Below are 40,666 nucleotides of genomic sequence, written 5' to 3' on the forward strand. Positions count from 1 at the left end.
CTTCTTATTCCCTATAATTTCAAGATAATTATCCCCAACAACTTTCCCGTTTGCATTCAAAAAGATCAAACTGGCCGAGTAAAATGAGGGATTATTGTAAATCCATTCTAAATTTTCTATTGGGCTTAACCATAACCGATGGCTTTCTATTGCGGCAATTAAAACTTCATCATTACGTATTTCAGAAAAGATCAGCTCTATATCCTTTCTGAATTTCCTGATGCCTTCATTTTCCAATGGCGTAGGTGAAGTAAAATACACAAAATCCTGGTGCGGACACAGATCCCCTTCAATAACCAATTCAGGCACAGAAATCTCTACATCAACAGGCCCATTGAGTTCCAGATATCTTTCCCACTCCTGTGGAGTCACATCATAGGGAGGTGTTGCGGTTAAACCCACGATAACAGAATTTAAGCTCTTCTTCAGTTGCATCAATGTCTGCCACCATTCGTTCCTTAAATGATGGGCCTCGTCTACCACAATTGTTTTCAGTCCCTGTTTTTTTAAACCCGCAACAATAACTTCCATGTGCAGATTAGAAACTGTCTTCCTGCTGCTTTCTCTATCATCTACCTCCTCTTCAAGTTCAATTTCTAAAACTTTTAATCCGTTACAAGCAGCATGAAGCCCCTGATAAGTCACTGCCGTCATGAAACCAGGTTTACGAATATCAGTTGATATCCATTCAGGGACCAGGTTAGTCTCTAAAAATAATTCGCAAAATCTCTGAATCCATTGGTTTCTTATGGCAATCGTTGGTGCAAGAATGAGTGTCGGCTGGTTCAATCTTAATGCCACTTCAAGCCCCAATACCGTTTTTCCTGATCCTGGCGGCGCAATAACATGTAAGTGGCCATCAGCTATATGCTCCTGAAGGCTATCCAGAACCCGTTGCTGATATTTTCTCCATGGATGTTGGAATTTGATATTTTCAGGAAATACCTTAAAAATTAAATTGCTGTCGATTTCCTGTTCCATACCTGATTTAAGAAGCTGTAATTAAAGAATATTTTAGCGATCACACCAAATAAATTTCAAAAACACATCTGCAGATCGTTTAAAATAAAAAAGCGAAACACGTCGTCCAACGTGTCCCGCTTATCTAAATTAACTCTCTCAACTGTATAAACGCACCAGTATTAATAAAGTTTTAGAAAAGTATTATTTTTTATTCACCCCTGTTATTTTGATAAAAAACCTTTCAAAATGAAAGACCTTTTTGCACCAATAATTGCTTAAAAAAAATAATATGATTATTTAAACAATATAGACTGTATTTTTAATCCAGGCTTCTGAACAAGGCACTTTTTTGGCACACAACTTCACAAACAATTACGACAAAACCATGGAGAAGGAAAAATCACAAACCTTAAAAAAAACAGATAAAGAAGCATACAGACTTTTAATCCTATTTGTTTGCCTCATGTGTATTATAACAACACTAGCCTATTTTGTAGACCAGGGAACGATCATATTAAAGTGGCAGTAAGATTTCTTTGCTTTACCGCAGTTGCAATTGAATTATTTTAAATGCATCATTGCAACTGCGGTATTCAAATCAAAATTAAACTTATGAAAGAGCAAATTATACTCTTTATTGCTGTTTGTCAGAAACCAGATCAGATCTTTAGTATATACAATACCAATACAAACTCCATTTCTACGAACAGGCAAAGCTTCCCGGTCATTATCCAGCAAAACTTCTAAGGCATTAATGACCAGCTGTTCCGGGTGTAAAGAAACGGCATCGTCAAATTCAGGAACATAAATTTCCTTCTCATTTATCAGGGACATGATTTTCATTTAGGTGTGTTGTGCCAAATACTTATCAAAAGTACCGCCAGATTAAACACCACAAAAGCAAGAATAGGCAGAAAGGCAAAAACAATAGGTAAAGCAGCAATAATTAACTCTCAGCCGTCCATCTCAATATAAAGTTTCTAGACCCTTATATCAGAAAATAGATGTTTGAGGCTGAGGGCTGTACTATTTCATATCCAATTTTCTGGAATAAGCAACAGTGTGGCGTTGGTTTTTACAGATTGACTTTAATAAAAAAGGCACGATGAACTCGTGCCTTTCATTCCTTAAGGCTTAGGTGTCTCGGGAGCCTTCCCAATCAATTCCATAAACTGATCCAGTTTCGGCGTGATGATGATCTGCGTCCGTCTATTTTTTGCTTTTCCTGCTTCACTATCATTTCCAGCAACCGGATTATACTCTCCTCTTCCACCCGCTGTTAATCGTTTGGGATCAACCCCATAGTTATTCTGCAGCGACTGGACTACGGAAGATGCCCTTAAAGCACTTAGATCCCAGTTGTTGCGGATATTAACCTGCGAAATCGGTACATTATCGGTGTTACCTTCAATCAGCACATCATAATTCTGGTAATCTTTGATAATCTTGGCAATCTTACTGAGTGTTGCTCCTGCTTTATCAGAAATCTCGTAACTACCCGATTTATACAGCATATTATCAGAAAGAGAAATATAGACCACGCCTTTAAGCACCTGCACATCTACATCGCTCATTTCCTCCCGACTCAATGACCTGGTTAAATTATTTGTCAACACCATATTCAGGGAATCGCTGGTGTTTTTAGTGTTTACTAAATGTTGTATGTACTTATTAGAAGCATTAATCTCATCCACCAGTTTAGAAATGTTCACATTTCCTTGTTTACTGTTGTTTAAACAATTGTTCAAGGCTTCCTGAAGCGCTGCGACATTAGAGCGTTCTGATGCAATCTGCTCCTCTAAACTTTTCACCCTGGTGCTGGAACCTGAAAGTTCCTGCTGACTATTCTGAAATTTCTGGTTCAGTTCATGATTCTTGTCCTGTAACTGATTGTAATTTGCTTGTAACTCATTGAATTTTTTATTGCTGACACAGCCTTGAGTCAATACAGCTGCGATAAGTGCAATACAAGGTATTATGGGGAATTTCATAAATTTACATATTGTATTAAAACGGAACAATTAGGGTTCTATTATTGTTTTACTCCCTGGAAAATAATATTCTTCTGATTAAAGCATCTAAATCCCTTTCGGACAAAGACTTTGGAACGTACATTTCTTTGCTATCCGCCCATACCTTTTCCATTTCAAAATAATCAGGTGTTTGCACATCTGGATTAGTCATCCGGGCCAATTGCTCTTCTCTAAATTTTTGCCACCTGGAAAGGTACAAGGAACCTAATAATCCTCCCCATTCCTTATGCGCATATTCATGCAAATCTGTTTTTGGATTTGTATCCGGCCCCCAGTAAGTAACCTGGATTTTGGCATTTTTTAAGGCATTTTTTTGATCTGCAGGTGTTGAACCGAAATCTACAGCTTGCTGAAGCCACCTGTTTAAAGTGAAGTACCTGTTATTGTTCAACAAAGAGTCCTGTTGCCTGATCATCTGTAAAAACACAGAACTGCTTGCTGTAAACTGTTCTTTGTTTTTTGCTTTTATCGCGTCTATCATATCCTGATAGACTACATCACCGTTATTGGCCAGCACCTGCCTTACAAAGTCTATCCGATCGGCTTGATAGGTCTCACTACCTTTAAATTCAGAAAAAACAGAAGCAAAGAGCTTTACAGCCTCTTTAAACTTAGCTACATCATAATTTCTTTTCCTGGTCCCCCAGGAAGAAACCGTTTTTATAGCTGTACCTGGCCGTGCACAAAAAATAGATTCAGAAGGTCCTTCCTGGTAAATCTCCGGGCTGCTATAGGCTGTTTCCAGTAATAATTGCCATGCTTTTTCCAGCACAGGATTGCTCTTTCCATAACGATATTTCTGGTATCCATTTATCCATTGTTTCACATCCACCTGGTCTTTATGCCAGCCCAATTCCAACATGAGATCAAAAGCAACCGGATTATTATAAATCCCCTCCGGAATAATACCAATCCCACTTAAAAAAGTCCCATACGGACTTTGTCTGGCCCTGTATACTTCATCTGCAAAACGCTGAAGTTTGCCATATATCCCGTTCTTTTCCCCAAAATTGCTAACATTACTCCAAACAAATGGAGTACCATCATACCCATGTCTCTGCTCCCAATTATTGGTGTTTTCTCCAAACAACTCAATAACAAGTGTCTTCTTCTTATCCAAACCTTCCAATAATTGCGTAGCGGGATTGGACTGCCAACCCTGAAGTACCCAGGTGCTGCCAGGGTAATGATCTTGCATAGCTTTCTGAATGGTCCTGGATGAAGAAGGTAGATCTACACCTTTTGAACTTCCACCTTCATGAAAAGGATCACCACCAAAATAATGTAAATCATTTCCATACAGCTTTTTCATTTCTTCATAATAGATCCCCGCAACCTTATTAAATGAAGGATCAGAAGTCATTAAGAAATCCGGACGTGTAAAACCTCCAGCCCATTTTCCCTGGTCGATAACTTTAATATCCATTTTGGTTTTCAATGTAGTAGGAACCATACCATAAAAACCATGCATAACCGGTTCAATACCCAACGTTTTCATTCGCTTAACGATATTACGCTGCAATTCTGCCTGCTGATCTATTAATTCCTGGCTCACCGGGCCGCCCCAACCCTCCAGATTTCCCATCAGCCACCATGCCCCAAATGCAGGACCAGCAATAAATTCTTTCGTTTCCTGATCAGTATATCCTATTTTTCTTAAGGTATTTTGCCATACTGCCTCCATCCCAACCGGGGCAAGCACCAGATTCACACCATTTAATGCCATCCAGTCCAATTCCCTTTCCCAATCAGTCCAGCGGTAAAAACTCATAGAATAACTGATCGTGCAATAGTTTAAAGCATAGCGGTAAGGATAAGGAGAAACGATTCTAACCTTTTGAGGAACAATAGGCAGCTTAGGAACCGATGAAAGATTATCCCCTGAATGAGACATACTTCGCTTGCAGTAGTATTTCAAGTACCAACCCAATCCCTCGGCAGCGGCATTTGCACCTGAAGCCGAGATTTCTATTTTGTTGTTGTTACTGGAAAGTTCAAAAACATCTTTTCCATCTTGCGAAGGAATAGTTTTAAAAATAAGCGAAGAAGACAGCCAGGGCACACGCCGCCTGGCGAGCTCTTTAACAGCTTCGTAATTTTGGGCTTGTACAACGATTGTTGTGCTAAGCAACGTTATTAATAAAAGACTTGCCGCTTTTAGGCCAGGTATTTTCATTTTTGATGGTATATGATCTAAAGTTATCATATACCATCAAAATTTCTATAAAGACAATACCTTTTTTCCGTATTTATCGTCTATTACAATTTCCATTGGGAAACTATCGGCCGGAATCTGCGTTGGGAACCAGTTCCTGCCAAACTCAGCAAGAATCAGCAAGCCCTGGTCATCGCCCAGTGCCGTAAACTTTTCATCGCGGGGCTGTTTTGCAAATACAGGTAAACCATAGGCCGCAATCAATTGATCAGTCAGCTCAATCACCTGGTCTGTCGCAACTCCAATCTCACTGATGCATTCTATTGCCTGCGTAGAGAAAACCTGATCCGATTTATTCCATAAATCATAACGGGCTATAAACTCAAGTATATTCCCATTATTATCCAAGAAATAAATGGCTTTTGCATTCCAGTTCTCAAAGTCTGCGATAACCTTATTTTCAGGAAGGTTCAATAGTGCAACTCTTCCCTTTGTCCATTCTATAGCCTGTTCAAGCTGATTCTGGGGAATATTGAAAGCAAAATGGTAAACAGGTGTTTCTATATCATCATTTTGTACAAAAGTCAGGATCGACCGTCCTACTTCAATACTAATGCTGTAATCTTCATTGAAGATGGGCTCCAGTTGTAAGACTTCTTTGTAAAAAGAGGCTGTTGCGTTAATATCGTTTGTACTAAGTTTAATTTCCTGAAGCTTCATCTTTCTGTATTTCTACAATGATAAGAAAAATCTCTTCCTATCTGGTAATGGAAGCCACGAAATGATCGACAGTCTTGTTTAGCGTTACAGGTACCAGATCATCTACAATACCAATAACGCTGATCCGGGAGCGCAGGTTAAGGGAGATTAATCCATGCATCATGGACCAAATCTGTAAAGCACCTACTTCTGCACTTTTAAACCGAACGGCTTCCCTGCGCATACAATTTTCCAGGCAATCTGTAAAATAACTAAACACCTCCACATCTTTTTCATTGTGGAGCATAACCTTACCCGTGGAGGCATCCAGCACAGGAACAAACATCAGCTCATATGTCTCCGGATTTTCAAGACCAAAATTCAAATAGGTCTTACAAATTTCTTCGAGTCTTTTTAAAGGATCTTTACTGGCTGCTTTTAGTTTAAATTCCTGGAGAAGTAAATGATACGCTTTAGGCTGCAGGTCGTACAGCATTTTATCATTTCCTTTTGCTGCCAGAATTTCGGCTTTCATCAACTCCTGATGTTGTTCTTTTATTTCAGACATAGACTTGAATTTTACAGATAAACAACAGCAATTTAGTGATTTTGGTTTAATATTTCAATTCCAGAACCTTGTTATAACTTCTCATAAGCCGATTCTGTTCCATCTGCAGCTAGCTCCCCATCAAATATTACCAGCTTCTGGTCAGAAATATTAAAATGCTTAGTGGAATTCGTCTTTTTAAAGAAAATACTATACATCACCTCGCTGTTATTGATCCTGGTCTTTTCTTCCTTAAGGGTATAATCATCACTTTCTTCCAACTTTCCTTTCGCATACTTTTCCAGCTTTCCATTGTCAAATTTCAGAATATAACCATTTCCCTTTGGAAAGTTCGGATCCACATTAGCCACTTGTATGCCTTTAACATGCCGTAATTCCCATTGGCCATTCAATTTAGACTCTAAAGATTTTGTTTTACAGCCGGCAAGCATAATGAAGAGTGAAAGAATAAACAGAGGTGATTTTATCAGCGTTTTCATAAAGTCAAATATTTAAGGTAAACATATGTAAATACATCTGTATTATAGCCAGTTAATCAAAACTCAGCATCACCTTTCCAATATGCTCACTGCTTTCCATCAGCTCATGAGCTTGGGCCGCCTGCTGCACCGGAAAAACTTTATAAATAACAGGCTTAACCTTGCCCTGCTCCAATAATGGCCAGACATTGTTCTCCAGCGAACTTGCTATAGCTGATTTAAAACCAACATCGCGTGCACGCAGCATAGAACCCGTAATATTTAAACGCTTTGCCATCACCAGGCCCAGATCTATCTGCACATCTTTTCCCTTCATCGTATTGATCAGTACCAGGCGTCCCTCCAAAGCAAGTGTATTCAAATTATCCGATGTATAATCTCCTCCAATCATATCCAAAATAACGTCTACTCCCATACCGGAAGTCAAGTCTTTCAATACCGCTGCAAAGTTCTGTGTTTTATAATTGATGGCTTTACTGGCACCCAGCTGTTCACAAAACTTACATTTATCGTCGGAACCCGCTGTTACATAAACCTTGCTTCCTAAAGCTGTGGCAATTTGTATGGCGGCTACCCCAATACCGCTGCTCCCCCCATGCACCAGTAAACTTTCTCCTGGTTGTAAGTTAGCCCGATCAAAGACATTACTCCAAACCGTAAAGAAGGTTTCAGGCAGGGAAGCTGCCTCAACAAAAGACAAAGAAGCAGGCAAAGGCAAACAGGAACCCTCCGGGGCAGTACAATATTCTGCATAACCACCACCTTTCACCAGGGCACAAACCTGATCTCCAGCTTTCCACCTGGTAACAGAATCACCAACTAGCTCAATAATGCCAGCGACCTCGAGGCCGGGAATATCCTGCGGTGCATCAGCCGGAGGAGGATAAACACCTTTACGCTGCGCCACATCCGGTCTGTTGACACCAGCAGCTTCAACTTTGATCAGCACTTCATTGGCAGAAGGGTGGGGTTTTGGTCTTTCGGTCATTTGTAAAACTTCAGGTTTACCTGCTTCCGTAATTACAATTGCTTTCATAAATCTCGTGGTTGTTTTAGACTAACAAACCATATGGAGCAATATTCATACCCTGTCGCAAAAAGCCCAATAATTGTCTCATTTGCGGTCGTTTTTTATTTCTTAGATATTGTAAATTAGCCATATGCATCTACTCTATTACTTCATACCAAAGCCCATGAAAAAGAACCTGTTTAAAAACACTGCTGCTTTTAGCAGTTTTTCAGTCAATGACCTGCAAAAAGCAAAAACCTTTTATAGTGATATTCTTGGATTAGAAGTGGAAGAATCCAATGGATTACTCACACTGCATATAAAAGACAGCCTTCCTGTTATGATCTATCCTAAACCAAATCATCAACCAGCTACTTTTACTATACTAAATTTCAACGTAAACAATGTAGAGTCCGCCGTTAAAGAACTGAACGACCTTGGTATACAATTTGAAATCTACAATGAAGAACACTTAAAAACAGATGAAAGAGGCATTCTCGATGGAAACCCGAAAATTGCCTGGTTTAAAGATCCCGCAGGAAATATCCTGTCTATCTTAGAAAAGATGAAACCTTAAAATAAAAAAGCGAGCCACCTCACGTTCCGAAGTGACCCGCCAAATTAACGCTCTCGAATCTTTGACTCAGCGCATATTAAAAGGTTTAAAAGAAAAACAAAATTAGTTTCTGCAGCCCGCATGTAATAGTGCGTCCTCCTATCAGCTTGAGGTCTGGGTGAGGTCTTGTTGGGATAAGGGTACCCTTTATCCCAACAAGACCTCACCCAGATATGCGTCAGATACGATCCACCCCAGTAGAAGATGTATTGTATACACATTGGAAACCTACCCGGATCACCCCCCTCTTCTGCAATTTGCAAAGGAAAATTCTCGTACACTGCGGAAAGACCTCAGAGATCTGCGGGCTTTTTCTGCCCGCCTGATATCGTCAGTCTTGAAGCAGTTGTACAGAATTTTCCACGAAATTCACCTCCCTACAAACCCAATTGGTGATTCAGCACAGTCAACCCCTCTTCAAAACTATGCGGCTTGTAACCCAAATCCCTTATCGTCTTATCCAATATAAATCCAGTTCTCCCAGGACGTTTAGCTTTCTGATTCAAACTCGCCCCGCTCACCTCCTCAATCAAACCCTTATCCAATCCCCAAAAATCAGCCACTCTATACACCAGCTCCACAATACTCATCATATCTTTCCCACTCGCATTATAAATACCCTGTGCTTGCTTTTCCACAGCCAGCAAACAGCAATCAGCCAGGTCCTCGGCCAAAGTTGGCATGCGCCACTGGTCGTTCACTACTTTAATTGGCTCCCCTTTCTCTAACGCCCCCTTTGCCCATAAAACAATATTACTCCGGCTCATGTCCTGCACAATACCATAAACAATAATGGTCCTCAAAATCGCCCAGTTACAAGTGGCCTGTTGTACAACCTCCTCTGCTCTGAGTTTCGTCAGACCATAATAGCTTACAGGATTAGGAACGGCCAGTTCATCGTAAGGACCGTCCAAACCGTCAAAGACAAAATCAGTAGATACATGTACCATTTGAATGTCCAGCTCTTCACAAATCCCAACCAGTGTTTTTACCGCATTAACGTTCAACGCATCGGCCAGTTCCTGCTCCGTTTCACAAGTATCTACATTCGTTAATGCCGCCGTATGAATGATCGCATCAGGCCGAAATTTCTCCACAACCGACCTTACCTGCTCCGGGTTCAGGATATCCATCTCCGCATAAGTATATCCCTCAACCAACGGAAAACGATTCGCTCCTTTCGCCGTCGCTATCAAATTAAATTGTTTAAACTGCAGATTTCTTTCTGTAATCTTCTGACCCAAAAGGCCATTACTACCGGTAACAAGTATCGTTTTCATGAATATAGAACAGGTTTTTATACGGTCTAAAGTATCAATAAATAAACTGTTGAAAAACTTTTTATTTATATATAAAATTTAAGATGAAAACTCTTAACTTTGCGAACCAAATTACGGGCTTTAAAACAGCCTTTAACAAATTGATATTTATAATTTTACCCAAAACAATATATGCCTAACATTGGAAAGATAGCGCAGATTATAGGACCGGTAGTTGACGTAAGTTTTGCTGACGATGCTCATTTACCTAAAATTTTCTCGGCCCTAGAGATTCAAAAAGAAAACGGACAGAAGATCGTTTTAGAAGTTCAACAGCACCTTGGTGAAGACCGTGTACGTGCAATCGCAATGGATTCAACCGATGGTTTAGTTCGCGGTATGCAAGTAGTAGACACTGGTGCACCGATCAAAATGCCAACAGGAGAACAAATCAAAGGTCGCTTATTCAATGTTGTTGGTGATGCTATTGATGGTATCAATACCATCGATAAATCCAATGGTAAAGCTATCCACAACGCTCCTCCTAGATTTGACGAGCTATCTACTGAAACAGAAGTTCTTTTTACCGGTATTAAAGTTATCGATTTATTAGAGCCTTATGCAAAAGGTGGTAAGATCGGTTTGTTTGGTGGTGCGGGTGTAGGTAAAACTGTATTGATCATGGAGCTGGTAAACAACATTGCCAAAGCACACTCTGGTCTTTCTGTATTCGCCGGTGTAGGTGAACGTACACGTGAAGGTAATGACCTTTTACGCGAGTTTATCGAATCAGGTGTAATCAACTATGGTGAGGACTTCCTTCATTCTATGGAAAAAGGCGGATGGGATTTATCTAAAGTTGACACTGAAAAATTAAAAGAATCTAAAGCTACCCTGGTATTCGGTCAAATGAACGAGCCTCCTGGTGCACGTGCACGTGTTGCCTTGTCTGGACTAACAGTAGCTGAATACTTCCGTGATGGTGATGGTGAAGGCGCTGGTAAAGATATCCTTTTCTTCGTTGACAACATTTTCCGTTTTACCCAGGCAGGTTCTGAGGTATCGGCACTTTTAGGTCGTATGCCTTCTGCGGTAGGTTACCAACCTACATTAGCAACTGAGATGGGTCTGATGCAAGAGCGTATTACTTCAACAAAACGTGGTTCAATTACATCTGTACAGGCTGTTTATGTACCTGCGGATGATTTAACTGACCCGGCTCCTGCAACAACATTTGCCCACTTGGATGCAACTACAGTACTTTCACGTAAAATCTCTGAGCTTGGTATCTATCCTGCGGTAGATCCATTGGATTCTACTTCACGTATCTTATCTCCTGCAGTATTGGGTGATGAGCACTACAACACCGCTCAGCGCGTTAAAGAAATCCTGCAACGTTATAAAGAATTACAAGATATCATCGCCATCCTTGGTATGGACGAATTATCAGAAGAAGATAAATTAACCGTTCACCGCGCACGTCGTGTTCAGCGTTTCTTATCTCAGCCTTTCCACGTAGCAGAGCAGTTCACCGGATTAAAAGGTGTACTGGTTGACATCAAAGATACCATCAAAGCATTTAACATGATTATGGATGGTGAAGTTGATGAGTATCCTGAAGCTGCATTTAACTTGGTAGGTAGCATTGAAGATGCTATTGAAAAAGGTAAAAAACTATTAGCTGAAGCAAACGCTTAATTGTAGCGTATATTATTATATATATGACATTAGAAATTTTAACACCAGACAAAAAAATCTACGAAGGAGAAGTAACAGCCGTTACTGTACCTGGTACAATGGGTTCTTTTCAGATCCTGAAAGACCATGCGCCAATTATCTCTACTTTGGAAGATGGTCCAGTAACTGTAAAAAGCAACAAAGCCGAAGATGAAATCTTTGTAATTAAAGGTGGAGTTGTGGAGGTTTTAAAAAACAAGATTATTGTTTTAGCCGAAGGTGTTGCTTAATCTCTAATTAAAGAATGTAAAGCCCCCTGATCTTTTCGATCAGGGGGCTTTTTTTTATCTGCTTTTTTCAGGCGGTTTCATCAAGTTTTTTCAAGGCTTTCATCATTTTACGCAGAATTTTTCAAAAAGTGGTATGCTAGCATAATATCTATACCGAATACCGAAATCATATTTGGTATAGCAGCTGCCATCATTAGTGTCAAAATCAGCCACCATACAAAATTAAATAAAGGTTATTGTCTTAAATAACAGAATAATATTTTTTTTCAATTATTTTACTGTAGCTATTGATAGAATCTGAACCAAAAACTAAATTGGTTTTATAGAAATTAGTTACAACAAAATACAAAATGAACAACTCAAATACAACATTTAACACTGTCATTATTAACCTAAACCTCCTGCTGAATATTCAGGAGAGCAAGGCGCTGTAAATGAGTTTTTAATAAAGAACCAAAGCGCCCCCAAAAGAGGCGCTTTTTTAATGAAAGCAACAAAACAAAACCAACCTATATCTACCCAATGCAATACTTCAATTCAAACACAGTACTTTATTTGAACGGCAACCTTGTCAAGGCATCGGAAACCGGCACTGATCTTTATAGCCAGTCTTTGCATTATGGCTATGCTGTATTTGAAGGAATAAGGGCTTACAGTACCCACAACGGAGTCCGGGTTTTTAAAGCCCGAGCCCATTATGAGCGTCTTAAACGTTCTTGCGAACTGGTCCATATTCCCTTTCCCTGGGATATCAACGACCTGATCCGGCAAACCTATAAAGTATTGGAATTGAACAATCTGAAAGATGCTTATATCCGTCCGCTGGTTTATTGCGGGCCGAACATGTCACTTTCAGCCCCTTCAGAAGTTAACATCATGATCTGCGCCTGGGAATGGGCCGCCTATCTGGGTAATAAACAATTAAAGGTAGGCATTTCCAGCTACCAACGGCCAAACCCTAAATCCATGCCTATGGAAGCTAAAGTGAGTGCACATTATGTAAACTCCATTTTAGCCACTACAGAGGCAAAGAGCAAGGGTTTTGATGAAGCCGTTTTACTGGACATGAACAACCACGTAGCAGAAGCACCTGGTGCAAACATCTTCATTGAAAAAAATGGAAAATTATATACTCCCCCTACCGGTCATATTTTGCCAGGCATCACACGTGCTACGGTCATACAACTGTGCAGAAGACTGGATATAGAGTGTATAGAAAGAGTACTCACAGCAGAAGATTTGAAAAATGCAGATGGTGCTTTCTTCTGCGGAACCGCAGTGGAAATTGCAGGAATCAAGTCTGTAGACGAAGCCGTTTTCCCGCTTAAATGGCAGGACAGCATTGGAGCAACTCTTCAGCGCACCTATAAGTGCCTTGTATTAGAAAAACAGAACTACGAAGTAATCATATAAAACATAGCTATAGACCTAATATGTCACAAACTCCTGAAATTAACCGATATAGTAAAACATTTACACAAGATCCGACACAACCTGCGGCACAAGCCATGTTGTACGGAATTGGATTGACCAAAGAAGACATGGACAAAGCCCAGGTTGGCATCGCCAGCATGGGATACGATGGAAACACCTGCAACATGCACTTAAATGATCTTGCAAAAATTGTAAAAGACGGGGTCTGGAAAAATGACATGGTCGGTTTGACTTTCGGTACCATTGGTGTAAGTGACGGAATGTCTAACGGAACAGATGGGATGCGTTATTCCCTGGTATCCAGAGATGTGATTGCAGATTCGATTGAAACCATTTGCGGTGGACAATACTACGACGGTTTGATTACCATTCCTGGTTGTGATAAAAATATGCCCGGCTCTATTATGGCTATGGGTCGCTTAAACCGTCCGTCCATTATGGTGTATGGTGGAAGTATACACTCCGGAAAATATAAAGGCGCTTCATTGAATATTGTATCTGCTTTTGAAGCTTTAGGACAAAAACTGGCAGGTAATTTAGAAGAAGAAGATTTCCAGGGCGTCATTAAAAATGCTTGTCCTGGTGCAGGTGCTTGTGGTGGTATGTATACTGCAAATACCATGGCTTCGGCCATTGAGGCATTGGGCATGAGTTTACCATATAGTTCTTCCTACCCCGCTACAAGCGATGAGAAAAAGAACGAATGTCTGGAAGCCGGAAAATACATCCGCATCCTTTTAGAAAGAAATATCCTCCCCGCCGACATCATGACCGACAAAGCATTTCACAACGCGATGGTAACCGTTATGGTATTGGGCGGCTCTACCAACGCGGTATTGCACTTAATTGCCATAGCTAAGTCTGTTGGTTTAAGCTTAACATTAGATGATTTTCAGAAAGTTAGTGACAGTACCCCGGTATTGGGCGACTTAAAACCAAGTGGAACCTATTTAATGGAAGACCTCCATGAAATTGGTGGTGTACCAGCAGTATTAAAATACTTGTTAAAAGTAGGATTGATCCATGGCGACTGCTTAACGGTTACGGGTAAAACGATAGCAGAAAATGTTGCTGATGCTCTTGATCTGGATTTTGAGACTCAAAAGATCATCTTCCCGATAGAAAACCCGATTAAAGAAACCGGTCACCTGCAAATGTTGTATGGCAACCTGGCTACTAAAGGTTCTGTAGCTAAAATCAGTGGTAAAGAAGGAGAGAAATTTACAGGCCCGGCGCGTGTCTTTGACGGAGAAAAAGCGCTTATGGCAGGTATCCAAAGTGGAAGGCTAAAAAGTGGAGACGTTGTGGTCATCAGACAGGTTGGTCCTAAAGGTGCACCTGGCATGCCAGAAATGCTGAAACCTACTTCATTGATTATTGGTGCAGGCTTAGGTAAATCGGTGGCATTGATTACAGATGGTCGTTTTTCTGGTGGTACCCACGGTTTTGTAGTGGGACACATCACCCCTGAAGCATGGGATGGTGGAAACATTGCCCTGGTTCATGACGATGACATCATTACCATTGATGCGGTAAACAATACGATAAATGTTCACCTGACAGACGAGCAACTGGCTACGCGCCGCTCTGTTTGGACACAGTTACCACCACCCGTCACCAAAGGTGTACTCTATAAATACATCAAACAAGTAAGTGATGCCAGCGAAGGTTGTGTAACCGACGCTTATACCGATTAAATATTGACAACCCACCCTAAAAACAATAAAATGACTACAGCACAAGCGGAAGCATCCACCCTAACCGAACCAAAAACAACCACAACGGTTACTGGTTCTGTAGCTTTACTAGAGGGCTTAATCGCTGAAGGTACCGATACCATTTTTGGATATCCTGGTGGTGCCATCATGCCCATCTATGATGCACTTTATGATTACAAAGAAAAATTAAACCATATCCTGGTGAGACATGAGCAGGGCGGCATCCATGCCGGACAAGGCTATGCCCGTTCTTCAGGTAAAGTAGGTGTCGTATTTGCCACCAGCGGCCCTGGTGCAACCAACCTGGTCACAGGACTGGCCGATGCACAAATAGACAGCACGCCTCTTGTATGCATCACCGGACAAGTATTTGCCCATTTGCTTGGAACCGATGCTTTCCAGGAAACTGACGTGATCAACATCACTACACCGGTAACCAAATGGAACTACCAGGTAACCGATGCCACTGAAATTCCTGCAGTACTGGCCAAAGCTTTTTATATTGCCAGAAGCGGCAGACCGGGCCCGGTATTAATTGACATTACGAAAAATGCGCAATTGCAGTTGTTTGAATACGAAGGTTATGTGCCTTGCGAACACATTCGCAGTTACCGTCCAAAACCAATCATCAGGAAAGAATATATTGAACAAGCAGCCGCACTGATCAACACCGCAAAAAAACCTTTTATCCTGTTTGGGCAAGGCGTTTTATTAGGTGAAGCAGAACAAGAATTCAAAGCTTTTGTAGAAAAAAGTGGAATTCCGGCAGCCTGGACTATTTTGGGAGCTGGTGCAATTCCAACCGATCACCCTTTAAATGTAGGTATGCTGGGCATGCATGGTAATTACGGTCCTAACGTACAAACCAACTCCTGCGATGTGCTGATCGCCGTAGGAATGCGCTTTGATGACCGTGTAACCGGACGTCTGGACAAATATGCCAAACAAGCCAAAGTAATCCACCTGGATATAGATCCGGCCGAGATTGACAAAAACGTAAAGGCCGATGTACCTGTTTGGGGAGACTGCAAGGAAACCCTTCCCCTGTTAACCGCTTTGGTAGAAGAAAAAACATATCCGGAATGGCTTGCCGAATTCAGGGCTTTCGATAAAGAAGAACATGATACTGTTATTCAAAAGGAACTCAACCCTGAAACAGGTGAAATGACCATGGGTGAAGTGGTGAACAAACTAAATGAACTAACACATGGCAATGCGATCATTGTAACCGATGTTGGCCAGCACCAGATGGTGGCCTGCCGTTATGCCAAGTTCAACAACACCCGTAGCAATATAACCAGTGGCGGCCTTGGCACCATGGGTTTTGGACTTCCTGCAGCTATCGGTGCCAAATTTGGGGCACAAGATAAAACCGTAGTGGCTATTATTGGAGATGGTGGTTTCCAGATGACCTTACAGGAGCTGGGTACCATTATGCAAAGCGGTATTGACGTAAAAATCATGATCCTGAACAACAGGTTCCTGGGCATGGTACGTCAATGGCAGCAACTCTTCCATGAGAAACGTTATTCTTTTGTAGACATCACCAGTCCTGATTTTGTAAAACTTGCCGAGTCTTATTATATCGCAGGTAAAAAGATCTCCGAACGGGAAGAACTGGTATCCGCCCTGGAAGAAATGCTAAACCACAATGGTTCATATCTTTTAGAGGTCATGGTGGCCAAAGAACATAACGTGTTCCCAATGGTTCCCCAAGGTAGTAGTGTAAGTGAAATCAGACTTAAATAATTGTAAGACCATGAGCAATTCCAGCGAATTAGAATTAAACGGAAAACAGGAATTTACAATTACTGTCTATACCGAAAACAGAATAGGCATACTGAACCGTATTGCCATTATCTTCTCGAGAAGAAAAATCAATATTGAAAGCTTGAACACCTCTCCTTCCGAGATTGAGCATATTCACCGTTTCAACATTCTGATCCATGAGACAGAAGAAGTGGTGCGCAAACTGGCTCGTCAGATTGAGAAACAGGTAGAAGTGTTGAAAGTATACTACAACACCAACGAGGACATCATCTGGCAGGAAATGGCCCTATATAAGGTACCTACAGATACCATTGCAGAGAAAGTTTCCGTAGAACGTTTGCTACGTGAATTTGGCGCCCGCGCTGTAGTGATCCGTAAAGATTATACCGTATTTGAAGCGACCGGTCACCGCGAAGAAACCGACAAATTAATCGAAGTATTGCAACCTTACGGGCTGATCGAATTTGTAAGAAGTGCAAGGGTGGCTATTATTAAAGACAGTGATGGCTTTAACCGTAAGCTGAGAGAATTTGAACGTAAAGATCCTGGAGAAGAAGTGATTGAAAACGAATTCCTCGACAAAGAGAAGAACGTATTCAGCATGTAATTAATAGTATAACAGATAAAAATTAGAACCTTAAAATAAAACCAATAAAAACGATGTCAAATTATTTTAACACATTACCTCTTAGAGAAAAATTAAACCAATTAGGTGTTTGCGATTTCATGGACAGTTCAGAATTTCTGGATGGCGTAAATGCATTAAAAGGAAAAAAACTCGTAATTGTAGGTTGCGGCGCACAAGGCCTTAACCAGGGTTTAAATTTAAGAGATAGTGGATTGGACGTTTCTTATGCGTTACGCGCAGCAGCAATTGAAGGCAAAAGGGATTCCTGGAAAAATGCTACAGAAAACAACTTTACTGTTGGCACTTATGAAGAATTGATTCCTACAGCAGATGTAGTGATCAATCTTACTCCAGACAAACAACATACTTCAGTAGTTAACGCAGTAATGCCTTTAATGAAACAAGGCTCTACCCTATTGTATTCTCATGGTTTCAACATCGTAGAAGAAGGCATGCAGATCCGTAAAGACATCACCGTGATCATGGTGGCTCCAAAATGTCCGGGATCTGAAGTAAGAGCAGAATATGTACGTGGTTTTGGTGTACCAACATTAATTGCAGTTCACCCGGAAAATGATCCCGAAGGAAAAGGATTGGCACAAGCAAAAGCTTATTGTGTTGGAACAGGCGGTCACAAAGCTGGCGTGCTGAACTCCTCATTTGTTGCTGAAGTAAAATCAGATTTAATGGGAGAGCAAACCATCCTTTGCGGTTTATTACAAACTGGCTCTATCCTTTCTTTCGATAAAATGATTGAAAAAGGAATCGACGCAGCTTATGCTTCTAAACTGGTTCAGTATGGTGTGGAAGTGATCACAGAGGCTTTAAAGCATGGTGGTGTAACCGGTATGCTGGACAGATTAAGCAACCCGGCTAAAATCAAAGCTTTTGAAATTTCAGAAGAATTGAAAGACATCATGCGTCCATTGTTCCAAAAACATCAGGACGACATTATGAGCGGAGAATTCAGCCGTGTTATGATGGAAGACTGGGCAGCCGGCGATAAAAACTTATTGGCATGGCGTGCAGCAACAGGCGAAACTGCTTTCGAAAAAACACCCGCCGGCAACGTAAAAATTGCAGAACAGGAATATTTTGACAACTATACCCTAATGGTTGCTTTTGTAAGAGCAGGTGTAGAGCTGGCTTTTGAAACCATGGTACAGGCAGGAATTAAACCAGAATCGGCTTACTATGAGTCTTTGCATGAAACACCGCTTATTGCCAATACCATTGCCCGTAAAAAATTGTTTGAAATGAACCGCGTAATTTCTGATACTGCAGAATATGGCTGTTATTTATTTGATCAGGCTTGTAAACCACTACTGAAAGATTTCATGACTAAAGTAGATACAGACCTGGTTGGTAAAAACTTTAATGAAGGCAAAGACGGTGGCGTAGACAACAGAACCTTAATTGCCGTAAACGAAGCCCTGCGTACTCATCCTGTGGAAGTTATTGGCACCAAGCTTAGAAAAGCTATGACTGCAATGAAAGCGATTAAAACAGCATAAATAACAAAGAAGAGACGTTCAGAAAACTTCTGCGGAACGGCCTGGACGTCTCTTAAAAAACAAGAATAAGATGTCAAAAACATTAGTAGAAAAAATTTGGGATGCGCACGTTGTAAAAAGTGAACCAGGATTTCCTGATATTTTATACATAGATACGCACCTGATCCACGAGGTGACCTCACCACAGGCTTTCGATGGTTTACGCAAAAGAGGATTACCCGTTTTACGCCCAAAGCAAACCGTTGCCACTGCAGATCATAACGTACCTACGTTAAACCAGCTACAGCCCATCAAAGAAGAGCTGTCCCGTTATCAGGTAGACATGCTTACCAAAAACTGTGCTGAGTTCGGCATTGAACTTTATGGTCTGGGTCACCCTTTCCAGGGTATCGTTCACGTTATTGGTCCTGAACTGGGCATTACCCTGCCAGGAAAAACGATGGTTTGCGGAGACAGCCACACCTCTACGCATGGCGCTTTTGGTGCGATTGCATTTGGTATCGGCACCTCACAGGTAGAGCAGGTTTTCGCTACACAATGTTTATTACAGCAAAAACCCAAAACCATGAAAATTGAGGTGAATGGTACATTGGGAAAAGGCGTTACCTCTAAAGACATTATTTTATATATTATCTCTAAGATATCAGCTGCCGGCGGTACTGGTTATTTTATTGAATATGCAGGTTCGGCCATTGAAGCTTTAAGTATGGAAGCCCGGATGACGATCTGTAACATGAGCATCGAAATGGGTGCCAGAGGCGGATTAATTGCCCCTGATCAAACCACTTTCGACTATATTAAAGACAGAGAATTTGCTCCTGCAGGCGCAGAATGGGATAAAGCACTGGCCTACTGGAAAACATTATATAGCGATGCTGATGCCAAATTTGACAGTGTTTTAACTTTCGAAGCAGAAGACATCGCCCCTATGATCACCTACGGAACCAATCCGGGCATGGGTATGGGCATCAAAGAACTTATTCCGGCGACCAAAACGCAACCGGAAAAAGAACAATTGTCTTATCAGAAAGCCTTAAACTATATGGGCTTTGAAGATGATTCCTCATTGATTGGCAAAGCGGTAGACTATGTATTCATTGGCAGCTGCACCAACTCCCGCATTGAAGACCTGCGTGAAGTGGCCGACTTTGTGAAAGATAAACACAAAGCAGAAAACGTAACTGTATGGATCGTTCCAGGCTCAAAACAAGTAGAGCAACAAGCGAAAAACGAAGGTTTGGACAAGATCTTTGAACAAGCCGGATTCCAGCTTCGCGAACCAGGATGCAGTGCGTGTTTAGGCATGAACGAAGACAAGATTCCAGCCGGAAAATATTGTGTTTCTACTTCGAACAGAAATTTTGAAGGCCGTCAGGGTCCTGATGCAAGAACTTTACTGGTAAGTCCGTTAACCGCAGCAGCAGCAGCAGTAACCGGAAAAATTACAGACGTAAGAGAATTGTTGACAGAAGCCTAAGGCAGAAAAAAAGAAGAACATGAAGAAATTCGAGAAATTAACATCGGCCATAGTGCCTTTAAATATAGAAAACATTGATACCGACCAGATTATTCCGGCCAGATTTTTAAAAGCGACAACCCGCGAAGGTTTTGGCGAAAATCTGTTCCGCGACTGGCGTTACAATGGAGACAACACTCCTAAGGCTGACTTCGTATTAAACGATCCAACCTATAGCGGCAGAATCCTGGTTGCCGGAAAAAACTTTGGTTGCGGCAGCAGCCGTGAGCACGCAGCATGGGCCATCCAGGATGCGGGTTTTGATGTGGTGATCAGCAGTTTTTTTGCCGATATTTTTAAAGGGAATGCCCTGAACAATGGCTTACTGCCTATACAGGTAAGCGATGATTTCCTGGCCGAGATCTTTACTGCAGTGGAAAAAGATCCGGCTGCACAACTGGATGTAGATCTGGAAAAGCAAACTGTAACCATTCTGGCTACTGGTGCAACAGCAGAATTTGAGATCAATCCTTATAAAAAATCATGCCTGATCAATGGTTATGATGACATTGATTTCATCTTAAACCAAAAGCAGCTTATTGAAGAATTTGAACAAAAAAGATAATGTCACAGCCCGTCGTCGATATTCGCAATTTTAATTTAAAATACCGCAATCAAACGGTATTACAAGATCTCCGGTGGACCATCCATCCTGGAGAAAACTGGTTATTGTGCGGAATAAGCGGAAGCGGTAAAACCTCCCTGGCCAAAGCCATTGCCGGCCTGATCAAAGGAAGTGGCAGTATCGAACTGAATTTTGATGCCCAGTCTGCAAGGCCGGCCATTGTACAATATGTGGCCAACTGGTACCAGTTCAAAGACCTGGAAGGCCAATCCAATTTCTATTATCAGCAACGTTACAACAGCCAGGCCATAGAAACAACGGCAACCGTACAAGCCGACCTGCAAGAACATGGCACCAGACACCAGCTGTCCTTTGCTGAAGCGGAAAGAATCGCAGCAGCCTTAAATTACACAGACTTATTCTCCTCTTCACTGATCCAGCTTTCGAGCGGAGAACATAAAAAGTTGCAATTGGTTAAAGCCATCTGGTTAAGGCCACAGTTGTTGATCCTGGATCAGCCTTACAACGGGCTGGATACCCTTTCCCGTAAAAACCTCAATACTTTACTGGAAGAAATTTCTGCCAGCGGTACGCAACTCCTGTTGATCAGTAATGATGCTGAATTGCCCTCCACAATTGAACGTTTTGCAGAGATCAGGGAAGGTCAGTTCCAGGAAGTGGCCTATCACGAAAGAACTTCCACAGCTGTTGCACACAGTGGTAAAGCCGTTCCTTCCTTTTTAAATGAAGCACCCCTGTCGCATGCGGCAGACCACATCATCAAAATGATCGATGTCAATATCCGTTACAATGAGAAACAGGTGCTAAAAAACATCAACTGGGAAGTGAAACCAGGAGAAAAATGGGTATTGCAGGGCCATAATGGTTCCGGAAAATCGACCTTATTAAGCCTGATCTGCGGCGACCATCCTCAAGCCTATTCCAATAATTACTACCTCTTTGGCAACAAGAGAGGTAGCGGCGAAAGCATCTGGGAAATCAAGGAACGGATCGGATTGATTTCTCCAGAACTGCATTGGTATTTTGACCCCTCTGCCACGGTTTGGCAAAGCATTGCCTCCGGATTTTACGACAGCTCAGGTTTGTACTGTGATCCGGGTGCAACTAAAAAAGCCCAGGTAGATGAACTGGTCCATTATTTTGGACTGGACGAATACAAAAACACCTTGATGACTGAATTGCCCTTGGGCAAGCAAAGACTCGCCTTGCTGGCAAGAACCATCATCAAAAACCCGGAACTGCTCATCCTGGACGAACCCTGCCAGGGCTTAGACCAAGAGCAAACCCAACATTTTAACCAGTTGGTAGATGAGTTGAGCAAAAATGGAACTACCCTTATTTATGTTGGCCATTTTGAATCACAATTACCAGGCTGTATCGAGAAAAGAATTTTATTAGAAAACGGAGCAGTAAAATCCGTAGAAACCATATTAGAAAGCGCTTAATACAATGAAGAAGAACATTTTAGTGATACCCGGAGATGGTATAGGCCCAGAAGTTACAACCTGGGGAAAAGCGGCACTGGAACAAATTGCAGATGCCTTTGGACATGAATTCACTTTTGATGAAGCGCTGATGGGACATGCTGCCATCGAAGTGACCGGCAGCCCATTGCCAGATGAAACTCTGGAAAAAGCAAAGAAAAGTGATGCCATCCTTTTTGGAGCCGTTGGCCATGCCAAATATGACAATGACCCCTCTTTAAAAGTAAGACCTGAACAAGGACTGCTTAAAATCCGTAAGGAACTGGGTTTATATGCCAACCTCCGTCCTATCCTGCTGTTCGATGAATTACTGAACGCTTCAAGTATTAAACCAAGTATCCTGCAAGGTACAGACATCCTTTTCTTTAGAGAATTAACTGGCGATGTGTATTTTGGAGAAAAGACCCGTTCTGAAGACCGCAATACCGCATCAGATCTGATGATCTACCACAGATATGAAGTAGAAAGAATAGCCCATAAAGCTTACCAGGCCGCCATGCAACGCAGCAAAAGATTGTGTTCTGTAGATAAAGCCAACGTATTGGAAAGCTCCAGATTATGGAGAGAAACCGTACAGGAAATTGCCAAGCAATACCCGGAAGTGGAAACAGAACACATGTTCATTGACAATGCCGCTATGCAACTGATCAAAGACCCTAAACGCTTTGATGTGGTATTAACCGCCAACCTGTTTGGAGACATCCTGACTGATGAAGCTTCGCAGATTGCCGGCTCTATGGGTATGCTTGCTTCCGCTTCTGTAGGAGAAAGCACTGGTTTCTTTGAACCCATCCATGGCTCCGCGCACGACATCACAGGTAAAGACCTGGCCAATCCTCTGGCGTCTATCCTTTCTGCAGCTTTAATGCTGGAAATTGGTTTTGGCCTGAAAGACGAAGCCAAAGTGATCATTGATGCCGTTGATCAGGTATTGAAAGAAGGTTTCCGTACCAACGATATTGCAGACGGATCTACCAATCCATATAAAGTACTGGGCACAAAAGAAATGGGCAAGCTCGTCTTAAAGTTTATTACGCAAAAAGTATCCACTCACTAATTCATAACCTTATGTTACACGATCCAAACAGAGTTTACGTATTTGACACCACCCTGCGCGACGGGGAACAAGTACCGGGTTGCCAGCTCGCAACACCTGAGAAAATAGTTATAGCTAAAGCATTGGAAGCACTGGGTGTAGATATCATCGAAGCCGGTTTTCCGATTTCCAGCCCTGGCGATTTCCAGAGTGTGGTGGAGATTTCCAAAGCAGTGAACGAACCCATTATATGTGCCCTGACGCGCGCCAATGAGAAAGATATCGACTCGGCAGTTGCAGCGTTAAAGCATGCTAAAAGACCCCGTATCCATACCGGAATCGGTTCGTCTGATATGCACATTAAATATAAATTCAACAGCACCAGAGAAGAAATTCTGGAGCGTGCCGTTGCCGCTGTTAAATACGCAAAGAAATTTGTAGAGGACGTGGAATTTTTTGCAGAAGATGCTGGCCGTGCAGATAACATTTTCCTGGCACAAATGATACAGGCTGTCATCGCTGCGGGGGCAACCGTAGTGAACATTCCAGACACCAATGGTTACTGCCTTCCGGAATTGTATGGTTCAAAGATCCGTTTCCTGAAAGAAAACGTGAACAATATTGACCAGGCCATTATTTCCGTACATTGCCACAATGATCTGGGCCTAGCCACTGCAAATAGTTTATCAGGTTTAATTAATGGCGCCCGCCAGGTAGAGTGTACCATTAACGGTATTGGCGAACGTGCCGGTAATACTGCACTGGAAGAAGTGACCATGATCCTGAAAACACATCATGATCTGAACCTGCACACCAATATCAACAGCAAACATTTCAGATCGATCAGCGATATGGTGAGCGATATGATGAATATGCCAGTGCAGCCAAATAAGGCCATTGTAGGACAAAATGCTTTTGCGCATAGCTCAGGTATCCACCAGGATGGCTTCCTTAAACACAGAGAGAATTACGAGATCATTAAGCCAGAAGATGTCGGTGTAGATTCTTCAGACATTATTTTAACCGCCCGCAGCGGTCGTCATGCCTTGAAACACCATATCGAAAAATTAGGCCATCAGCTGGAGCGCCATGTGCTAAACGAAGTTTATGAGCGTTTCCTGATCCTTGCAGATGAAAAGGGCCACATCAATGATGATGATGTGATCTTCCTGGTCAGCACGGTAGAGAAAAAAGCAGTACTATAAATATTTATAAGAATGAACGTAGATAAAGAAGTTGGATTAGATTTCCTAGCCGCAGCTAAGCGGATCAGTGATACGGTGAAAAGAACACCTTTAGAATATAACGCAAGTCTCTCTAAAAAGTATAATGCGAATATTTACCTGAAACGGGAAGATTTACAAATTGTACGTTCTTATAAACTGCGTGGGGCTTACAACATGATCAGTACCCTGCCAGCCAGCCAGCTGCAAAACGGCGTGGTATGTGCCAGTGCAGGAAATCATGCTCAGGGTGTAGCCTATTCCTGTAAAAAATTAAACATTCCGGGCGTAATCTTTATGCCAGAGATTACCCCAAAACAAAAGGTGAAGCAAACAGAGATGTTTGGTGGCGACAACATCAAAATTGTGTTGGTTGGGGATACTTTTGACGACTGCATGAAGGAAGCTTTGATCTATACTGAGAAGCACCAGATGACCTTCATCCCTCCTTTCGACAATATTAAAGTGATTGAAGGGCAAGGTACTGTAGGTGTAGAGATCTTTGAAGACCTACCCGAAATCGATGTGGCCATCATGCCTATTGGCGGAGGCGGCCTGGCTTCTGGTGTAGGCAGTTATTTAAAGAATATCAAACCTTCTGTGCAACTGATCGGTGTAGAACCCGAAGGTGCACCTTCCATGAAAAACGCGATGGAAAATGGAGATCCGGTTACCCTGGAATACATTGATCGCTTTGTAGATGGTGCTGCAGTAAAAAGAGTGGGCAACCTGACCTTTCAATACTGCAATGAACTCCTGGATGAAATGCTGCTGATTCCGGAAGGAAAGATCTGCACCACGATCTTAAAACTCTACAACGAAGATGCCATTGTTGTGGAGCCTGCAGGTGCACTGGCCGTAGCTTCCTTAGATCAGGTCAAACACCTGATTGAAGGCAAAACTGTAGTGTGTATTGTAAGCGGTGGAAACAATGATATTGAACGTATGCAGGAGATCAAGGAAAAGTCTTTGCTCTTTGAAGGCTTAAAACATTATTTCATTGTGCGTTTTCCGCAAAGACCAGGTGCGCTTAAACTCTTTGTGAACAATGTACTGGGCCCTCAGGACGACATTACCCGTTTTGAATTCATCAAAAAGACCAACCGGGAAAATGGTCCTGCGCTTGTTGGTATAGAACTTGCCCAGCCTTCAGATTATGAATCACTGGTACAACGCATGAAAGAATTTAAGTTTGATGTGATTGAAGTGAATAATGACCAGACTTTGTTTGAATACCTGGTGTAACAGATGTGAAAATAATACAAAAGCGACGGTATGATGATACCGCCGCTTTTCTTATACATGAGGGATAGATAAATCCTTCATTTACTGATCTCCAGGACAGCATGTTCACGGTTTCTGACTATGGAAGAATGATATTTTAAATTTCCGGATGTGGTGTACCTGCTTTTCAACAAGGCTTTAGACGTAGGTTGGCTCCCGGAAATTTCCAGTGCTTTTTTTAATAAAGGATCGTTCGGATCTCCAAATGCTTTCAATGGCAGGTCCGAAAATTCGTCCACTTCATAATCTGGTTTTAACCCAGCTTCGTAATTCCCTGTATTCTGTGCGTTAAACAGCTTAAAGATCAAAGGATGCAAGACCATATTCACCAGCTTTGGGCTGCGCAGGTCAGCAATAGCGAAGCTTGCCATGTCTTTCCCCATGGTCTTGCTTCCAATCTGAATCACCCTGGTATAAGGTCTTAAATTATTGATCAGTAACTCGGCTGCCGAAGCAGTAGACCCCGAAGTCAATATCATTACACGATTCAGCGACAAACGGTAATTCAGTAACTCACTAAACAACTGAGGTTCAAAAGCATTCTCCCGCATCGTTTTTTGGAATGAACTTGTCCTTCTTCCCGCCATATTATTTCCCTGATAAATAACGAAAGTCTGATCTGCCGTTGTGTTGCTCAATATCCCCGCAATTTTAGCGCTCGTCGAAACATCTCCGCCAGGATTGTAGCGAAGATCAATCACGAGCTCTGTAATCCCCTCATTCCGAAGCCTGCTCAAAGATTCTAATACTTGATAATCATAACTTCCTGAAAACTGATTATAAAAAATATACCCGGTCTTTTTACCATTCACATCAAATACCTTAGTCAGATAAACGGGCAATTCATTATGCCTCATATATTGCACATCTATGCGCTCTCCTGGCACCAGTACTCCTGCAACAAAATGTGCCATAGACAATTGCACTCCGGAGCCCAACCTTAATATTTTAGCAATCTGATCGATATTTGCCTGTTTAAGCGGTATACCATTTACTGCGGTAAAAACATCCCCGCGAGCCAGACCTTTCCTATCTGCGGGGCCATCTGGAACAACCAGGGTTATTGTCCCTGTAAGTTCTCCAGGATGATTTTCAGGCTCTAACAGAGCATATTCAAAGCCATACCATGCGAATGAGGAATACTCTTTTCTTTCTTCATCTGGATTATCCAGGAAAGAAAACCGGTCGGCAGAATAAAGCAGGGATTTAAAAAAAGAACTCGCATTAGCCTGATCAGGTGGATTCGACGGCAATTGGTCTTTCCAATAATAATATACACGCATACTGTCCAGAATCCAGCGGTTGCTGCCTTTGAGGCTATCGGACTGACGCTCTTTTTTACACCCAAGGGCCATTGAAAAAGCAAGCAGCACAAGGAAAATCCCAGATACTCTATTTTGAATTTGTTTCATGGTTCAAAAAATAAATACACCACCCCTTATATAAGCTTTGAACAAATCACATTCCCTACTCCAGGGAGAAATAAATGTTCCATGTCCTTTTTATAAAAAAAATATGCCCATCGGATAGGGAGATTAAGCTTCCCGGAGATTATCTAGTAAAAGGCACCAACAGAAGCTGATGAAAACCCAGGCAGGAAATGTGCTAAATGAGCAGAATAATGGATAAAGAAATATTAAAGCGATTTTTTGAAGGAAAGAGCAACAACCGGGAGAAGAAACAGGTACAGGACTATCTGCAGGGAGATCATTTAAACCTCCTTGACGAATATATTAAAGAGCAGGACAGCGTTAATCCTGCTGCTGTTGATGAACAATACAAACTGATGTTTTTTGACGAATTAACATCTAACATCAAACAACAGCAAAACCAGGTGAATGAACGAAAAAACACCCGCTTTACCCCCTGGTTTAAAATAGCTGCAGCTGTCATCATCATTTGCACGGCAAGTGGTCTTTTATACCTCAAAAGACAAAAGCAGGCCACTGCTGAAACAGGCACGCTGCTTACAAAAATCACCAATAAGGGCAGGAACCTGAAAATGGTAGAACTGGCCGACGGAACCAAAATCTGGATGAACCCAGGAACAACAATCACTTACAATAAAAGAAACTTTGCAGGCTCCCTCAGACAGGTAAGCTTAAGTGGAGAGGCTTATTTTAACGTTACACATGACGTTAAAAAACCTTTCCAGGTCAGGGCCGGAAAATTAACAACTACCGTTCTGGGCACCTCATTTAATATAGAAGCTTACGAAAATGAACCAGAAACCCGTGTCATGCTTGTTACCGGAAGTGTTCGGGTAAATGCGGGTAAATCTCAGGAAATGCTCCACCCAGGGCAATTACTTGGCTTTTCCCGAAAAAATGAACAAGTAAACGTCAAGACAGTAGACATTTCCGACAAGCAGGATCTATTTACCCATGGCAAACTGGTCTTTGAAAACCTCCCGTTGAAAGAAGCCCTGAAAAGAGTAGAGCGGGCATTTGAACTCAAGATCAGCATTCCGGATGAAAGCCTGCTGGACAACAAAAGGATCACCGGAAATTATTACCGGGATAATGCTGAACTGGCTTTAACCAGAATTTTATTTATTCACGGATTACACCACCACAAGAAAGGAGACAATAACTATGTAATTGAGCAATAAACACCACCTCAATATCTACCATATAAAAAAAAGAGAGGAATGTCACTGGAACTGACACTCCTCATCACAAAATTGAATAGCAGAATTTCTACTACTACAACTTTATGCACATAACTACAAAACTAATTATTTTTTTAAGGAATAAATGGAGTTTGCTTGTAATTTCTATCCCAATTGCCTTGCTGATCAATCCTGCAAAAGGGCAGTCCGCTTCAAGCAAACCACTTATCGATCTGCAAATTACCAACCAAAACCTCAATGAAGTGATTGGCATTCTAAAGTCTCAAACCAGCTATGATTTCTTTTACGACAAAGAAGCCGCAAAAAAGGTTGTTGTCCATCGCCTTATCTTTAAGAAGATCACCATGGAGGAAGCTTTACGAAGAATGCACAAAGAGCTTCCTGTCGAATACGAAGTACGGAGAAATGAGGTATCCATCCGTATAGAATCACCCGAAAAATTTAATCTCCGAAGGGCACAACAAAAACCTGGAAAATTATCTGGCCGCATTATGGATGATAAGGGAGAGACTCTGCCTGGAGCATCCATTAAAATCCTCTCCACCAGTATGACTTTGCAAAGTGCCACTGACGGTACGTATCAGCAAAGCCTGGAGCCTGGAATTTATGCCTTAGAGGTTTCTTTTATTGGCTATCAAACCAAGAGGATTACCGATGTAACGATCAAAGCCGGTCAAAATACGCCGCTTGATATTTTACTAAAATCTGATTCAAAATCTTTGAATGCAGTAGTAGTAACCGCCAGTTATAAAAAGGCATCTATTGAGGGTTTGTATGCACGTCAAAAGAACAACGCGGCCTTAAGTGATGGGATCACGGCAGAACAAATCAGCAGGACACCAGACAACAATACGGCGCAGGTACTCAAACGAGTAAGCGGACTACAAATTTCACAAAACAAATACGTGGTGATCAGAGGCCTTAGCGACCGTTACAATAACCTGATGCTGAATGGTGCACCACTGCCCAGCAGCGAACCCAATAGAAGAGACTTTGCCTTTGACATGGTTCCAAGTGCGCTGGTTGACAATATCGTAGTCAATAAAACCGCTACCCCCGATCTTACCGGAGAATTTACAGGTGGACTGGTACAAATCACCACCAAGGATATTCCTGAGGAGAATTTCACCCAGCTCACTGTGGGCACCGGATACAATTCCAGGGCTACCGGCAAAGACTTTATCGGATTGGGCAGAAGTAAATACGCTTATCTGGGCTTCGGCGACAGTCATTATGACCGCCCCACTGGGATGACCTTTAAGCAATATATTGAAATGATCCCCCAGATAAGAGACCCAAAAAACACAGAACAACGCAAACAAGCCGCATCATTCTTATCTACGCTTCCTAACAACTGGGCCATGCGTAAACACACGGCATTACCCGCACAGAATTATCAGTTTAGCCTGGGCAGAAGCATTCATCTTAAGGAAAATACACTTGGAATAATTGCCGCACTGACTTACCGGAATGAACAGGAAGCTGATCAGAACGATCGTTATCAGGCAACGGTAAATGACTATACAGGGACTGACTATACTTTTACGACTACTTTAGGTGGATCTCTGGGCCTGGCTTACCGTTTTGGAAAGAACAAGATTACGCTGAAAAACACCTATAACAGGAAGCTGTCAGACTTATTGTACAAATTTGAAGGAACCGATCTCGCAAATAATGGTTCTATAGTTAGTGACTATAGCAATGTGGTGATTATCAACCAACTCTTCCAGTCCGTACTATCAGGTGAACATAGTCTTGGCAAAAGGGGTATAAAATTTGACTGGCAGGCCAGCACGGCCGATCTGAATCGTGATCAGCCCTTTACAAAGATTATGGACAGGAGAAGAGCGCCAACAGGCCCTGAAGATCTTTACGATCCCGTTTTTACGGATCTGCAGGCAAGTTTAGGATCTCTCTACTATTCCAAACTAAAAGAAAAGCTTTATACCTGGGCGGCTAATTTCCAGGTTCCTTTTAACCTGTTGAACCTGAACCAAAGCTTCAAAATCGGATATCAGGGCAAATACAGGAAAGCAGATTTCGGAGCAGACATTTTTCGCATCAGGTACTTAACACAAGCATCTGGTGGTACCGTGGATTACTCGGGTATGGCCTATTATGACATCTACAACTCTGCAAATTTTGCAAACAGCGGCCTCTATTTATATCCCATTTCCGGTGGTGGAAAAGACGTCAGTTCAGAAGGATCGGGTTTAGGATATAATGGCTTTCAGCGCCTGAATGCCTTTTATGGAATGTTTGATGTAAAGCTTACTCCGAAGTTACGCTTGATTACAGGCCTGCGGGCAGAAAAGAACGATCAGAATGTAGCCAATATGAACCCCAGTACAGGAAAAGAAGAACTCATCAGCTTGAAAAAAACAGACTGGTTACCTTCTGCCAATTTTATCTATGCACTTAATGAGAAAATGAACATCAGAGCGGCCTGGTATAGAACGGTTGCCCGCCCGGATTTGCGGGAGTTGTCAAGTTTCGAATATTTCGATCCCGTTCTCATGAGAGGCATCTTCGGCAGCAGCTTAAAAAGCACCTCCATAGAAAATGCGGACATACGCTACGAATTCTATCCCTCACCAGGAGAAATCATCTCCATATCAGGTTTTTACAAAAAATTCAAAAATCCAATTGAACTACAGTTACTAGGAACCTCTGGCCAGCCCTCCTATAAATACACCAACCTCGCCTCAGCCAAAGACCTGGGCCTGGAAATTGATTTTAGAAAATCACTGGATTTCATTGCCGATGATGCGGGGTTCCTGAAAAATACTTTTGTATCGGGAAGCTTAACCCTGCTGGATGCCAGTGTTGAGCTGGAGCCCAGCAAAGACCTGAAAGGAGACAGCTATAAAAGAGACAGGCCTCTTTACGGTCAATCTCCATACATTATCAATGCTGGCATAAATTACACAGGCAGACAATTTGGGCTCAACGTTTTATATAACCGGTATGGTAAACGTATTGTGTTTGCTTCTGCAGGTATCTCTTATGATGAATATGAAAAACCGCGCAATCTGGTGGATCTGCAAATTAATTACAAGTTCTTGAAACAGCAGCGCGCCGAGTTAAAATTCAACATCAGTGACCTGCTCAACACAGAAACCATCATTTACAGGAATCAATATCCAAAAGGAAACCCAAGTTTCAAAGAAGGAGAACCTTCGGTTCAGGATGTTCCCGGTGCAAGTTATCAATTGACTGAAGGCCAGGCGGATCCTAAAGGAACATCTTATAACCCAGGTTATGATCTTGTAGCCGGACGGATACGGAACGGGACAACTTATAGCCTGAGTTTCAGTTATCGCTTTTAACTATACCCTATATAAATTAAGAGAGAGGAGGTCAATCAAAGAAAAATCAATCCAGAAAAAAAAGAGTTGCCACAACGACTCATTTAAATCTTAAAAATCTAAAGAAAATTATCATGAAAAAAAATTCATTTTTAATTATTGCACTGTCACTAATAGTTTTTATCTCTGCTTGTAAGAAAGATCAGGGAAGTCATACAGGACCAGGAAATTTCGATCGCTCCTCATCTGCCGGACTGGAAGATACACGTGATATTCCAAACACCACACAAACCCTACCTAATGTAATTTCAAGCTCTACGACATTGACCAGCGACAAAGTATGGATCGTTAACGGACCAACCTTTGTAACCAACAACGCGACCCTTACCATTCAGGCAGGAACCTATATCAAAGGAGTTAAGAAGCCCAGCCCTACTTCCAAACCTTCGTTTCTGGTGATCACCAAAGGAGCTAAACTTGAGGCCAGCGGTACCGAAGCCAATCCAATTGTATTCACCAGTAACGAAGCAGCCAACAGTCGTATCCCCGGTGATTGGGGAGGTATTGTACTTCTTGGAAACGGTAAAACCAACGTAGCCACTACACAAGCTGTTGAAGGAATGAAACCAGAGTACATGACTGACCTTGGTCTTTCTACTGACGTTATTCAATATGGTGGTTCTGTAGAGGCAGATAATTCAGGTACACTGAAATATGTACGTATTGAGTTTGCCGGCGACGTGATTAGTGAAGGAAATGAGCTCAACGGACTTACCCTTGGTGGCGTGGGATCTGGAACTACATTAGATCATATCCAGGTAAGTTATGGCGCTGACGATGCTTTTGAATTCTTCGGTGGCTCTGCAAATGCAAAATATCTTGTTTCTTATGGCAACAATGATGATGATTTTGATTTTGATCAGGGATATCAGGGTTCTATCCAATTCGCAGTTTCTGTAAAAGTTCCTTGTTTGACTTATTCAAGCAGCCCTAACGGAATTGAGAGCAATAACATCACCAGCCCTGTAGTTGTGGTTGATGCATCGCGTTTAACTCAGCCTGTTTTGTCTAACTTTACTATTCTTGGCCAGCCATCTGCTCCAACTGCAGCGCCGTTCACAACGAGCAATGGCGCATTGTTCAGAGTAAATTCTGCCTATAAAGTAAGTAATTCTATCGTTGCCGGTTTTGCAACTGGTGCTAACATTTCGGGCGCAACTACAAGTGGTAGTTTCTTTGGAAACAGTCTGGTTCATGGATTCACAGCAGCAACTTCAGGTACTCCATTTAGCGTAACTACCAGCACCGCGACATCTACAAATGCATTCATCAGATTGGTAAATCCATTCAATGTAAACATTTGCACAACAACAAAGCCAATTCCTGATTTCCGCTATGTAACTGCTCCAACACCTTCACCAGCAGCAACAGGGGCTAGTTTTTCAAGCATCAGTGTAACACATCCCGGTGGTGCATTAACTGCATTTGATACAACACCAACTTACCTTGGTGCTTTTGGTGCCAATACTGTAGCCCGTTGGGATGACAACTGGGCAACTTATACTCCTCAAACCAATCCATATTTGTAATCCCTTGTCTCTTCTTATTTAATATACGATATAGTTAAAAGTTTCCCTCTGTCAGCATAGCTGGCAGAGGGTTATTTAATCCACAAAACATGAAACAAAACATTACCATTTTTATCCTCCTACTTGCCATACCCATTCTAATTTTTTCCTGTAAAAAAAACGGGGAAATCATTGAAGTTCCTTCATTTGGCCAGTTTTCAATAAGTTTAACATCACCAAGCGGTTCCAGCCCTGTTTTATTACAGGTAGATGGAGTTCTTAAAGATACCCTTGAGGGTAAAACTGTAAATATGAAACTGGAAGCCGGCAAAAGACAAATCTCCATTGTCAACTTACAGAAAAAGATAATATTGGATACCACAGTCGTGATCGAACCCAGGAAACCCATTTCATTAACCTGTTTTTTTAATGGGACAACAGTACTGGTGGACAATCTTGACCCTACTGTGAAGCCACAGACAGATAGTCTTTTAATCAGATTTGTTACTACAGACAAAATCCTCCCAGAGCTTATGGACATCGAAATCTCTTTATATGATTTTGGTGGTACGCTCATTCCGTTAAAAAACAAGACCCTGAAAGGGATCAGGAAAGATAAATTCAGTGCCTATATCCAATTACCCAATCCAAACGTAATTGATCCCAGTTTCGATTCTAGTATGATATTCTATGTTATTGAAGGCTACGATGCAACTGCTAAGGGCAATCATAAAAAGGTGATGAGCATGGAGGAATTTGATTGCAGTTATCTGGAATATTCTGCCGGCCAACTCTCTATATGGATACCTAATAACATCATCTCCTTTGGGATAGGACCAGCCCCGGCAGACGGAAGCACTACATTAAGAGTCCCACAGCTTATTTTTCAACGTGAACTACAATAAATCAGCTTAAATAAAAAAGGTTTGCTCCACAAAGCAAACCTTAAATTCATTTTAATATTGACTGCTTTTAGCAAGAAAATATAAGTCGAATTTAAGGATTAAATTAATATGAATCAAACGTAAATAAATCAGCATACAAAAAGAACCAGAAAGATCTTCACAATACCGTAAATAGAATACAAATCTCTCTTTATCGCTCTTGTGGCTTTGGCAAGATGACTATCCACTGTTTTACTTGAAATACCCAATCTGCTTCCAATAGATTTGTAGCTTAAACCTTCTTCGTTAAATAAACGAAATACTTCTTTTCTTTTTTGAGGCAAGTCATCCACCACCCGGCTTAGCTGTACCTGATATTCTTTATGCTCAAGTTCCATTTCCATATCGGTTTTATCGGCTCCACGAAAAAGATCTTGCTGTAAAAGATCACGCTTGATATTCCTCGAAATCTGTTTCAGCGCATAATTTCGGGTATAGAAATATAAAAAAGGCATACAATCTCCGCCTTCTTCCTGTTCTTCCAATTTTTCCCAGAGTTTCAGATAACCTTCCTGCAACGCATCATGCACCAGGTCCTGATCTTTAAATGAGCGTAAAAATAAAGAGTTGAGTTTGTCAAAAGTTGCCAGATAAATGGATTTAAACCGTAACTCCTTTTCAATTTGATAGCGTTCTTTCTTCATGGTAAATGAATATTCTCAAATTTAAATTCCCAATATTAATTGCATGTTAATTGTCCTATAAGTTTAATGGTTTTTAGAAGATAACCCGCTCATTTATTGACAATAAGCACCCATATTTATACATCTCATTCTTTAAGATTTTCCTGGCTTTATTTATTCCTTCTGTTTTACGCTTTTATTGGGATATTTGCAGTAGTATGAAACAATCATGAGCAGCACTACACAAACAGCAATGAACATGCTTCACAAACCGAAATGAATAAATTTTGGTAGCACATGATAGCTTCATAAGCTTAAAAAAAATATACTCCAATGAAGATATTGATTGTAAACAATACCCGGATCCCGGCCACAAAATACGGCGGTACGGAAAGAGTGATCTGGTGGCTCGGTAAAGAACTGAACAGACAAGGCCATCAGGTAACCTATCTGGTTGGTGCAGGTTCTGAATGCCCTTTCGCCAAGGTATTGGTTTTCGATCCCGCTGTCGACATCAACCTGCAGGTTCCTGATGATATAGACATTGTCCATTTTAATTATCAGTTGCCGGGTTTTCATAAAAAACCTTACCTGGTTTCTGTACATGGCAACCCTGGCTTTGGAGAATTACTTGATCAAAATTCTGTTTTTGTTTCCGGCAATCACGCCAGCCGATACGGCGCTTCTGCTTATGTGCATCATGGTTTGGATCCAGATGACTATCCTAAACCTGATCTTTCCGGAAAACGTTCTTATACGCACTTCTTAGCAAAAGCAGCATGGCGGGTTAAAAACGTAAAGGGCGCCATTGATATTGCGACTGCCAGTGGAAATAAGCTGGTGGTATTAGGTGGGCACCGCCTCAACTTTAAAATGGGTTTTCGCTTTACGCCAAATCTAAATGTCAGCTTTAAAGGTATGGTAGATAATGCAGAGAAATCTGCTGTGATGAAACACTCCAAAGCGCTCCTTTTTCCTGTTTTATGGAATGAACCTTTTGGAATTGCCATTATAGAAAGTCTTTATTTTGGCTGCCCGGTCTTTGGTACGCCATATGGCTCTTTACCAGAACTGGTTAGTCGGGAAGTCGGACTGCTCAGCAATAGCCGATCTGTTCTTACAGAAGGATTGAAAGCTGCAGATCAGTTTAGTAACCAGATTTGCCATGACTATGCAGTTGCCCATTTCAACCTGAAGCAAATGGCAGACAATTATCTCCGTTTGTATGAAGATGTACTGAATCGTAAAAATTTGAATCCAAATCAGCCTACACTTCAGGTGGTAACACCTAAATATTTACCTTGGCACAAAGATTAGCCTCAGTTAAACAGGTTTCTGTTTCATCTAGTAAAATCCCCGGTTTGTCGAATAAACGTTCTTCAAAACAGATTTCTATTTCGTATAAAATCTTTATGGCAAAATATTTGCAGGGAAAACCAAAACACACAGAAATATGAAAATAAAAATTTTACTATTACTATGCATAGCTACGCTGGGCCTGGCTTCATGCAAGAAGGAAACATATGTTCAAGAAACAAAAGCCAGAACTTACAATTTGAAGATCCGCGCTAGTGATTGGAAGACAACTGACAACGGGGAGACTTATTCATATACCTGGAACACGAGCGCAATTGATCAGATTACCTTTGACGATGAGGCAGTGGTTGTTTATATAGCCCATCCTGACAATCCGAATCTTGATATCGCTATTCCTTCTGTATACAATTCTATTTCTTACACTTACCGTGTATTTAATGGTGGTTTGATATTTAATATTCAGTCATCAGATAATCAGGATACAAAAGTTCCCGCACCAACAGTTGATATTCCCGTAAAGGTGGTTATTATTCCTTCAGTTTATGGCGGCTAACTGAAATAAAACAATCAGAGAAAAAGGATCAATTTACATTGGTCCTTTTTTGTTTTAAGAGAAAAAGGGACCAAAGAGCAGATGAATCCGCATATAGTCCGCATATAGTCCGCGTTTTCGCGTAAAAATGCGGATTAGATATATATTTGATCCTGTATAAAAGTGGAATTATTGGCAAGCAGTCCTATCCTGGCTATCTATATAACTCCTTCTCTGAATAGTAAATGTTGGTGCAAAAAGGGTTAAAGTAATCCTTGTACATTCGTCGGATTTACGAAGTGCACAAATTAGTTCACCTTTTCCACATATGTGCAAAATTTTTAATCCAGGTCAAACCAATAAATTCCTAAATTGTTGAATAGAAAACAACGATAAAAAAGTCCTGTGAACGGGGGATCCGTGTAGGGCAGGCACAACATAAGCAAAAGGGGTTTCCAAAGATATTGGATACCCCTTTTCAGTATAATTATTCTGCAACCAGACGGTTCCAGTCGGGGTGTCTCTTTAAGAAAAGTTGTACATATGGACACAGAGGAACCAGTTTTAAATGCTGTTCTTCCAGGTAAGTTAAGGTTTTCTCCACCAGTGCTTCAGCCACTCCTTTTCCCTTTAGTTCTTCAGGTGCCTCAGTATGGATCAGATAAGCTTTATCCTTTTTTATTTTATAATCAATAAAGGCTGTATATCCTTCTACAGTCAGTTCAAAACGATGATCTGTTTCATTATTAACCAGTTTAAGTTCTTCGTATTTCATCTGCTTATTTTTTTAAACTGACGGGCTGTCCAAAGGGCAAGTATACAGGCAATCAGCTTCTTCATATCGTGATCTTTTTTAACAATTAGTAATATAACAAATATACCCCGCACTGCGTTTTAAAAAATTGATCTAGGATAAGAAAAATAATCAAACAACCTTCTTTTGGACAAAATTCCCCCACCACGGATCACCCGAAGTTCAAATGGCTCAAGTTCCCCATAATTGATACTGATGTCTAATTCAAAAGGCCTGGCATAATAATAACTACATTTTTTTGTGGAGTAAACGATAGAAGCGCCCATCGACCTCAGTTCTTCCATAATCGAATACATCTGATCCAAATTCGTTTCTAAGGTTTTGGCCAGGTCATCAGGATTTCCCGTTTCCCTTTGGGTGATCAGCGCATGCATCCGGTTCACCATCTCTATATATTGAAATATTTTTACAGCCATATTTTTTCAGATCGAAAGAACAGACATTGCATTAGTCCGTTCCCATAAATTAAAATACTCGCGTTGTTCCTGGATTAACTCTTCGTGGCTACCTTCTTCCGCAACTTTTCCTTTCTTTAGAACAACAATATGATCGGCCCTTTGTATTGTACTTAAACGATGGGCTATCAGAATAATGGTCTTTCCGCGGGAGGCCAGGTAATCTATTGTTTTCTGAACATAGGATTCTGCTTCCGGGTCCAGGGAAGATGTTGCTTCATCGAGCAACAGGATTTCTGGTTTTTGATATAATGCCCTTGCAATAGCAATTCTTTGTTTTTGTCCACCGGACAATGCTGCTCCATTTTCCCCTAATTGTGTTTTGAATCCATTTGGCAAATCTTCTATAAAGGATAAAATGCCAAGGCTCTCGCAGATGTTCAGAATCAAACGGAGATCCGGGTCATAATCGCCAACGGCAATATTATCAATCACGTTTCCATTAAATAAATCTATTTGTTGAGGTACAACACCAACCAAACGGCGCAGATCAGTATTGCGAATGTATTTAACCGCATACTTTCCAATAAAGACATTCCCGCTGCTGATCGGATATATGTTTTGCAGAAGAGCAATCAGAGTAGACTTTCCAGAACCACTCTCACCAACTATAGCGGTTGTTTTGCCAACTGGAATCCGCAGATTCAGATCTTCAAAAACACTGGTCCTGCTGCCATACCGGAAGCCTACTTTCTCAAAACGGATGTCTCCGATATCTGCCGGATGGAGGTCGAATTTCTCTTCATCACCCTCAATTTCAAGATCCATGATCTCAAACAATCTGTCGGCGGCAATCACCGCATCCTGAACTGTCTTATTAATACCAATTAATGAGGCAGCAGGAGCGGTAAAATAGCCTGTGAGCGCATAGAATGAGAGCAATTCGCCGGCTGTAATTTGTCCGTCAAGAACATAACCTGCACCGGTCCATAAGAGTATAATTGTGAATATTCTGGAAATGGTTTCTGTAGATACACCTGTAAAGACGCTGTTCATCCCAGATCTATAGATGGTTTTCAACAGTTGTACAAAACGGATTTCTGTTTTGTTATTCGCAAAATCTTCCAGTCCAAAACATTTAATGGTAGAAGCAGTCGTTATGCTCTCAACCAGTTGTGATTCCAGCTCGGCACCATCTTCCATCAGTTTACGCTGTACTGTTCTATTAAGCAGGTTTGCTATGTAATAAATCGCCATGTATAGAGGAATAATAGCCAGCATAACCACGGCAAGTTTCCAGTAATAACTGAACATGAGAACAAAAGCAAACAGTACGGTGCAGATATTCACTGCCAGATCTACAGAAACCTGGTTGATGAATGTCCTGATCTTCACGGCATCATTGATGCGGGAAGTAATTTCGCCTACCCGCATGGTGTCAAAAAACTGCTGTGGAAGTTTCAGTAAATGCTTATAATACCCAAGGATCAGACTGGTATCGATCTGTTGTCCCGTCCGCAGGGTAAAAACCGTTCTACCTACCCCAATAAAAACCTGCAGCAGGAGGATGGCGAACATACCCACGCTAAGCAGGTTCAATAAGCCCCTGTTACCTTCTATAAGCACATTATCCACAATTTTCTGTACAAAAACAGAAGTAGAAAGACCAAGTAGAGTATAGATAATGGCACCAAAAAATACCTGTACCATAACTGCCTTATGGGGTAGAATCAGGTTCAGAAATCTTCTCCAGATACTGATTTTTTTATTTCCAGCTTCAAAGCTTTCATTCGGCATGAGAAGTACCAGGACCCCTGTCCATTCTTTTTTGAATTCTTCATGGCTTTTTCTGATCATTTTACCTTGCCCAGGTTCCATGATTTCAACATATTTTGAGGTCACTTTATAGACCACTATATAATGATGTAGGGTTTCTTTAACAATCAGATGGGCTATGGCAGGCTTCGGGATTTTAGTAAGATCGTTGAAATCACCACGCACACCTTTAGCATCAAAGCCAATCTTTTTAGCCGCTTCAATCATGCCAAGGATATTGGTTCCTTTTTTGTCCGTACTGGCCAGTTGTCTGAGCTTTGCTACAGGCAGCTTAAGTTTATAATAAGCGGCTACACTGGCCAGACATGCGGCCCCGCAGTCGGTTATGTCTCTTTGTTTCACTTTTACATTCATAGGCCCTTGCCCTTCCCCGGAACTTCTGTATCGAGCCAGCTATTTAGATGGTTGCAGAGGACCTGATAGGCAGTAAGTTGTACAACCCGGCCTTTTACTTCACTAACCTGTACCTTTACAAGAGGCAATACCGCGAAAACAAGGAGAGTGAAAAGCAATACACTGAGATAAATAGCCCGGCTATGCACCTTAAGGCTTTGCATATAGGGTATATTTAAATGATCGGAAAAGTTTTCCTTAATCGCCATGATCTTCAGATTTGCTTCTGTAAAGTTCTGTGGATTAAAGACTATACGCAACAACCAGAAGTTGTATTTGAAAAAACACTAAAATTATAAGTGCGTTTTACTCTCTTTTTAAAAAATTAACAGGACTGCTCACAATTCCTTCAAACTATTATAT

Annotated in this window: 35 protein-coding genes; 20 read left to right on the plus strand and 15 right to left on the minus strand. The window is 41.5% G+C overall.

Translation table 11 applies throughout. From position 1 onward, the window contains the following. From DBR11_RS30000 to DBR11_RS25490, 8 genes are all read right to left on the minus strand, one after another. The coding region (locus DBR11_RS30000; protein WP_199233963.1) for a DEAD/DEAH box helicase at window positions 1-981 on the minus strand (981 nt) is incomplete at its 3' end. A gap of 543 nt (window positions 982-1,524) precedes the next feature. Then, complete coding sequence (locus DBR11_RS25460; RefSeq protein WP_146186663.1) at window positions 1,525-1,797, minus strand: CBS domain-containing protein; 273 nt, start codon at window positions 1,795-1,797, stop codon at window positions 1,525-1,527. Between the two features lie 293 nt (window positions 1,798-2,090). Further along, the gene (locus DBR11_RS25465; protein ID WP_108555388.1) at window positions 2,091-2,954 is read right to left on the minus strand and encodes an OmpA family protein; all 864 of its coding nucleotides are present in this window, start codon (window positions 2,952-2,954) and stop codon (window positions 2,091-2,093) included. A 49-nt stretch (window positions 2,955-3,003) separates the two neighbouring features. Further along, complete coding sequence (locus DBR11_RS25470) at window positions 3,004-5,172, minus strand: alpha-N-acetylglucosaminidase (RefSeq protein ID WP_108555389.1); 2,169 nt, start codon at window positions 5,170-5,172, stop codon at window positions 3,004-3,006. 45 nt (window positions 5,173-5,217) lie between these two features. After that, window positions 5,218-5,871, minus strand: a complete 654-nt coding sequence (locus DBR11_RS25475; RefSeq protein ID WP_108555390.1) for a VOC family protein — start codon at window positions 5,869-5,871, stop codon at window positions 5,218-5,220. A gap of 37 nt (window positions 5,872-5,908) precedes the next feature. Beyond that, on the minus strand, window positions 5,909-6,418 hold the full coding sequence (locus tag DBR11_RS25480) for a TetR-like C-terminal domain-containing protein (protein ID WP_108555391.1): 510 nt from the start codon (window positions 6,416-6,418) through the stop codon (window positions 5,909-5,911). Between the two features lie 71 nt (window positions 6,419-6,489). After that, on the minus strand, window positions 6,490-6,897 hold the full coding sequence (locus DBR11_RS25485; protein ID WP_108555392.1) for a hypothetical protein: 408 nt from the start codon (window positions 6,895-6,897) through the stop codon (window positions 6,490-6,492). 52 nt (window positions 6,898-6,949) lie between these two features. After that, complete coding sequence (locus DBR11_RS25490) at window positions 6,950-7,933, minus strand: NAD(P)H-quinone oxidoreductase (protein ID WP_108555393.1); 984 nt, start codon at window positions 7,931-7,933, stop codon at window positions 6,950-6,952. A 157-nt stretch (window positions 7,934-8,090) separates the two neighbouring features. On the opposite strand from DBR11_RS25490, the gene DBR11_RS25495 reads away from it, so the two are divergent. Continuing rightward, entirely contained in the window at window positions 8,091-8,483 is a 393-nt protein-coding gene (locus tag DBR11_RS25495; protein WP_233260912.1) for a VOC family protein, read from the plus strand. A 416-nt stretch (window positions 8,484-8,899) separates the two neighbouring features. Here DBR11_RS25495 and DBR11_RS25500 read toward each other — a convergent pair whose 3' ends face one another. After that, entirely contained in the window at window positions 8,900-9,802 is a 903-nt protein-coding gene (locus tag DBR11_RS25500; protein ID WP_108555394.1) for an SDR family oxidoreductase, read from the minus strand. 171 nt (window positions 9,803-9,973) lie between these two features. Between DBR11_RS25500 and atpD the strand changes: the two genes are divergently transcribed. The 13 genes from atpD to ilvA all read left to right on the plus strand — a co-directional run bounded on the left by atpD (window position 9,974) and on the right by ilvA (window position 25,902). Further along, window positions 9,974-11,479: a F0F1 ATP synthase subunit beta gene (gene atpD, locus DBR11_RS25505; protein ID WP_108555395.1), complete on the plus strand. Its 1,506-nt coding sequence runs from the start codon at window positions 9,974-9,976 to the stop codon at window positions 11,477-11,479. Between the two features lie 23 nt (window positions 11,480-11,502). Further along, the gene (gene atpC, locus DBR11_RS25510) at window positions 11,503-11,748 is read left to right on the plus strand and encodes an ATP synthase F1 subunit epsilon (protein ID WP_108555396.1); all 246 of its coding nucleotides are present in this window, start codon (window positions 11,503-11,505) and stop codon (window positions 11,746-11,748) included. A 522-nt stretch (window positions 11,749-12,270) separates the two neighbouring features. Continuing rightward, window positions 12,271-13,161 (plus strand): branched-chain amino acid transaminase, encoded by an 891-nt coding sequence (locus tag DBR11_RS25515; protein ID WP_108555397.1) that lies wholly within the window; start codon window positions 12,271-12,273, stop codon window positions 13,159-13,161. A gap of 20 nt (window positions 13,162-13,181) precedes the next feature. Next, window positions 13,182-14,879, plus strand: a complete 1,698-nt coding sequence (gene ilvD / locus DBR11_RS25520) for a dihydroxy-acid dehydratase (protein ID WP_108555398.1) — start codon at window positions 13,182-13,184, stop codon at window positions 14,877-14,879. A 30-nt stretch (window positions 14,880-14,909) separates the two neighbouring features. After that, window positions 14,910-16,649: a biosynthetic-type acetolactate synthase large subunit gene (gene ilvB, locus DBR11_RS25525; protein ID WP_108555399.1), complete on the plus strand. Its 1,740-nt coding sequence runs from the start codon at window positions 14,910-14,912 to the stop codon at window positions 16,647-16,649. A gap of 10 nt (window positions 16,650-16,659) precedes the next feature. Continuing rightward, a complete protein-coding gene (gene ilvN / locus DBR11_RS25530) occupies window positions 16,660-17,277 on the plus strand; it encodes an acetolactate synthase small subunit (RefSeq protein WP_108555400.1) in 618 nt (205 codons plus the stop codon). A gap of 53 nt (window positions 17,278-17,330) precedes the next feature. Further along, the gene (ilvC, locus tag DBR11_RS25535; protein ID WP_108555401.1) at window positions 17,331-18,812 is read left to right on the plus strand and encodes a ketol-acid reductoisomerase; all 1,482 of its coding nucleotides are present in this window, start codon (window positions 17,331-17,333) and stop codon (window positions 18,810-18,812) included. A gap of 70 nt (window positions 18,813-18,882) precedes the next feature. Beyond that, window positions 18,883-20,289 carry a 3-isopropylmalate dehydratase large subunit gene (leuC, locus tag DBR11_RS25540; RefSeq protein WP_108555402.1) on the plus strand — a complete coding sequence of 469 codons (1,407 nt, stop codon included), beginning with the start codon at window positions 18,883-18,885 and terminating at the stop codon, window positions 20,287-20,289. A 19-nt stretch (window positions 20,290-20,308) separates the two neighbouring features. Then, on the plus strand, window positions 20,309-20,893 hold the full coding sequence (leuD, locus tag DBR11_RS25545; protein WP_108555403.1) for a 3-isopropylmalate dehydratase small subunit: 585 nt from the start codon (window positions 20,309-20,311) through the stop codon (window positions 20,891-20,893). After that, window positions 20,893-22,359, plus strand: coding sequence for an ATP-binding cassette domain-containing protein (locus tag DBR11_RS25550; protein WP_199233964.1), 1,467 nt, complete (start codon window positions 20,893-20,895; stop codon window positions 22,357-22,359). The genes leuD and DBR11_RS25550 overlap by 1 nt, the downstream gene beginning before the upstream one ends. A gap of 4 nt (window positions 22,360-22,363) precedes the next feature. Then, complete coding sequence (gene leuB / locus DBR11_RS25555; RefSeq protein ID WP_108555405.1) at window positions 22,364-23,455, plus strand: 3-isopropylmalate dehydrogenase; 1,092 nt, start codon at window positions 22,364-22,366, stop codon at window positions 23,453-23,455. Between the two features lie 11 nt (window positions 23,456-23,466). Beyond that, complete coding sequence (locus tag DBR11_RS25560; RefSeq protein ID WP_108555406.1) at window positions 23,467-24,639, plus strand: 2-isopropylmalate synthase; 1,173 nt, start codon at window positions 23,467-23,469, stop codon at window positions 24,637-24,639. 12 nt (window positions 24,640-24,651) lie between these two features. Then, window positions 24,652-25,902 (plus strand): threonine ammonia-lyase IlvA, encoded by a 1,251-nt coding sequence (ilvA, locus tag DBR11_RS25565; RefSeq protein ID WP_108555407.1) that lies wholly within the window; start codon window positions 24,652-24,654, stop codon window positions 25,900-25,902. Window positions 25,903-25,979: 77 nt separating this feature from the next. Here ilvA and DBR11_RS25570 read toward each other — a convergent pair whose 3' ends face one another. Next, window positions 25,980-27,353: a S41 family peptidase gene (locus DBR11_RS25570; RefSeq protein WP_108555408.1), complete on the minus strand. Its 1,374-nt coding sequence runs from the start codon at window positions 27,351-27,353 to the stop codon at window positions 25,980-25,982. Between the two features lie 209 nt (window positions 27,354-27,562). Here DBR11_RS25570 and DBR11_RS25575 point away from each other — a divergent pair, with 209 nt between their 5' ends. From DBR11_RS25575 to DBR11_RS25590, 4 genes are all read left to right on the plus strand, one after another. Further along, window positions 27,563-28,552 (plus strand): FecR family protein, encoded by a 990-nt coding sequence (locus tag DBR11_RS25575; protein WP_158275380.1) that lies wholly within the window; start codon window positions 27,563-27,565, stop codon window positions 28,550-28,552. 104 nt (window positions 28,553-28,656) lie between these two features. Continuing rightward, the gene (locus DBR11_RS25580) at window positions 28,657-31,902 is read left to right on the plus strand and encodes a TonB-dependent receptor domain-containing protein (RefSeq protein ID WP_108555410.1); all 3,246 of its coding nucleotides are present in this window, start codon (window positions 28,657-28,659) and stop codon (window positions 31,900-31,902) included. A gap of 113 nt (window positions 31,903-32,015) precedes the next feature. After that, window positions 32,016-33,470 carry a hypothetical protein gene (locus tag DBR11_RS25585; RefSeq protein WP_108555411.1) on the plus strand — a complete coding sequence of 485 codons (1,455 nt, stop codon included), beginning with the start codon at window positions 32,016-32,018 and terminating at the stop codon, window positions 33,468-33,470. An 89-nt stretch (window positions 33,471-33,559) separates the two neighbouring features. Then, complete coding sequence (locus DBR11_RS25590; RefSeq protein WP_108555412.1) at window positions 33,560-34,354, plus strand: hypothetical protein; 795 nt, start codon at window positions 33,560-33,562, stop codon at window positions 34,352-34,354. 128 nt (window positions 34,355-34,482) lie between these two features. On the opposite strand, the gene DBR11_RS25595 is transcribed toward DBR11_RS25590, so the two are convergent. Continuing rightward, window positions 34,483-35,037 (minus strand): sigma-70 family RNA polymerase sigma factor, encoded by a 555-nt coding sequence (locus DBR11_RS25595; protein ID WP_108555413.1) that lies wholly within the window; start codon window positions 35,035-35,037, stop codon window positions 34,483-34,485. Between the two features lie 312 nt (window positions 35,038-35,349). Between DBR11_RS25595 and DBR11_RS25600 the strand changes: the two genes are divergently transcribed. Both DBR11_RS25600 and DBR11_RS25605 read left to right on the plus strand, forming a co-directional pair. Further along, window positions 35,350-36,333 (plus strand): glycosyltransferase, encoded by a 984-nt coding sequence (locus tag DBR11_RS25600; protein WP_108555414.1) that lies wholly within the window; start codon window positions 35,350-35,352, stop codon window positions 36,331-36,333. A gap of 136 nt (window positions 36,334-36,469) precedes the next feature. Next, entirely contained in the window at window positions 36,470-36,886 is a 417-nt protein-coding gene (locus DBR11_RS25605; protein ID WP_108555415.1) for a hypothetical protein, read from the plus strand. A 466-nt stretch (window positions 36,887-37,352) separates the two neighbouring features. Here DBR11_RS25605 and DBR11_RS25610 read toward each other — a convergent pair whose 3' ends face one another. The 4 genes from DBR11_RS25610 to DBR11_RS25625 form a co-directional block, all read right to left on the minus strand. Continuing rightward, the gene (locus DBR11_RS25610) at window positions 37,353-37,640 is read right to left on the minus strand and encodes a GNAT family N-acetyltransferase (protein WP_108555416.1); all 288 of its coding nucleotides are present in this window, start codon (window positions 37,638-37,640) and stop codon (window positions 37,353-37,355) included. A gap of 119 nt (window positions 37,641-37,759) precedes the next feature. Continuing rightward, entirely contained in the window at window positions 37,760-38,095 is a 336-nt protein-coding gene (locus DBR11_RS25615; RefSeq protein WP_108555417.1) for a hypothetical protein, read from the minus strand. Window positions 38,096-38,101: 6 nt separating this feature from the next. Beyond that, window positions 38,102-40,252 (minus strand): peptidase domain-containing ABC transporter, encoded by a 2,151-nt coding sequence (locus DBR11_RS25620; protein ID WP_369974456.1) that lies wholly within the window; start codon window positions 40,250-40,252, stop codon window positions 38,102-38,104. Window positions 40,253-40,260: 8 nt separating this feature from the next. After that, on the minus strand, window positions 40,261-40,512 hold the full coding sequence (locus DBR11_RS25625; RefSeq protein WP_108555419.1) for a hypothetical protein: 252 nt from the start codon (window positions 40,510-40,512) through the stop codon (window positions 40,261-40,263). Window positions 40,513-40,666: the final 154 nt, after the last annotated feature.

The sequence above is a fragment of the Pedobacter sp. HMWF019 genome (assembly GCF_003061025.1).
Classification (GTDB): domain Bacteria; phylum Bacteroidota; class Bacteroidia; order Sphingobacteriales; family Sphingobacteriaceae; genus Pedobacter.

Coding starts and splice junctions, on each gene's coding strand:
- leuD (WP_108555403.1), top strand. CDS start 20,309: ATGAAGAAATTCGAGAAATTAACATCGGCCATAGTGCCTTTAAATATA.
- DBR11_RS25550 (WP_199233964.1), top strand. CDS start 20,893: ATGTCACAGCCCGTCGTCGATATTCGCAATTTTAATTTAAAATACCGC.
- ilvN (WP_108555400.1), top strand. CDS start 16,660: ATGAGCAATTCCAGCGAATTAGAATTAAACGGAAAACAGGAATTTACA.
- DBR11_RS25465 (WP_108555388.1), bottom strand. CDS start 2,954: ATGAAATTCCCCATAATACCTTGTATTGCACTTATCGCAGCTGTATTG.
- DBR11_RS25515 (WP_108555397.1), top strand. CDS start 12,271: ATGCAATACTTCAATTCAAACACAGTACTTTATTTGAACGGCAACCTT.
- DBR11_RS25480 (WP_108555391.1), bottom strand. CDS start 6,418: ATGTCTGAAATAAAAGAACAACATCAGGAGTTGATGAAAGCCGAAATT.
- DBR11_RS25585 (WP_108555411.1), top strand. CDS start 32,016: ATGAAAAAAAATTCATTTTTAATTATTGCACTGTCACTAATAGTTTTT.
- DBR11_RS25495 (WP_233260912.1), top strand. CDS start 8,091: ATGAAAAAGAACCTGTTTAAAAACACTGCTGCTTTTAGCAGTTTTTCA.
- DBR11_RS25485 (WP_108555392.1), bottom strand. CDS start 6,897: ATGAAAACGCTGATAAAATCACCTCTGTTTATTCTTTCACTCTTCATT.
- leuC (WP_108555402.1), top strand. CDS start 18,883: ATGTCAAAAACATTAGTAGAAAAAATTTGGGATGCGCACGTTGTAAAA.
- DBR11_RS25570 (WP_108555408.1), bottom strand. CDS start 27,353: ATGAAACAAATTCAAAATAGAGTATCTGGGATTTTCCTTGTGCTGCTT.
- DBR11_RS25595 (WP_108555413.1), bottom strand. CDS start 35,037: ATGAAGAAAGAACGCTATCAAATTGAAAAGGAGTTACGGTTTAAATCC.
- DBR11_RS25580 (WP_108555410.1), top strand. CDS start 28,657: ATGCACATAACTACAAAACTAATTATTTTTTTAAGGAATAAATGGAGT.
- DBR11_RS25470 (WP_108555389.1), bottom strand. CDS start 5,172: ATGAAAATACCTGGCCTAAAAGCGGCAAGTCTTTTATTAATAACGTTG.
- DBR11_RS25560 (WP_108555406.1), top strand. CDS start 23,467: ATGTTACACGATCCAAACAGAGTTTACGTATTTGACACCACCCTGCGC.
- DBR11_RS25615 (WP_108555417.1), bottom strand. CDS start 38,095: ATGGCTGTAAAAATATTTCAATATATAGAGATGGTGAACCGGATGCAT.
- ilvB (WP_108555399.1), top strand. CDS start 14,910: ATGACTACAGCACAAGCGGAAGCATCCACCCTAACCGAACCAAAAACA.
- DBR11_RS25625 (WP_108555419.1), bottom strand. CDS start 40,512: ATGGCGATTAAGGAAAACTTTTCCGATCATTTAAATATACCCTATATG.
- DBR11_RS25590 (WP_108555412.1), top strand. CDS start 33,560: ATGAAACAAAACATTACCATTTTTATCCTCCTACTTGCCATACCCATT.
- leuB (WP_108555405.1), top strand. CDS start 22,364: ATGAAGAAGAACATTTTAGTGATACCCGGAGATGGTATAGGCCCAGAA.
- ilvC (WP_108555401.1), top strand. CDS start 17,331: ATGTCAAATTATTTTAACACATTACCTCTTAGAGAAAAATTAAACCAA.
- atpD (WP_108555395.1), top strand. CDS start 9,974: ATGCCTAACATTGGAAAGATAGCGCAGATTATAGGACCGGTAGTTGAC.
- atpC (WP_108555396.1), top strand. CDS start 11,503: ATGACATTAGAAATTTTAACACCAGACAAAAAAATCTACGAAGGAGAA.
- DBR11_RS25475 (WP_108555390.1), bottom strand. CDS start 5,871: ATGAAGCTTCAGGAAATTAAACTTAGTACAAACGATATTAACGCAACA.
- DBR11_RS25460 (WP_146186663.1), bottom strand. CDS start 1,797: ATGTCCCTGATAAATGAGAAGGAAATTTATGTTCCTGAATTTGACGAT.
- DBR11_RS25490 (WP_108555393.1), bottom strand. CDS start 7,933: ATGAAAGCAATTGTAATTACGGAAGCAGGTAAACCTGAAGTTTTACAA.
- ilvD (WP_108555398.1), top strand. CDS start 13,182: ATGTCACAAACTCCTGAAATTAACCGATATAGTAAAACATTTACACAA.
- ilvA (WP_108555407.1), top strand. CDS start 24,652: ATGAACGTAGATAAAGAAGTTGGATTAGATTTCCTAGCCGCAGCTAAG.
- DBR11_RS25500 (WP_108555394.1), bottom strand. CDS start 9,802: ATGAAAACGATACTTGTTACCGGTAGTAATGGCCTTTTGGGTCAGAAG.
- DBR11_RS25610 (WP_108555416.1), bottom strand. CDS start 37,640: ATGAAATACGAAGAACTTAAACTGGTTAATAATGAAACAGATCATCGT.
- DBR11_RS25575 (WP_158275380.1), top strand. CDS start 27,563: ATGGATAAAGAAATATTAAAGCGATTTTTTGAAGGAAAGAGCAACAAC.
- DBR11_RS25600 (WP_108555414.1), top strand. CDS start 35,350: ATGAAGATATTGATTGTAAACAATACCCGGATCCCGGCCACAAAATAC.
- DBR11_RS25605 (WP_108555415.1), top strand. CDS start 36,470: ATGAAAATAAAAATTTTACTATTACTATGCATAGCTACGCTGGGCCTG.